Origin of the sequence: Bradyrhizobium sp. JR4.1 (assembly GCF_040548605.1) — a bacterium.
Classification (GTDB): Bacteria; Pseudomonadota; Alphaproteobacteria; order Rhizobiales; family Xanthobacteraceae; genus Bradyrhizobium; species Bradyrhizobium canariense.
This window is the reverse complement of the sequence record NZ_JBEPRY010000020.1, coordinates 1-56,671: the sequence shown is the minus strand read 5'-3', so window position 1 is coordinate 56,671 and position 56,671 is coordinate 1. Positions and strand designations below refer to the sequence as shown.

General features: G+C 64.5%; 51 protein-coding genes (1 of these 51 cut by a window edge). 29 read left to right on the top strand and 22 right to left on the bottom strand.

Features of this window, described 5'->3' with window-relative positions:
• The 5 genes from ABIB90_RS30360 to ABIB90_RS30340 form a co-directional block, all read right to left on the bottom strand.
• Positions 1-1,021, bottom strand: the 5' portion of a protein-coding gene (locus ABIB90_RS30360) for a tyrosine-type recombinase/integrase (RefSeq protein WP_354201919.1). Its footprint begins 311 nt before the window's first position; 1,021 of the gene's 1,332 nt are visible here — the first part of the coding sequence; the start codon lies at positions 1,019-1,021; its stop codon lies off the left edge, out of view.
• A 699-nt stretch (positions 1,022-1,720) separates the two neighbouring features.
• Entirely contained in the window at positions 1,721-2,398 is a 678-nt protein-coding gene (locus ABIB90_RS30355) for an SNARE-associated domain-containing protein (protein WP_007596452.1), read from the bottom strand.
• Positions 2,399-2,452: 54 nt separating this feature from the next.
• Positions 2,453-2,935, bottom strand: coding sequence for a transcription elongation factor GreA (gene greA, locus ABIB90_RS30350; RefSeq protein WP_354167897.1), 483 nt, complete (start codon positions 2,933-2,935; stop codon positions 2,453-2,455).
• A 40-nt stretch (positions 2,936-2,975) separates the two neighbouring features.
• A complete protein-coding gene (locus tag ABIB90_RS30345; protein ID WP_007596461.1) occupies positions 2,976-3,491 on the bottom strand; it encodes a hypothetical protein in 516 nt (171 codons plus the stop codon).
• 150 nt (positions 3,492-3,641) lie between these two features.
• On the bottom strand, positions 3,642-3,980 hold the full coding sequence (locus tag ABIB90_RS30340) for a hypothetical protein (RefSeq protein WP_007596462.1): 339 nt from the start codon (positions 3,978-3,980) through the stop codon (positions 3,642-3,644).
• Positions 3,981-4,234: 254 nt separating this feature from the next.
• Between ABIB90_RS30340 and ABIB90_RS30335 the strand changes: the two genes are divergently transcribed.
• From ABIB90_RS30335 to ABIB90_RS30320, 4 genes are all read left to right on the top strand, one after another.
• On the top strand, positions 4,235-4,468 hold the full coding sequence (locus ABIB90_RS30335; protein WP_007596464.1) for a DUF3551 domain-containing protein: 234 nt from the start codon (positions 4,235-4,237) through the stop codon (positions 4,466-4,468).
• A gap of 324 nt (positions 4,469-4,792) precedes the next feature.
• The gene (locus ABIB90_RS30330) at positions 4,793-6,328 is read left to right on the top strand and encodes a peroxidase family protein (RefSeq protein WP_354201918.1); all 1,536 of its coding nucleotides are present in this window, start codon (positions 4,793-4,795) and stop codon (positions 6,326-6,328) included.
• Between the two features lie 261 nt (positions 6,329-6,589).
• Complete coding sequence (locus ABIB90_RS30325; protein ID WP_354201917.1) at positions 6,590-8,191, top strand: tetratricopeptide repeat protein; 1,602 nt, start codon at positions 6,590-6,592, stop codon at positions 8,189-8,191.
• 22 nt (positions 8,192-8,213) lie between these two features.
• Positions 8,214-8,780 (top strand): hypothetical protein, encoded by a 567-nt coding sequence (locus ABIB90_RS30320; RefSeq protein ID WP_007596470.1) that lies wholly within the window; start codon positions 8,214-8,216, stop codon positions 8,778-8,780.
• Positions 8,781-8,825: 45 nt separating this feature from the next.
• Here the strand turns inward: ABIB90_RS30320 and ABIB90_RS30315 are convergent, their stop codons facing one another.
• Together ABIB90_RS30315 and ABIB90_RS30310 are read right to left on the bottom strand one after the other, a co-directional pair.
• Positions 8,826-9,344, bottom strand: a complete 519-nt coding sequence (locus ABIB90_RS30315; protein WP_354201969.1) for a hypothetical protein — start codon at positions 9,342-9,344, stop codon at positions 8,826-8,828.
• A 181-nt stretch (positions 9,345-9,525) separates the two neighbouring features.
• Positions 9,526-11,073 (bottom strand): acetolactate synthase large subunit, encoded by a 1,548-nt coding sequence (locus tag ABIB90_RS30310; protein ID WP_007596473.1) that lies wholly within the window; start codon positions 11,071-11,073, stop codon positions 9,526-9,528.
• 264 nt (positions 11,074-11,337) lie between these two features.
• On the opposite strand from ABIB90_RS30310, the gene ABIB90_RS30305 reads away from it, so the two are divergent.
• Both ABIB90_RS30305 and ABIB90_RS30300 read left to right on the top strand, forming a co-directional pair.
• The gene (locus tag ABIB90_RS30305; protein WP_219683059.1) at positions 11,338-11,916 is read left to right on the top strand and encodes a L,D-transpeptidase; all 579 of its coding nucleotides are present in this window, start codon (positions 11,338-11,340) and stop codon (positions 11,914-11,916) included.
• A 69-nt stretch (positions 11,917-11,985) separates the two neighbouring features.
• Entirely contained in the window at positions 11,986-12,801 is an 816-nt protein-coding gene (locus tag ABIB90_RS30300) for a DUF2927 domain-containing protein (protein WP_007596475.1), read from the top strand.
• Between the two features lie 112 nt (positions 12,802-12,913).
• Here the strand turns inward: ABIB90_RS30300 and ABIB90_RS30295 are convergent, their stop codons facing one another.
• Positions 12,914-14,041: a threonine synthase gene (locus ABIB90_RS30295; RefSeq protein WP_354201916.1), complete on the bottom strand. Its 1,128-nt coding sequence runs from the start codon at positions 14,039-14,041 to the stop codon at positions 12,914-12,916.
• A gap of 378 nt (positions 14,042-14,419) precedes the next feature.
• On the opposite strand from ABIB90_RS30295, the gene ABIB90_RS30290 reads away from it, so the two are divergent.
• The 4 genes from ABIB90_RS30290 to ABIB90_RS30275 all read left to right on the top strand — a co-directional run bounded on the left by ABIB90_RS30290 (position 14,420) and on the right by ABIB90_RS30275 (position 18,006).
• The gene (locus tag ABIB90_RS30290; protein WP_007596478.1) at positions 14,420-15,676 is read left to right on the top strand and encodes a GTP cyclohydrolase II; all 1,257 of its coding nucleotides are present in this window, start codon (positions 14,420-14,422) and stop codon (positions 15,674-15,676) included.
• Between the two features lie 7 nt (positions 15,677-15,683).
• The gene (locus tag ABIB90_RS30285) at positions 15,684-16,922 is read left to right on the top strand and encodes a URC4/urg3 family protein (protein WP_354201915.1); all 1,239 of its coding nucleotides are present in this window, start codon (positions 15,684-15,686) and stop codon (positions 16,920-16,922) included.
• 162 nt (positions 16,923-17,084) lie between these two features.
• Positions 17,085-17,714: a uracil phosphoribosyltransferase gene (gene upp / locus ABIB90_RS30280; protein WP_219683054.1), complete on the top strand. Its 630-nt coding sequence runs from the start codon at positions 17,085-17,087 to the stop codon at positions 17,712-17,714.
• A gap of 79 nt (positions 17,715-17,793) precedes the next feature.
• Positions 17,794-18,006, top strand: a complete 213-nt coding sequence (locus ABIB90_RS30275; RefSeq protein WP_007596483.1) for a hypothetical protein — start codon at positions 17,794-17,796, stop codon at positions 18,004-18,006.
• A gap of 16 nt (positions 18,007-18,022) precedes the next feature.
• Here the strand turns inward: ABIB90_RS30275 and ABIB90_RS30270 are convergent, their stop codons facing one another.
• The 3 genes from ABIB90_RS30270 to ABIB90_RS30260 all read right to left on the bottom strand — a co-directional run bounded on the left by ABIB90_RS30270 (position 18,023) and on the right by ABIB90_RS30260 (position 20,876).
• Complete coding sequence (locus tag ABIB90_RS30270; protein WP_007596484.1) at positions 18,023-18,514, bottom strand: DUF305 domain-containing protein; 492 nt, start codon at positions 18,512-18,514, stop codon at positions 18,023-18,025.
• 103 nt (positions 18,515-18,617) lie between these two features.
• Positions 18,618-19,727 carry a M48 family metallopeptidase gene (locus ABIB90_RS30265; RefSeq protein ID WP_354201914.1) on the bottom strand — a complete coding sequence of 370 codons (1,110 nt, stop codon included), beginning with the start codon at positions 19,725-19,727 and terminating at the stop codon, positions 18,618-18,620.
• Between the two features lie 3 nt (positions 19,728-19,730).
• A complete protein-coding gene (locus tag ABIB90_RS30260; RefSeq protein ID WP_502918245.1) occupies positions 19,731-20,876 on the bottom strand; it encodes a YjgN family protein in 1,146 nt (381 codons plus the stop codon).
• Positions 20,877-21,248: 372 nt separating this feature from the next.
• Between ABIB90_RS30260 and ABIB90_RS30255 the strand changes: the two genes are divergently transcribed.
• Positions 21,249-22,514 (top strand): cytochrome P450, encoded by a 1,266-nt coding sequence (locus ABIB90_RS30255; protein ID WP_007596487.1) that lies wholly within the window; start codon positions 21,249-21,251, stop codon positions 22,512-22,514.
• 179 nt (positions 22,515-22,693) lie between these two features.
• The gene (locus tag ABIB90_RS30250) at positions 22,694-23,968 is read left to right on the top strand and encodes a cytochrome P450 (RefSeq protein ID WP_354201911.1); all 1,275 of its coding nucleotides are present in this window, start codon (positions 22,694-22,696) and stop codon (positions 23,966-23,968) included.
• Between the two features lie 239 nt (positions 23,969-24,207).
• Here the strand turns inward: ABIB90_RS30250 and ABIB90_RS30245 are convergent, their stop codons facing one another.
• Positions 24,208-25,128, bottom strand: coding sequence for a LysR substrate-binding domain-containing protein (locus ABIB90_RS30245; RefSeq protein ID WP_007596491.1), 921 nt, complete (start codon positions 25,126-25,128; stop codon positions 24,208-24,210).
• A gap of 125 nt (positions 25,129-25,253) precedes the next feature.
• Between ABIB90_RS30245 and ABIB90_RS30240 the strand changes: the two genes are divergently transcribed.
• The 4 genes from ABIB90_RS30240 (at position 25,254) to mdlC (ending at position 30,169) form a co-directional block, all read left to right on the top strand.
• A complete protein-coding gene (locus tag ABIB90_RS30240) occupies positions 25,254-26,423 on the top strand; it encodes an acyl-CoA dehydrogenase family protein (RefSeq protein WP_354201910.1) in 1,170 nt (389 codons plus the stop codon).
• A 10-nt stretch (positions 26,424-26,433) separates the two neighbouring features.
• Positions 26,434-27,537, top strand: a complete 1,104-nt coding sequence (locus tag ABIB90_RS30235; protein ID WP_354201909.1) for a CaiB/BaiF CoA transferase family protein — start codon at positions 26,434-26,436, stop codon at positions 27,535-27,537.
• 15 nt (positions 27,538-27,552) lie between these two features.
• Positions 27,553-28,401: an HTD2 family dehydratase gene (locus tag ABIB90_RS30230; protein ID WP_354201908.1), complete on the top strand. Its 849-nt coding sequence runs from the start codon at positions 27,553-27,555 to the stop codon at positions 28,399-28,401.
• Between the two features lie 145 nt (positions 28,402-28,546).
• Positions 28,547-30,169 carry a benzoylformate decarboxylase gene (gene mdlC / locus ABIB90_RS30225; protein ID WP_354201907.1) on the top strand — a complete coding sequence of 541 codons (1,623 nt, stop codon included), beginning with the start codon at positions 28,547-28,549 and terminating at the stop codon, positions 30,167-30,169.
• A 173-nt stretch (positions 30,170-30,342) separates the two neighbouring features.
• Here the strand turns inward: mdlC and ABIB90_RS30220 are convergent, their stop codons facing one another.
• Together ABIB90_RS30220 and trhA are read right to left on the bottom strand one after the other, a co-directional pair.
• Positions 30,343-31,137 (bottom strand): SDR family oxidoreductase, encoded by a 795-nt coding sequence (locus tag ABIB90_RS30220; RefSeq protein ID WP_354167842.1) that lies wholly within the window; start codon positions 31,135-31,137, stop codon positions 30,343-30,345.
• A gap of 54 nt (positions 31,138-31,191) precedes the next feature.
• Positions 31,192-31,887 carry a PAQR family membrane homeostasis protein TrhA gene (gene trhA, locus ABIB90_RS30215; protein ID WP_354201906.1) on the bottom strand — a complete coding sequence of 232 codons (696 nt, stop codon included), beginning with the start codon at positions 31,885-31,887 and terminating at the stop codon, positions 31,192-31,194.
• Positions 31,888-32,071: 184 nt separating this feature from the next.
• On the opposite strand from trhA, the gene ABIB90_RS30210 reads away from it, so the two are divergent.
• Positions 32,072-33,541 carry a YcjX family GTP-binding protein gene (locus ABIB90_RS30210; protein ID WP_354201905.1) on the top strand — a complete coding sequence of 490 codons (1,470 nt, stop codon included), beginning with the start codon at positions 32,072-32,074 and terminating at the stop codon, positions 33,539-33,541.
• Positions 33,538-34,566, top strand: a complete 1,029-nt coding sequence (locus ABIB90_RS30205) for a YcjF family protein (protein WP_354201904.1) — start codon at positions 33,538-33,540, stop codon at positions 34,564-34,566. The genes ABIB90_RS30210 and ABIB90_RS30205 overlap by 4 nt, the downstream gene beginning before the upstream one ends.
• Before the next feature lie 194 nt (positions 34,567-34,760).
• On the opposite strand, the gene ABIB90_RS30200 is transcribed toward ABIB90_RS30205, so the two are convergent.
• The gene (locus ABIB90_RS30200) at positions 34,761-36,290 is read right to left on the bottom strand and encodes a glycosyltransferase family 39 protein (protein WP_354201968.1); all 1,530 of its coding nucleotides are present in this window, start codon (positions 36,288-36,290) and stop codon (positions 34,761-34,763) included.
• A gap of 334 nt (positions 36,291-36,624) precedes the next feature.
• Between ABIB90_RS30200 and ABIB90_RS30195 the strand changes: the two genes are divergently transcribed.
• The 4 genes from ABIB90_RS30195 to ABIB90_RS30180 all read left to right on the top strand — a co-directional run bounded on the left by ABIB90_RS30195 (position 36,625) and on the right by ABIB90_RS30180 (position 40,615).
• The gene (locus tag ABIB90_RS30195) at positions 36,625-38,358 is read left to right on the top strand and encodes an adenylate/guanylate cyclase domain-containing protein (RefSeq protein WP_354201903.1); all 1,734 of its coding nucleotides are present in this window, start codon (positions 36,625-36,627) and stop codon (positions 38,356-38,358) included.
• 328 nt (positions 38,359-38,686) lie between these two features.
• Positions 38,687-39,886, top strand: a complete 1,200-nt coding sequence (gene sorA, locus ABIB90_RS30190; protein WP_007596517.1) for a SorA family sulfite dehydrogenase catalytic subunit — start codon at positions 38,687-38,689, stop codon at positions 39,884-39,886.
• An 11-nt stretch (positions 39,887-39,897) separates the two neighbouring features.
• Positions 39,898-40,206, top strand: a complete 309-nt coding sequence (sorB, locus tag ABIB90_RS30185) for a SorB family sulfite dehydrogenase c-type cytochrome subunit (protein ID WP_354201901.1) — start codon at positions 39,898-39,900, stop codon at positions 40,204-40,206.
• Between the two features lie 208 nt (positions 40,207-40,414).
• On the top strand, positions 40,415-40,615 hold the full coding sequence (locus ABIB90_RS30180; RefSeq protein ID WP_007596519.1) for a cold-shock protein: 201 nt from the start codon (positions 40,415-40,417) through the stop codon (positions 40,613-40,615).
• A gap of 170 nt (positions 40,616-40,785) precedes the next feature.
• Here the strand turns inward: ABIB90_RS30180 and ABIB90_RS30175 are convergent, their stop codons facing one another.
• Positions 40,786-41,247 (bottom strand): Lrp/AsnC ligand binding domain-containing protein, encoded by a 462-nt coding sequence (locus tag ABIB90_RS30175; RefSeq protein WP_007596520.1) that lies wholly within the window; start codon positions 41,245-41,247, stop codon positions 40,786-40,788.
• A 114-nt stretch (positions 41,248-41,361) separates the two neighbouring features.
• Here ABIB90_RS30175 and putA point away from each other — a divergent pair, with 114 nt between their 5' ends.
• From putA to ABIB90_RS30160, 3 genes are all read left to right on the top strand, one after another.
• Positions 41,362-44,361 carry a bifunctional proline dehydrogenase/L-glutamate gamma-semialdehyde dehydrogenase PutA gene (gene putA, locus ABIB90_RS30170; protein ID WP_354201900.1) on the top strand — a complete coding sequence of 1,000 codons (3,000 nt, stop codon included), beginning with the start codon at positions 41,362-41,364 and terminating at the stop codon, positions 44,359-44,361.
• A 114-nt stretch (positions 44,362-44,475) separates the two neighbouring features.
• On the top strand, positions 44,476-45,681 hold the full coding sequence (locus tag ABIB90_RS30165) for a CaiB/BaiF CoA transferase family protein (RefSeq protein ID WP_354201899.1): 1,206 nt from the start codon (positions 44,476-44,478) through the stop codon (positions 45,679-45,681).
• A gap of 151 nt (positions 45,682-45,832) precedes the next feature.
• Positions 45,833-46,480 carry a glutathione S-transferase family protein gene (locus ABIB90_RS30160; RefSeq protein ID WP_354167817.1) on the top strand — a complete coding sequence of 216 codons (648 nt, stop codon included), beginning with the start codon at positions 45,833-45,835 and terminating at the stop codon, positions 46,478-46,480.
• Positions 46,481-46,489: 9 nt separating this feature from the next.
• Here ABIB90_RS30160 and ABIB90_RS30155 read toward each other — a convergent pair whose 3' ends face one another.
• From ABIB90_RS30155 to ABIB90_RS30145, 3 genes are all read right to left on the bottom strand, one after another.
• Positions 46,490-46,654 carry a hypothetical protein gene (locus tag ABIB90_RS30155; protein ID WP_219683035.1) on the bottom strand — a complete coding sequence of 55 codons (165 nt, stop codon included), beginning with the start codon at positions 46,652-46,654 and terminating at the stop codon, positions 46,490-46,492.
• 25 nt (positions 46,655-46,679) lie between these two features.
• The gene (locus ABIB90_RS30150; protein ID WP_354201898.1) at positions 46,680-48,227 is read right to left on the bottom strand and encodes a hypothetical protein; all 1,548 of its coding nucleotides are present in this window, start codon (positions 48,225-48,227) and stop codon (positions 46,680-46,682) included.
• Positions 48,228-48,321: 94 nt separating this feature from the next.
• Positions 48,322-49,302, bottom strand: a complete 981-nt coding sequence (locus ABIB90_RS30145; RefSeq protein ID WP_007596530.1) for a hypothetical protein — start codon at positions 49,300-49,302, stop codon at positions 48,322-48,324.
• 287 nt (positions 49,303-49,589) lie between these two features.
• Between ABIB90_RS30145 and ABIB90_RS30140 the strand changes: the two genes are divergently transcribed.
• Complete coding sequence (locus ABIB90_RS30140) at positions 49,590-50,768, top strand: MBL fold metallo-hydrolase (RefSeq protein ID WP_354201897.1); 1,179 nt, start codon at positions 49,590-49,592, stop codon at positions 50,766-50,768.
• Positions 50,769-50,980: 212 nt separating this feature from the next.
• Here the strand turns inward: ABIB90_RS30140 and ABIB90_RS30135 are convergent, their stop codons facing one another.
• The 3 genes from ABIB90_RS30135 to ABIB90_RS30125 all read right to left on the bottom strand — a co-directional run bounded on the left by ABIB90_RS30135 (position 50,981) and on the right by ABIB90_RS30125 (position 53,116).
• The gene (locus tag ABIB90_RS30135) at positions 50,981-51,478 is read right to left on the bottom strand and encodes a TPM domain-containing protein (protein ID WP_219683032.1); all 498 of its coding nucleotides are present in this window, start codon (positions 51,476-51,478) and stop codon (positions 50,981-50,983) included.
• A 3-nt stretch (positions 51,479-51,481) separates the two neighbouring features.
• Positions 51,482-52,375: a TPM domain-containing protein gene (locus ABIB90_RS30130; protein ID WP_354201896.1), complete on the bottom strand. Its 894-nt coding sequence runs from the start codon at positions 52,373-52,375 to the stop codon at positions 51,482-51,484.
• 132 nt (positions 52,376-52,507) lie between these two features.
• Positions 52,508-53,116, bottom strand: a complete 609-nt coding sequence (locus ABIB90_RS30125; RefSeq protein ID WP_007596535.1) for a LemA family protein — start codon at positions 53,114-53,116, stop codon at positions 52,508-52,510.
• A gap of 183 nt (positions 53,117-53,299) precedes the next feature.
• On the opposite strand from ABIB90_RS30125, the gene ABIB90_RS30120 reads away from it, so the two are divergent.
• From ABIB90_RS30120 to ABIB90_RS30110, 3 genes are read left to right on the top strand one after another with little or no spacing between them, the layout of a single operon-like run.
• Positions 53,300-54,154 carry an enoyl-CoA hydratase gene (locus ABIB90_RS30120; protein WP_007596537.1) on the top strand — a complete coding sequence of 285 codons (855 nt, stop codon included), beginning with the start codon at positions 53,300-53,302 and terminating at the stop codon, positions 54,152-54,154.
• Positions 54,155-54,159: 5 nt separating this feature from the next.
• Entirely contained in the window at positions 54,160-55,308 is a 1,149-nt protein-coding gene (locus ABIB90_RS30115) for an acyl-CoA dehydrogenase family protein (protein ID WP_354201895.1), read from the top strand.
• Positions 55,309-55,323: 15 nt separating this feature from the next.
• Positions 55,324-56,520 (top strand): acyl-CoA dehydrogenase family protein, encoded by a 1,197-nt coding sequence (locus tag ABIB90_RS30110; RefSeq protein WP_354201894.1) that lies wholly within the window; start codon positions 55,324-55,326, stop codon positions 56,518-56,520.
• Positions 56,521-56,671 lie beyond the last annotated feature (151 nt).

Genomic DNA, 56,671 nt, shown 5'->3' with positions numbered 1-56,671 from the left:
CGCTCGCTTCCTTGACCAGGCGGTTGACCATCTTGGTGAAGCCGGACATCTGGCCGCCGGTCTTCGGTGACGGGAAGACATAGTCGGAGGTTGCCCGCTGGAAATGTTTCGCGGCCGCGAGCACCTCGTCAACTAGGTGAGTGCGCGGTACATCGTGGTGCAACCCCATCTTGGTCCACGCCGCATCGAAGGTGATACGGTCGTCCATGATGTGCTTCGACCACTCGATCATGGTTGGCTCGCTGCGGCGCGGGCCGCCCAGTAGGCACATCCGTACCAGAAGCCCGAAAGTCCCGAGCTTGCCGGATGCCTGCCAGACCTTGACGATCTCGTCATCGCTCAGCGCGCGTCCCTTGGTGCGGCGCAAGATCCGCTGCGCCCGGGTTTCCTTCGGCTCGCGATAACCAGCGAGCACATTGTGGTCGACATAACCCTCGCCGACGCACCATTCGAGGTAGGTGTGGATGTGCTTGCGCAGGTCCTTGGCCGCCCCACGCTTGCCGGTCTTGGCAATCTTGTCGACGGCCGCCATGATCTGTCGCCGCGTCAGGTCTCCGACGGCGCTCTCGGCGTGTTCCTTGAGCCCGCGCCGCAGCGCCGACATTGCTGGCTTCCAGTTGACGACCTGGCGTCCGGTCAAGGACGCCTGGTAGGGACCATCTTCAACAATGAGGGTGGTTAGCGTGGTGCGCTGCTTCTCGGCTGCCTGTTGCCGCCTCGCCTCGCGCTTCGCGTCGTTCGGGTCCAAGCCCTTGACCACCTCGCCTGCGGCGATGGTGGCGGCCTTGCGCGCGGCCTTCTCATTATATTTGGGCCACGCGCCGAGGGTCTTGCGCTGGGTACCCCTCACCCCCGGCTTGGTGAAGAGGTAGACCCAGGTCCGGCCGCCGGTGGCGCGCATGCGCAAGGCAAGGCCGGGCAGCTTGTCGTCGTGGAGATAATGCTGCGCCTTACCCGGCGGCAGCGTTGCGTTGCGAATCACCGCATCGGTGAGTGTCAGCTGGTTTGCCGGCTCCGTCATGATCCCTTCCCTCTCTCTGTGCCCGGGTGTGCCCCGCAAGGAGCGGTCAGCCCTCGAACAGAACTGGGTCTCAGACCTCCCCCGTTTTTGTGCCCCAAGGGAAAATCCATGACGGGCACAACGGGGGCATACAAAATGTAGCAAGGTCACCTATGGGCTCTTATGGCCGACAGGGCCATAACCCTCATCAACTAAAGGATTTTTTATATCTCAACTATGGCCGGATTTGGTTAGCTAAGGCCTACCGATTGTGGTTCACACGGGAGAGGTCCAAGGTTCGATCCCTTGTGCGCCCACCATCCACCTTCCTGAACCCTGCTGATTGTGGACCTATCGTCGACACACAGTGGCGTGTCGGGACCGTCTCAATCACAAAATGTCGAAAACAACCCCATGCACAGTAGCCGGCATCAGTCGGATCAATGGGTTACAACCATGCTATTTTTCCGAAATCGGATTTGACTCGTCGGCCAAAACACCGGCATGATGGCATCGTCGCGGTGGCCTGAGCGGGAGTATTGGGCCATCGCCCTTGGGGCACTAGCTCTTTGTTTTGCGCATGATCTCCCCTCGTCATTGCGAGCGTAGCGAAGCAATCCAGAGTCTTTCCGCGGAGACAGACTGGATTGCTTCGCTGCGCTCGCAATGACGGAGCAAGGGGTGAGACCGCGCCGGCTGACGCGCACGCCTCCTCGAGCTTCAAGCCGCCCGCGCCGGCCGCCAAGCCGCGTAAAGACCGACCAGGGTTCCGATGGCAACCAGTGCTGCGGCCAGCAGCAGCTGCAATTCCCCGTCGTCGGTGGTGCCTACGGACGACACAAGTCTGCTCACGACGACGAACAGAACGCCCACGGAGGCTGCTGCCCCCACGCCGAGATAAGCGAGTTCGCGCGTCAGGTTGCGGCCGAGGAGTCCGAGCGCCGTGAAATACATCGCGCAGGCGTTGGGATGAACGAACAGGGCAATGCGCGCGTAAGGGCCGTAGGCGTCGAGGAGGGACTCACAGCGGTTCAGTGCCGCCTTTGAGGCAACCCGCTGCAACAGCGGTCTGAAAAAGCGAGCCTGTCCGTAACTCAGGACGGCGCCCGCGATGATGGCCAACCACGCCACGATGAAGACGGGGACGTCCGCGGGCTTCGGATTGAGCGCTACGGACATCAGGATAAGAGCGGTTCCGGGAAAATAGCCAAAATACGGGAAGACCGACTCGAGTAGCACGCAGACGAATATGAAGACCGGAAACCACGACGAACCGGTTGCATCCTGGACGACGGCGTTCAAGTCGAACAGATCAGTCTTGTACAGGACGAGGTACATGCACATGGCCAATCCGGCCAGCGCGTAAAACGGCAACGCCCCCGACAGAAACCGCCTCATCCAGCTATCGCGCTTGGTTGCGCGGACACAGCGGAAACCATCGATAAACGCCCCCTACCCAATCGACAAAATCTCGATCTCCTGCGCACCCGATCCCACGACATCTCCGACCGCCTTCCCCATCAACGACTTTGCCACCGGCGCCACGAACGAGATCGTGCCGGCCTTGGGATCGGCTTCGTCCTCGCCGACGATGCGATAGGTTTGCACGCGGCCATCGGCGCGGCTGAAGGTCACCGTGCTGCCGAAGGCGACGACCTCGGTCGAGGCCGGGGCGGGAACGACCTGCGCCGTGCGCAGCCGTTCGGTGAGATAGCGGGCGTCACGCAAGGGCACTGCCGATTGCCGGCGCTTTTCGTTGACGTCTTCGATGGCTTGCGCAGCTTCATAGGCTTCGCGCGCGTCCTGAAGCTGCCTTTGCAACGCCTGCAGGCCTGCTTCCGTCACGAGGTTTGGATGCGGCGAGATCGGCCGATCCGGCAACAGCGTCTCGGCGGCGGTTTCCGCGCTCTCTTCTTTGGTAAAGGCAACGCTCAAGTCGAAATTCCTGTCGAACTGTTCGGGCTCATGGCCAGGATCATATCTCAAGTTCGACGAAACGGCGCAGCTTGAAGACGATGTCCGGCATGGCCTGGCGGAACCGCGTGGCATCCCGGAATGTGGTCGAGAACGGCGCGAAGGTGATCATCGCATTCCAGTGCCTGTAACCGTAGACCGTGACGGAGGCACCGGTCGCCGGAAAATTCTCCAGCTTGCGCAGCTCGCCCAGGACGAGATCGGCGATCGCTTCAGCAGGCAGCAACTGCTTGCCATCAGGCGTCGTCGCGATCTTCGCGGGCGGCTCGACCGGCTTCGCGGCAGCCGCCGCCGCACCGGGCGCGTTCTCGGAATTGTTCTCTGGGTTGTTCTCGGCCTTGGCCGGCGGCGTATCGGCGGCGGGCGGCTCGGCCAGCTCAAATCCGTTCGTCGGCGCTGTCGGCGGCGGAACCTCGATGAGCGGCGGCGGCACAATACTGTCTGCGGCGCGCCTGTTGCCTCCCAGGATGCTGCTGATCATGGCCACGAGGCCAGCATCCTTCACGTCGTCACTCATTACTCCCCCTAGGCTTCGGCCTACTCTAGCACCGCTCGCGCGGACCGCCACTGGGGATGTATGGCCGGATTCCGCCCGGCCAAGGTCCTATTTTGACGCGATGGCACCGGCGGTGCGATGCCCGATCACGCCGCGCCGCCGTGCGATCCGTCACTGCTTATCGAACGGAATGTATTGCTGGTACTGCTTGGGCACCGAGCTGCGGTAGCGCGCGGGCACCGTGCCGCTGTCGACCGAGTGATCGATCTCCTGCTGCCGCGTCATCTTCTTCTTCGCCGGCTTTTTCGACGCACTCTTTTTGGAGTCGGTCGGCTGGCTGGAAGCGTCATTGGTTGCGCCCGGCGCGGTCGTCGTCGCTGCCGGCGCGGCGGTTGTCGTCGCAGGCGCCGCGGTTCCGGCGGCGGCTGGTGCGCCCTGCGCCAACGCGAGCGGTGTCTGCATGAGAAGCGCCAGCGCTGCTGTCGCAGCCAGCAAGTATGATTTCTGCATTAGAACCTCCAAAATACCTGATCCGAATAAGGCAAGCGTAGTTCTCCGGGATCGACGCGTGCAAGTCCGTTCACGATAGGCTCGAACCCCACCGTGAACTGTGGCCGAGATCACATTGCCGGCGGCAGGCTGCGTCATGATGTGCCTTGTCGCGAACGCAAGGCATTCTGGCGACACCAACACAGGCATGACTGCGCAACAGACGAGCCAGGCTCGCTGACATTCCCACCCACTCGCTCTCGAAGGAGACTGACATGCGTCGCACCATCCTCACTCTCGCATCGCTCGCGGCCCTGCTCGCCGTAGCATCCCCGGCCGCCCAGGCACATCCTGCGAACGATCGATATTGCATCCAGGGCCGCTCGTGGGGTTACCCCGGCAATTGCCAGTTCGCCAGCTATCAGCAGTGCCTCGCCACCGCCTCCGGCACATCGTCTTATTGCGGCATCAACCCGCGCTACGCGTTCTCGCAGCAGCGCGACTACTGACGAATTGGCGGCGTGCGCGCATGACGCGCGCGCCGCCACAATTTCTACGTGAAGCCGATCCGCTTCGCCGACGCCCCGGCGAATTGAAACTGTGCGAAGCCGCCTGCGTCCGTCGATGACGAGAATGTTATCCGTCATCGCCACGGAGAAATTCACGATGCGCAGCCGCGGCTTGCGGGCAAGGCGCACCTTCCGAAAATTTCGATGCCGGGCAATTGTGATCCATCTCGCTCGTGGCAGGCGTGATCGCGCCTAGGCTGCAAACCCCAGCGCGAGAAACTTTAGCCCGATCTGTTTCATTCGACTTTTCAGGAAGGTGTTTCAATGAGCAGCCGCCACGCAATTGTTCCGCGCGGTCTGAACGCAACGCGTTCGCCGCTTTCGCAAGGCCGCTTCGGCCGCATGTTCCGCAAGCTCGCACCGGCCAACTTCGGCCCGAACGATTCCGGCACGATCGCAAACCTGTCGGCGCTCGCCGACAAGATGATCGCCGGCTTCGACGGGCCGAAGGACGGGCCGGACGCGGAAGAGAGCGGCATTCCTTCGCTCTACACTTATTTCGGCCAGTTCGTCGATCACGACATCACCTTCGATCCGGTCAGCTCTCTGACCAAGCAGCAGGATCCCGACGGGCTCGTCGATTTCCGCACGCCGTCGCTCGACATGGACAATGTCTACGGCCGCGGTCCGAACGACCAGCCCTACATGTATGACGGCATCAAATTCCGGCTCGGCGAGAAGGTCACCGGCGCCGGCGTGCCCGATGCCGTCGACCTGCCGCGCTTCAAGGGCCGCGCGCTGATCGGCGATCCCCGCAACGACGAGAACAGCATCGTCTCGCAATTCCAGGCCTTGATGCTGCGCTTTCACAACCGCATGGTCGACGACAATGACAGCCTGTCGTTCGAAGACGTGCAGCAGCGCGTTCGATTCCACTATCAGTATGTCGTGCTGAACGACTTCCTGCCGCGCATCGTCCACGCCAGCGTGCTGGACGAGCTGAAGACCGCGGGTCACTACGACCGCAGCAAGCTCGCTTACTACCATTGGAAGACCTATCCGTTCATGCCGGTCGAGTTCTCGGTCGCGGCCTACCGGCTCGGGCACTCCATGATCCGCCCCGGCTACCGGCTGAACGACGCGGCCAACATGCTGCTGCAGATCTTCCCCGATCCCAACAATCCCGACCAAAACGCACTGACCGGCTTCCGTGCGATGGGACCGGGACGCGCCATGGATTGGGGCCGCTTCATCGATCTCGACACGCGCCCCTACGGCGTCGAGGACGACGACACCAATCCCGACAACAAGAGGCGGCTGCAGTTCGCCTATCGCATCGATGCCTCGCTGGTGGACCCGCTGCGCAAGCTGCCCCCGGAAGTCGCCTCCAATCCGGCGTCGCTGGCGCTACGCAATCTCGAGCGCAGCTGGCGGCTCGGACTGCCGTCGGGCCAGGCCGTCGCCAGGGCGATGAACCTGACGCCGCTGAGCGACGACGAGATCATCATCGGCAAGGCCGTCGACGAGCCCGGCGCGGGCGATCCGCAAGTCAAGATCGCGAGCATCGCGAACGGCGTGTTCGCCGGCAACTGCCCGCTGTGGGCTTACATCCTGGCCGAGGCGCGGCAAAACGCGACGGACATGGCGATCCCCGCTACCGGCGGGCCCGCCACGGTCAGGACACCGCAGCTCGGACCGGTCGGCGGTCGCATCGTCGCCGAGGTCTTCCTCGGCATGATGTTCGGAGACAATTCCTCCGTGCTGTCGCTCGACCCGCAATGGACGCCGGTGACCGGCTCCGGCTTCGCGTTGAAGGACCTCGTCGCCTACGCGCTCGGCCAGGGCGATCCGCTGCATTGAGCGGGTGACGGACGATGATGCAAGGCCGCTCGTCGTGCGAGCGGCCTTGTGGCCCACTCGCCTCGACGGGCGGGCGGATGGATCCTGGCAGGCGTGCTTCCCTAACGCAAATCTGTCCGCTTCCTGTTGACTCGCATCTCGAATGGAGAAATCCTTTAGCAACAATTGCCATTGCCAATCTCAGCAATACGAACTTCGGCGCCCTCGGTTTTATCGGCGCCATCTGACCAGATTTATTCTGAACAGAAAACGGAGGGGCCGATGCGCGCGCTCGCCTTGAGAACCGTCTCACTTCTCGCCCTCGCTGCCCTAGGCTCGATTTCCGGCACGCCTGCCGCACGCGCGGAGGACGGGACCGATGAGCAATTTGGCAAGGTGCACTTCCAGACCTCCTGCAACGAGGTGGCGCAGCGCCGCTTCGATCGCGGGATGCGTTATCAGCACTCGTTCTGGTACCGGCCCGCAAAGGAAATTTTCGAGGAGACGCTGCAGGCCGATCCGGAATGCGCGATCGCCTATTGGGGCATTGCCCTGAGCCTGCTGTACAATCCGCATTTTGCCGCGCCGAAGGAAAACCTCACCGCAGGTCTCGCCGCGCTGCAGAAGGCCAAGGCACTCGGCGTTAAGAGCGAACGCGAACGTGACTATATCGACGCGCTGCTGGCCTTCTATTCGGGCGACGAAAAGACGACGTTTGGCCAGCGCGCGCAGTCCTATCTCAAGGCAACCGAAGCCGTCGCCGCGCGCTATCCCGATGATGACGAGGCGCAGATCGCCTACGCCATCACGCTGAATGTCACGGCGTCACCAAACGACAAGACCTATGCCAACCAGCTCAAGGGCGCTGCTATCCTGGAGCCGATCTTCAAGCGCCAGCCGCGGCATCCCGGCGTCGCGCATTACCTGATCCACCTCTACGACTATCCGGCGATTGCAGAACGAGGTCTCGACGCTGCCAAGCGCTATTCCGAGATCGCGCCGGCGGCACCGCACGCCTTGCATATGCCGTCGCACATTTTCACGCGCGTCGGCTACTGGAACGAATCCATCGACGCCAATAGCCGCTCCGCCAAGGCTGCCAAGGAGGGCAAGGACCCCAGCGAGCAGCTGCATGCCGACGACTATATGGTCTACGCCCTGCTCCAGCTTGCGCAGGACAGCCGAGCCCGCGACGTCATCGCGGACATGGTTGCGACGACGGGGTATGCGCCGGCCGTCCGCGCCGGTCCCTACGCGATAGCGGCCAGCCAGGCGCGCTATATGGTCGAGCGCGGCGATTGGCAGGGCGCTGCCGCGCTTAAGGTCGAGCCGAGCCGGTTCGCCTATGTCGATGCGATCACCTATTTTGCCCGTGCCCTTGGCGCTGCGCGCTCCGACAATGCAGACGCAGCAACGGCGGACATCGCCAAGCTGGCGGAGTTGCGGGACAAGCTGCAGCAAGACAAGGACGCCTATTGGGCCGAGATCGTCGACATTCAGCGGCAGGTCGCCACAGCCTGGCAGCTCAATGCCCAGGGAAAACAGGAGGACGCGTTGGAAGCGATGCGCCTTGCCGCCGATGCCGAAGACAAGACCGAAAAATCCATCGTGACGCCGGGTCCGCTTGCTCCCGCACGCGAGCTTTACGGGACCATGCTGCTCGAACGCGGCATGGCGACGGAGGCATTGGTCGCGTTCGAAAGCACCATGCGCAAGGAGCCGAACCGATTTGGCGCGACGATCGGCGCCGCTCACGCGGCCGAGAAAGCGGGGGATGCTGTGAAGGCCCGCCAGTACTACGCGAAGATCGTCGAAACGGCGAGAAATGGCGACTCGTCGCGAGAAGACCTCGCGGCCGCTCGAAAGTTGATGGCTCAGAATTAGCAAAGGTGCCGCGTCAGCTTCCATGCGCCTGACAAGCAAATTCGTTGCAATCAGCGCAGCCACTGCGCTGCTCTGCGCAGCCGCAGCGCTCTGGATATCGCGATCCGGCGAACCGGCACGCGCAACAGCGGCCTCCGGCGAGGTCCGCCCGGTGTGGACGGAAATCGACTGGCCTTTCGGCGCGGATCCCTGGGGGAAAGGAAAGGCGTTTCGCTGCAAGGCCGAAGATTGCGGCGGCGAGGTCCTGCTCTACGTTCGCCCCAAGCTCGGCTTTTGCAATTGCGCCACCGGCGTTGCCGACGACGGCGACCTCGAACAGATGGGCGACCTGGCGCTGATTGGGAAGGCAACGCCGACGGCTGCCGGCCGAGAGATCGTCGTCGGTCCAATGCGCGGCCGCAGCCGGGCCTATCGCGTCGAGGGGACCCCCAAGGCAGCCCTCTCACTCGCCTTCAATCAACGCTGCGACATGGTCGCCGCGACGGCTTTGCTCGCACCGGGCGCGACCGCGTCACTGGAGCCGGCGGTGCTGTCATTCCTCAATAGCGACCGCATGCTGAAATGGGCCGAGATCGCGCTTGGGTTATGACCCGACCCAATAGCCGAATTGAAGGCGACAATCTCGGCACGCGCCTTACCGCGCCGTCCCGAGGCCAACCTCCTCCAGCCGCGTCGCGAACCAGCGCGACAGTGGCTGATCGAGGACACCGCTGACATAGACTTCCGAGATCGTCACATTGTCCTTGTCCAGCACCAGCAGCACGCCGATCCAAAAGGCGAACCAGACATGCGCATCGGTCAGCGCCATCAGCTTGTGCTGGTCGTGGTCGAGCGCGGTGTGATTGCTCGCCTTGCGGATCTCCACCGTGAGCAAATTGTTCGGGATCTCGCGCTGATGCACGACGACGTCAGGATAGATCGACTTGCCCAGGTGATCATCGGTCGAGATGATGGTGCCGTGCGGCAGATGCAGCGTGCGTTCGCCGAGCCGGTCGTAGTTGCAATCGACCGACCAGCCGGAGAATTGCTTCTCCAGATACACGGCGAAGCGGTGCGTGATGGCACGCTCGCCGATGTCCTTCGCGAACAGGAAGGCTTCGTGGGCGTAGAAATCCCGGAGCGCCGCGATCACCTTGTTCAGCTCGGTCTGCATCTTGCCCCCCGGCTCATCACGCGCATTCCGATGCGCCGTCACCGGACCCTCATGGTGAGGAGCGCGGAACGCGCGTCTCGAACCATGAAGGCCCGTATCCCGCCTGTCACCATCCTTCGAGACGCCCGCGCACGCGGGCTCCTCAGGATGAGGCCGGAATTCGCGGCGCGATCGACCAGACCTACATCTGGACTTCGATCAGCCGCGGTCCGGGCTCGGCGACGGCTTCGGCCAGCGCCTTGTTGAATTCGTCCGCGTTGGTGACGGCGCGGCCGGGGACGCCCATGCCCTTGGCCAGCGCCACGAAATCCAGCGTCGGCCGGTCGAGCCGCAGCATGTCGTTGGCGCGCTGGCCGGGCTCGCCGGCGCCGACATTGTCGAACTCGCCGCGCAGGATCTGGTAGATGCGATTGGCGAACACGATGGTGACGATGTTGAGATTTTCGCGCGCCTGCGTCCACAGCGACTGGATCGTGTACATCGCGCTGCCGTCGCCGACCATGCAGATCACCTTGCGGTCCGGGCAGGCGATCGCGGCACCGATCGAGAGCGGCGTCGAGAAGCCGATCGAGCCGCCCATGTTCTGGAGCCAGTCGTGCGGAGCAGCCGCCGCCGTCGGCGGGAAGAAGGCGCGGCCGGTGGTGAGGGATTCGTCGACCAGGATTGCGTTCTCGGGAATCGCATAGGCGATCGACTGGGCGATCGAGGCGTGGGTCAGTGCGCCGGTCGGCTTGAGCAGTTCGGCCGAAGCCTGCGGCTTGACGTCCTTCGCGCTGGCCTTCACCGCGCCGGCGAGCGCTTCCAGCGCTGCGACCGAATTCTCACCCCAGGAGGTCATGCGATGCACGTCGCAGCCCTCGGGCTTGAGGATGCTCGGCTTGTTCGGATAGGCGAAGAACGCCACGGGATCGTCGGACTCGACCAGCACGATGTGACGGAACCTCGCCAGCATCTGCAGCGCGTTGTCGATCACGTAGTGGATGCGATCGATCGAGAAGCGGCCGCGGCCGCGCGCCATTCTCGGACGGAAGGTCGGGCCCATCACGGTGCAGCCGGTCCTGGCGGCGATGCGCTCGGCCAGCGCCAGGCCCTGCTCGCTCAGCGCACTGCCGGTCATCAGCAGCAGCGTGCCCTCGCCGTCGCCGTGCAGGATTTTTGCGGCCTGCTCGACCGCCTGCGGCGAATAGCTCGCGCGCTGCTGCTCGGCCGGAACCTCGGCGATGCCGTCCGCTTCGTTCCAGGCGGTGTCGGCGGGCAAGATCAGGGTCGCGATCTGCGGCGGCGCGCTCTTGGCGGCGGCGATCGCCGCGGCGCCGTCGGCGGCGACCGATTTGGAGTCGGGCGAGGTGCGGACCCAGGACGACATCGGCCGGGCCAGGCCCTCGATGTCGGAGGTCAGCGGCGCGTTGTAGCCGATGTGGTAGACGGCATGCTGGCCGACGATGTTGACGATGCCGGAATTCGCCTTCTTGGCGTTGTGCAGATTGGCAAGGCCGTTGGCGAGGCCGGGACCGAGATGCAGCAGCGTCGAGGCCGGCGTGCCCTTCATGCGGAAATAGCCGTCGGCGGCGCCGGTCACCACGCCTTCGAACAGGCCGAGCACGCAACGCATGCCGGGCACGCGGTCGAGCGCTGCGACAAAATGCATCTCGGAGGTGCCGGGGTTGGAGAAGCAGACGTCGACCCCGCCCTTGACCATCGTCCGCACCAGACTTTCCGCACCGTTCATCCGTCAGCTCCCGCAACCGGCAATGTTCCAACAATCCGTCCGATCAATCATTGTTCGCTCGTCTCGTCAAAGCAATAGCCGGCATCGCCGCCCTGCCCCGCGCAGCGATGCGCCGGTTTGACTAACGTTTTCTTCCAACTGGCGCGGTTGCCGATTTGGTAACTTCCTTCATTAAGGATGCCTCCCTCACGGGGCCGTGGCTTGCGGAAAGCCCGCAAATATGGCCTGTAACTTCAGTTGAATCGATTTTTTGCTGGGGGAACAATGATCCGGTATTTTGCCGCGCCGATTGCCGCCATCGCACTGCTGACGGCTACCGCCGGCGGCGCCTTCGCCGAGGAGTTCGACTCGCGCGACATCATGGGCGGCGGCCCGAATTTCTTCCGCGGCGGCTCGAGCCCGGTCCCCCGCACCACCGTCATGTACAACGGCAATTACGCCCCCGGCACGATCGTGGTGAACACCTCGGAGCGCCGGCTCTATCTGGTGCTCCAGAACGGCCAGGCCCTGCGCTACGGCATCGGTGTCGGCCGCGACGGCTTCCGCTGGGGCGGCGTGCACAGGATCACCGCCAAGAAGGAATGGCCGGACTGGACGCCGCCGTCGCAGATGCTGGCCCGCCGGCCGGACCTGCCGCGTCACATGAAGGGCGGCGTCGAGAATCCGCTCGGTGCGCGCGCGATGTATCTGGGCTCGACGCTCTACCGCATCCACGGCTCCAACGAGCCGGAGACGATCGGCCAGGCGGTGTCCTCGGGCTGCTTCCGCATGACCAACGACGACGTCACCGACCTCTACGGCCGCGTCGGAGTCGGCACCACCGTGGTCGTGCTGAACAACTAGCAGGAACCGACGGGCGCGTGGATATGCGGTCTTGTGCGCGCGACGCGAATACGGCAGCGTCGCTTGGCAATGAGCGCATTAGCCCCGCCTTCGTCCGGCTTTCGCATCGCCCTGCTGGCGCTCGCCACCGTCGCGTTTGCCCCTGACACCGCTACCATCGCCGTCGCGGGGGAATTGCCCGCGATCGTCTCGCGTCAGCGCGCCGAGAAGAAGAGCTTTACCGACGGCGAGATCGTCGATGGCTTTCTGAAGACGGCGTTCGGCGCCGAATATCACCTTGCCGGCCGTGTCGACCGCATCCGCAAGTTTGACGGGCCGGTGCGCGTGTTCGCCGAGAGCGACCGCGCCGACCGCAAGGCGCAGCTCGCAAAAGTCGTGGCCGACATCGGCAAGCACGTGCAGCATCTCGACATCGCCATGATCGACAGCAGCGAGGCGGCGAATGTGCGGGTGAAGCTCGTGCGCGACCGCGATCTGTTCCGCACCATCTCGAGCTTCTACGGTGCGGAGAAGGCCCGCGAGATCCGCACCTCGCTCGATCCGCAATGCCTGTCAGGCTTCCGCAAGAACGACAATTTCGAGATCGAGCATTCCGACGTCATCCTCACCGTGGACAACGGCGATTTCACCTTCCTCGACTGCGCCTATGAGGAGCTGCTGCAATCGCTCGGCCCGATCAACGACACCGCGAGCGTGCCCTGGACCATGTTCAACGACAACGTCTCGATGGGCTATTTCGACGTCTACGACCAGTACATCCTGAACCTGCTCTACGATCCCCGCATCAAGGCCGGCATGACCGTACAGGAGGTCAAGGCGGCGCTGCCCGACGTGCTCGCCGATGTGCGCGTGTGGGTGAGGCGTGTCAACGATCTGAAGGAGTAATCAGTCTCATCTCTACCCGTCATTGCGAGCGCAGCGAAGCAATCCAGACTGTCCGCGGAAAGATTCTGGATTGCTTCGCTGCGCTCGCAATGACGGATGAAGCGTATCGTCCCTACTGCACAAGATCGGCAACGATGGTCGCGGCCTTGAGGCCGGTGCCGGTGAGGACCGCGACCGTGGTCTCGTTCGCCTTGATGGCACCGGCGACGGATAGTTTGTCCAGCGCGGCGGCGGCACTTGCGCTGGTCGGCTCGGCGAACAGGCCCTGCCGCGCAAGACGCCGCAGCGCGGCGACGATCTCGTCCTCGGTGAGCGCTACGGTGCCGCCGCCGCTCTCGCGCAACGCGGCGATGATCTCGCGCAGGCGCAGGGGATGCTTGATCGCGGTACCTTCGGCGATGGTCTTGCTGACCTCACGCGCGACAGGGGTGTCGACGCCGGCCTTGAAGCTTGCATCGATCGGCGAGCAATTGAGCGGCTGCGCCGCAAACAGGCGCGGCAGCCTGGTGATCTGACCGGCTTTCAAAAGCTCGCGGAAACCAAAGGCGCAACCCAAAAGGCTGCTGCCGGCGCCGACGGGAACGATGACGTTGTCGGGGGCGCGAAAGCCGAGATCTTCCCAGATCTCGTAGGCGAGCGACTTGGTGCCTTCGAGAAAGAACGGCTGCCAATTGTGGCTGGCATAGAAGGTTTGGCTCGACTGCTGGATGGCCTCGGCCTCCGATTCCTCGCGCGGGCCCTCGACGAGCTGCACCGCCGCGCCATAGGCGCGGACCTGCGCGATCTTGGCCGGTGACGTCGATGCAGGCGCGAGAATCTTCACGCGCATGCCGCCGGCGGCACCTAACCCCGCCATCGACGAGCCGCCATTGCCGGACGAGTCCTCCAGAATGGCGTCGACGCCAATCTGCCGAAGAAAGGACAGCATCACGGCGGAGCCGCGGTCCTTGAAGCTGCCGGTCGGGTTGAACCATTCGAGCTTGAAGAACGGGCGCAGTTCGCCCCAGGCCTGCTGCACCAGTGGTGTGCAGCCTTCGCCGAGCGTGATCGGAGTTTTGATCTCGACCGGGAGCGCCGCCCGGTAGCGCCAGAGTGAGCGCGCCCGGCTGTCAATGTCCTCGCGCGAGATCCCCGTCCCCGGCGTCACCAGCAGCGGCGTGCGCTCGTCCGAACACCAGCGCGGCCGGTCCAGCGGATAGAGCTTTCCGTTGCGAGGGTCGATGTAGGCGGCGGCGGGCATGGCGGTCTCCAAGGAAGGCGATACGGCAAAGGCGATCTGTACGTTTGGTTTGATGACACGTTTTGTCCGGAAACTCGACGCCCGCCGTACCATCCGTGCACGCCCCCTTGAAAGCACGAAAAATATAATTACTTCATAGACTTACAGCGATCTCACCGGGGTCGGCCCGTGCGGTAGCGTGGCTCTCACGCAGCCCCTGCTGGCTCGGTGATGATGGGGATTTGGCCGCAAGCCGCCTGCCCTGCGCAGCACGATTAACTTGTCTGTCGTGGCTGGCCGCTACAATATGTTGGATTGCGTCGCCGGTGACCGCATCGGCAACGCCGCAGAGCCAGGCCCGTCCGAGCGGCGGGCCGTTGGCTTTTTGGGAGTTTGGTCATGAGCCGCGCGAACCGTACCGACCACATCCGCCTCACCTCCCATCCGGAGCCGGGCAGGACAGCCGCCTTCCCGATCCACTGGGGCGCAGCCGACGCGCGTATCCGCGGGCCGATCATCGGCACGGTATCGCGCGCCGCCGATCGCAACGTGATCGGCAGCCATGGCGGCTCCTATGCGATGTACCGCGCGCTCGCGGTGTCCGCCGGCGCGCTCGATCCGATTCGCAGGCCCGATCTCACCAACACCTTTCCGGCCGCGACCATCGGGCCGTTCGAGCAATGGCGCGATCCCGCAAAAATCGTCGCGCTCGATCCCTGGGGGCATCTCGTCGCCGAGAATTTCGGCAAGGACATTGCTGAGGGCATCGACATCAGGCCGAGCATCGCGGTAACGCGCGCGCGGCTCGACCTGCCGGAGATCCGCGAGGCGCTCGCCGCCAAGCGCCTGCGCGCCGACGGCGACGTCGTGCATGCCAATGGCAGTGTGTCGGTGGTGAAGATCGCGATCGATCCGGTCTGGTATCTGCCGGGCCTTGCGGAACGCTTTGCGACCAACGAGACCGAGCTGCGGCGCACGCTGTTCGAGCAGACCGCCGGCATGTTCCCCGAGCTGGTGACCCGGCCGGACATGAAGGTGTTCTTGCCGCCGATCGGGGGCACCACAGTGTACATGTTCGGCGATGTGACAAAGCTGCCGGACCATCGCACCAAGATCACCTGCCGGGTGCATGACGAGTGCAACGGCTCCGACGTGTTCGGCTCCGACATCTGCACCTGCCGTCCCTACCTCATCCACGGCATCGAGGAATCCGCCCGCGGCGCGCAGGAGGGCGGGCTCGGGCTCGTGATCTACAACCGCAAGGAAGGCCGCGCGCTCGGCGAGGTCACGAAATTCCTGGTCTACAATGCGCGCAAGCGCCAGGAGGACGGCGATGCGGCCGCCGCCTATTTCGAGCGCACCGAATGCGTCGCCGGCGTCCAGGATGCCCGCTTTCAGCAATTGATGCCCGATACCATCCACTGGCTGGGCCTGAAGCGCATCGACCGCTTCCTCTCGATGAGCGACATGAAGCACGACGCGCTGACATCGCAGGGCATCGACATCGTCGAGCGCGTGCCGATCCCGCCCGAGCTCATTCCCGCCGACGCCTATGTCGAGATCGCCGCGAAGAAGGCCGCCGGCTATTACTCCACCGACATCGCGCCGGAGAAGGACGTCGACGGCGTTGTCGGGCGTTCGCTGGAAAAATACTGATCGATTGATGGCAGACGCTTTGGAATTGCAGGCCCGTTCGCTGCTCAGCGCAGCAGCGGTTCGCACGCGTGCCGGGGAGATACTTGACATCGGCCTTGCCGGCGGACTCACCCATTTCACTGTTGATCTCGATCGCATGGACGGCGTTGCTGATGCCGTGCTCGCGGTGACGCGAAAGGCCTATCCGACGCTGGAGATTCCGTTCCATGCGCGGTGGCGCCATTTTGTGCTTGGCGGCGTCGACCGTTGGGCGCGGCTTGCAGACGCGGCGTCGTGGCCCGATCGCGCGGCGCGGGCGCACGCGGAGTTCGACCTTGCCATCGTCAGCGTGCTGCTCGATGCCGGCGCGGGTGCGGCGTGGCGATACCGCGACGCTGTGACGCGACAAGAGATCGGCCGGTCGGAGGGACTTGCGATTGCAAGTCTCGACATGTTCGCGAGCGGCCTTTTTTCCCGCGATGCCCGCGCACCGTTCAGGACCGATGCCGACGTGCTCGCGCAACTGCCGCTTGCCGCGCTTACATTAGCCTTTCAGGTGAGCGATGCCAATCCGCTGCTCGGGCTCGAGGGGCGGACCGACCTGCTGCGGCGTCTGGGCAAGCTGGTGGCGGAGCGCGCGGAGGTATTCGGCTCGCACGACACGCCGCGGCCGGGCGGGCTGTTCGATCACATCGCGGCACAGGCGAAGGGCGGCGCGGTTCCCGCACCCGCGATTCTCTCGGCGGTGCTGAACCAGCTCGGACCGATCTGGCCGTCGCGGCTGGAGCTTGCCGGAATTCCGCTCGGCGATTGTTGGCGCCATCCGGCGATCAAGGCCAGCGATGCCACCTCGGGTCTCGTGCCCTTGCACAAGCTGTCGCAATGGCTGAGCTATTCGCTGATCGAGCCGCTCCAGCGCGCCGGAATTGACGTCACCGACATCGACGGCCTGACCGGGCTTGCCGAGTATCGCAATGGCGGGCTGTTCGTCGATCACGAGGTGCTGCGCCTGCGCGACGCCGCCGATGCCGAACATGCGCATGCGGTGGATTCGCTGCTCGTCGTCGAGTGGCGCGCGCTGACCGTGGCGCTGCTCGACCGGCTTGCCGATCTGGTCCGCGCAAAACTCGGCCGCACCCCTGAGACATTGCCGCTCGCCAGCATTCTGGAAGGCGGCACCTGGGCCGCGGGCCGCGCCATCGCCTTCGCGCGCCGCCCCGATGGTTCGCCGCCGCTCAAGGTGATCAGCGACGGCACGGTTTTCTAAACCCTCTCCCCTTGTGGGAGAAGGTGGCTTCGCGAAAGCGAAGCCGGGTGAGGGGTTGTCTCCGCGGGCATATCTCTCACAGGAGTTCGCGGAAAGTACCCCTCATCCGGCGCTTCGCGCCACCTTCTCCCACAAGGGGAGAAGGAAGAAAGGCATCCCGTCATGCAAGGCGTCACGATCGTCGATCATCCGTTGGTGCAGCACAAGCTGACCCTGGTGCGGGACAAATCGATCTCGACCAAATCGTTTCGGGAGCTGATCAAGGAGATCGGCATGCTCCTGTGCTACGAGGTGACGCGTGACCTGCCGCTCGCCGATACCGTTATCGACACGCCGCTGGCGACGATGCATTCGGCCAAGATTGCCGGCAAGAAGCTGGTCTTCGTGCCGATGCTGCGGGCCGGCACGACCTTCGTCGACGGCATGATGGATTTGGTGCCGACCGCGCGCGTCGCGCATATCGGCCTCTACCGCGAGCCGCACAGCTTTGCCGCGGTCGAGTATTTCTTCAAATCGCCGTCCGATCTCGGCGAACGCCTGGCGATCGTGGTAACGCCGGTGGTTGCGACCGCCAATACGGCTGTGGCCGCAATCGACCGGCTGAAGGAGCGCGGCGCCAAGGACATTCGCCTCGCCTGCCTGATCGCCGCCCCCGAAGGGCTCGAACGGCTGCGCGGACTGCATCCGGACGTCCCGATCTGGACGGCTGCGGTCGACGAAGGTCTCGACGAGAACGGCTTTATCCTGCCGGGCCTCGGCGACGCCGGCGACCGCGCCTACGGGACGAGATAGGCGCCGGCCTGCAAACCGCGTCACGGTAGGAACAGCTTCGCCCGCGCAAGGTTTTTCCTGCTCTAGGATGGAGAGCACGATGACCTATCAGGATGACGACCGCAGAGTAGACAGAGCACGCCTCAACAGCCCGGTGGGCTGGGCGATCGGCGCGATCTTCGTGATCGCCGTCGTCGCGGCCGTCTTCTTCTACAATGGACGCGATGTCGGTCCCCAGACCACGACCACCAGCCCGAACAACGCGCCGAGCGTCACCACGGGCTCAACCAATCCGGCCGCCCCGGCAAAGTGATACGAGGGCCGCTCCGTCAGGTCGGCGGCCGCGGCGGCAGATCCTTCGCATCCGCGGGCGCGGGCTTCTCCTTGAGGTCGGCGATCAACCGTTCCATCTCGCCGATCTCCCGCACTTGGGCTTCGATGATGTCGTCGGCCAGCTTGCGGACGCGGGGATCCCTGATGTGCGCGCGCTCGCTGGTGAGAACCGCGATGGAATGATGCGGGATCATCGCCTCCATATAGGCGACGTCGGTCACGGTCTGCTGGCTTCGAACGAGCCAGAGCGAAACCGCAAACACGACGGCGCTGGCGGCCAGAATGGCGACGTTCGCCGTGCGGTTCCTGTACATGCCCCACATGAAAGCGAGCATCACGGCGGCCATGACGGCGCCCATCAGCAACGCCATCCACGTCCGGGTCTGGCTGTACCAGACGTGATCCAGAGCGAAGGTGTTGAGATACATCAGACCGAACATGATCACGGTGGAAGCCGCGATCATCGTGACGAAACGACCGTAAGCCATGAGGAACATTCCCGCTGTCTATCGGGGGATAACCACTCCCCGAGGGATCGTTCCTCGCCGATTCATGATTTGGCGCGGGGCCGACGCGTCGGCGGCAAGAGATTCAGATCTTGCCGCTGCCGCAGATCCCCTTCAGTGACCGCCACTCTGCATCCGTCAGCAGCGGCGGGCCGCTGGCGGGGCGATCCTCCTTCGTCATGCGCGCGAGCCGGTCCTCGGTCAGCGGATGGCTCGCCAGGATCGACGTGAGGCCGCCGCCTTCCTTGCCGGTGATGCGGAACATCAATTCGGCTGCGGGTTTCGGCGAACGGCCGAGCTTGTGCATGATCTCGATGGCAAACGTATCCGCAGCGGTCTCGGCTTCGCGTGAATAGGAAGCCTCGACCACGCTGCGCGAGGCGAAGATCACGGCGCTCGAGCCGGTGACGTCGCCGAACAACAGGCCGATCAGGAACGAGGTGCCGCCGTTGTAGATCAGGCCGCGCATGTTGTCGTAATGCTTGAGATGACCGAACTCGTGGGCGAGGATGCCGGCGAGTTCGTCCGGGCTTTCAGCCTTGTCGAGCAGGCCCTTCAGCACGAACACCTTGCCGCCCGGCAGCGCGAACGCGTTCGGCACCGGGGTCGGTAGCACGCCCGCGGTCATGGAATCGTCGTCGAGGCCGGCGGCATCGCGCAGCCGATTGACGAGTTTGACGAAGGCCGCCTTCCCCGCCGCATCCTCGCACGCATTGCGGCCGAAGATGGTCTTCACCTGAACCTCCGACGCATCGCCAATGCGCCGCTCGATCGGTTTCGGCACCAGCGGCGCGAGGCGGTCGGCAGCGAGCGGCACGCCGAACAGCACGACGCAGACGATGGAGACGGCGGCAGCCATCGACCAGCCGACGATTTTTGCGACGCCGCGGCGCGAAGTCTGGTGGTCGTCGAGCCGCATGCAGCGCGCGGTCACGTCTGAGGCGAGCAGAGCGTCGCGGATTTCCAGCCGCGCCAGCGGCGGCGCGGAAGCGCAGGCGAGCCGCAAAATGCCGGGCGGACTGTCGGCGCGACGGATGTCGGCATAGCCCCAGCGAACGGGCGTCGCACCCTCTTCGAGGATCTCGAGCGCGTCACTGAGCGTCAGCGCCACCTGCCGCCTGCGGCTCGACACGCCGTCGAAGAAGATCGTCGGCTTTGCGGACTGCGCCGGGGCTTCGGCGAATACGTCACTCACAGCTCAGAATCCCGCGACATCGAGTCCATCGGCAAAGCCTTCGCCGAGCGCGCTGGCAAGCTCGGCGCTGCCGCGCACATCCGCGGCTGCGGCGATGTTGTGCACATCGACCGTTTCCAGCACCTTGGCCCAGAGATCGCGCTGGAGATAGACCCGCATGACGATGTTGAGGGCCAGGGCGAGAGCGAGATAGCCGACGACCATCATCACCAGTGTCGGGATGCTCTTGGCGGCATTGCCGGGGCCCAACGCCTGCTCGACCGAAAGACCGCTCAGCTTGACGACGAGCATGGTGGCTCCGCCGATATAGGTGGCGAAGATGACCGAGAGCAGCATCCACCAGCCGATCACCTTCCAGTACAGGCCGTAAAATGCGTTGTGCGGAAGTTGCGAGGACACGCTGACATCGCCGATGCGGATACCGTCGAGCCACCAGCGCCACTCGCGCGCCTTGAACTCGGCATAGACGAACGGCGCGAGCGGAAAGATCACCATCGCGATCGGGCTCAGCAGCCACAGCCACCAGCCGCGCTTGAAGAACGTCCAGCCGTCAGCCGCGAAATCGCCGCGCAAATCGCCGTAATGGGTGTGCCGCATCTTGTAGCGTTCGAGCGACGCCTCGCGCCATGGCAATGCGAGCCCAAGCGTCAGAAACACCAGCAAGCCCCACAGCATGGCGCGGAACGAATAGGCCCAGCCCGATCCATCCATCCAGAATCGCACGCCGCGCCAGACCGTCCGCGTCAGGCGATAGCGCCGCGCGCGAAAGATCGCGAACTGGCCGAAAGCGTAGAAGCTGATGAACAGCGGCGTCGAGGCAAAGCCCTGCCAGCGCTCGAACTCGATGCCGACAAGGAAGTAAGCGAGGTAGATCGGCACCAGGATCGCGAGCGCGAACAGGAAGCCGACCAAGAGCTCCTTGGCCCGCCCGGTATATTCGGCGGCGTCGCCGTCGACCGCAGTGTTCGCCCACAGATGACGGCGGATGTCGGTGACGAGCCAGAACCGGTAGAAGCCAAAGGTGACGAGCTCGAGCAGGGCACCCTTGGTAACCAATTTGCGAAACTCGGTGCGGTTGCCGGTGAAATCGACCCCCGTGGGCGGCAGCGGCGGGGGTAAGGGTTCGGAGCCGATGGGCGTCCATTGCATATCGTTCACGGTGGCAACCTCGGGGTGCGGACCTGGTTCGATCAAACTATAGATCAGAGATTAGTCGATCCCCAAGATGGGCGGGTTCGATTTGGCTCGATTCCGGTCGATTTTTGGCGCGTTTCCGCAGCCGAGGGCGTGCGCGAGATCACGTTCGCGAATGTCCGGTAGCCCGGATGGAGCGAAGCGCAATCCGGGACGGTGGCAGTAGGGGCCCGAATCCCGGATTTCGCTTCGCTCCATCCGGGCTACTTCACACCCATGTGGCAAAACTCGCCCTTGCTCCGGCGCAGACAACCGGCTGTAATTGCAAATCAAATACCGCAGCGCAGAATTCAACGAGAACGCGCGGTTATGTCAGGGAGAGCGGTCATGCATGGGACCATCGAAAGCGCGGCGAAGCTCGACGCGTTGCGCGCACGCGCAACGTCACTGCCGCTGGAGCAGTTCGATCCGGGCGACCCCGAGCTGTTCAGGACCGATACGTTCTGGCCCTATTTCGATCGCCTGCGCCGCGAAGATCCCGTGCACTATTGCAAGGACTCGATGTTCGGGCCGTATTGGTCGGTGACGCGCTACAACGACATCATGGAGATCGAGACCAATCATTCGGTATTCTCCTCGGCCTCCTCGCTCGGCGGCATCACCATCCGCGACATCGATCCGGAACTGCGTCGCGAGAGCTTCATCTCGATGGACCCGCCGCGCCACGCGGCGCAGCGCAAGACCGTGGCGCCGATGTTCACGCCGACGCATCTGGACAATCTCGCGCTGAGCATCCGCAAGCGCTCGGCCGAGTGCCTGGACAATCTGCCGCGCGGCGAGGTGTTCGACTGGGTCGACCGCGTCTCGATCGAGCTCACCACGCAGATGCTCGCGGTGCTGTTCGACTTCCCCTGGGAGGACCGCCGCAAGCTGACGCGCTGGTCGGACATCGCGACCACCATTCCCGGACCCGACGGCCTCGTCGCCACCGAAGACGAGCGTCAGGCCGAGCTCACCGAATGCGCCGGCTATTTCGCGCGGCTGTGGAAGGAGCGCATCGAGCAGCCGCCGAAGAGCGACCTGTTGTCGATGATGGCGCATGGCGCCGCGACGCGCGACATGGACGCGAAAAACTTCCTCGGCAATCTCATCCTTCTGATCGTCGGCGGCAACGACACCACCCGCAACACCATGTCCGGCTCGCTTGACGCGCTGAGCCAGCATCCGGAGCAATATCGCAAGCTGCGCGAAAACCCCGTGCTGCTCGACAGCTTCGTGCCGGAAGTGATCCGCTGGCAGACGCCGCTGGCCCATATGCGGCGCACCGCGCTTGCGGACTTCGAGTTCCGCGGCAAGCAGATCAAGAAAGGTGACAAGGTCGTGATGTGGTACGTCTCGGGCAACCGCGACGCCGACGCGATCGAAAAGCCCTACGAATTCATCATTGACCGCGCGCGGCCGCGCACGCATCTCTCGTTCGGCTTCGGCATCCACCGCTGCGTCGGCTTGCGGCTTGCCGAACTCCAGCTCAAGATTATCTGGGAAGAGATCCTCAAGCGATTCGACCATATCGAGGTGGTCGGCGAACCCAAGCGGGTCTATTCGAGTTTCGTGAAGGGTCTCGAAACCTTGCCGGTGAAGATCGCGGCGTGAGATTACTCCCTCTCCCCGTTCTACGGGGAGAGGGTCGGGGTGAGGGGCTCTATCCGCGAGAAAAGTAGCCGCCAACTCGCGGAGAGTCCCCCTCACCCGGAATCCGCGCGGTGCGCGAATTCCGGCCTCTCCCCGCAAGCGGGGAGAGGCGAAGAAAGAGAAACACTGGAGCTACGACCATGAACATCCAAGCGCCGGTTCAAGTGGACAAGGCCGAACGCATGCGCAGGGCCCGCGAGGAGGCCTATGCGACGCCGCTGACGCAGTTCCACCCGGGCGCGCCCAGGCTGTTCCAGGATGACACCCTGTGGCCGTGGTTCGAGCGGCTGCGCAAGGAAGAGCCGGTGCATTACTGCACCAACGCGCCGATCGAGCCGTATTGGTCGGTGGTGAAGTACGACGACATCATGCATGTCGACACCAACCACGGCCTGTTCTCCTCTGACTCGACGCTCGGCGGCATCGGCATCCGCGACGTGCCGGAAGGTTATGACTGGCCGAGCTTCATCGCCATGGACCAGCCGCGTCATTCGTCGCAGCGCAAGACGGTGTCGCCGATGTTCACGCCGACTCATCTGGACGAACTGGCGAAACTGATCCGCCAGCGCTCGCAAACCGTGCTCGACAATCTGCCGCGCAACGAGACCTTCAATTTCGTCGAGCGCGTCTCGATCGAGCTGACGACGCAGATGCTGGCCACCCTGTTCGACTTCCCCTGGGAAGAACGGCGCAAGCTGACGCGCTGGTCAGATGTCGCGACCGCGCTACCCAAGAGCGGCATTGTTGCCTCGGCCGAAGAGCGACGCCGCGAGATGGACGAATGCTACGCCTACATGTCCAAGCTCTGGAACGAGCGCGTCAACTCCGCGCCGCGCAACGATTTGCTGTCGCTGATGGCGCACAACGACGCCACGCGGTTCATGGATCCCGACAATCTCATGGGCAACATCATCCTGCTCATCGTCGGCGGCAACGACACCACGCGCAACACCATGACCGGCTCGGTGCTGGCATTGAACGAGAACCCGGAGCAGTACGACAGGCTGCGCGCCAACCCGGAACTGATCGATTCCATGGTGCCCGAAGTGATCCGCTGGCAGACCCCGCTCGCGCATATGCGGCGCACCGCACTGCAGGACACTGAAGTTGGCGGCAGACACATCAAGAAGGGCGACCGCGTCGTGATGTGGTACGTCTCCGGCAACCGCGACGAGGAGATGTTCGAGAGGCCGAACGAATTCATCATCGACCGCCCGCGGCCGCGCACCCACCTCTCCTTCGGCTTCGGCATCCACCGCTGCGTCGGCATGCGCCTCGCCGAGCTCCAGCTCAAGATCGTCTGGGAAGAGATGCTGAAGCGTTTCGACCGCATCGAGGTGGTCGGCGAGCCCAAGCGGATCTATTCGAGCTTCATCAAGGGATACGAGTCGCTGCCGGTGAGGATTCCGGGGTAGGCTTCACTGTCCGTCATTGCGGCGCCTTCAACTCTATCCCCTCACCCTGAGGAGCCTGCAAAGCAGGCGTCTCGAAGGGCGAGGCCGAGAGCAGGGCCTGCATCCTTCGAGACGCGCGAAGACGCGCTCCTCAGGATGAGGATAAGCGCCTTCGCGCGGATATAAAATTCCGGCATGACAGCTCGCACAACATGCGATGGGTCGCATACGGCCTTCTGTCCTAAACCGCACCGGCACATCTAACTCAATTTGATGTCCCACACGCCGTCCTTGCGGCAGGCGGCGACCTCCTCGCGCAGGAGGGCGGTGACGGCAACCGAGGCCGTCGAGACCGGACGATCGATCGGAGAGGCGAATATGAGCTCGCGCGTCATCGGCTTCGAGACGACGGCCGTTTCCAGCCGCCCGTCCGCGACCTCGGCGTGGACCGACGAGGGCGGCAGCAGCGCGAAGCCGAGGCCTTCCTCGACGAGGCTCGTGAGCACGCGGAATGAATCCGCCTCGAGCTGGACGTTGAGCTTGATCTTGCGTTGCGCCGCCGCGTGCTCGATCAGCGCACGGAGACCGTGGGAATGACTGGGCAGCACCAGCCGTTGCCGCAGCAGCCAGCCGATATCGACGCTCTTCTTGCGCGCGAGGCCACAACCGCGCGGACCCACCGCGACGATGTTGTCGCGCCCCAAGCTCTCGACGTTGAGATGCAGATCGGCGGAGCGGCCGTAGAGGATGGCGAGATCCATCTCGCCGCGATGCAGCCATTCGACCAGATGGCCGCTGTAGCTCTCGACGATGCGCAGCGAAATGCCCGGGAATTTTTCGACGCAGCGCCGCGCGAAGCGCGCCGACAGCACGCAGCTCACGGTCGGGACCAGGCCGAGCACGACCTGGCCGGACGGCGGCCCCTTGGACGACTGGATATCGTCGCGGATCTGGTCGATCTGCCGCACGATGCCCGAGGTGCGCGCCAGCAACAGGCGGCCGGCATCCGTGAGCACCATGCCGCGGCCGTTGCGGGTGAACAATTCGGTGCGCAGCTCGTGTTCCAGGAGCTTGATCTGCCTGGAGAGCGCCGGCTGCGCCACACGCAACGTGTCGGACGCCTTGGAGAGGCTGCCGAGCTCCGCCACGCAACTGAAGGTCCTGAGCTGACGGAAATCCATGCTTGCCAATCCTGGAAGGCTACTCCATACGCTATAGCAAATGAGCATAGGGGGCTGGCATTGTTTTCACAACGCCAGAGGATCGGCCGGCGTTATCCTAACTGCCGCACATACGGGAAAACCCCATGAGTGAAGAACACCACACCGAAGATCACGCCGACATCCGCGAAGCCGTCGCAAAGCTCTGCGCGCAGTTTCCCGGCGAATACTGGCGCAAGCTCGACCGCGAGATGGCCTACCCCAAGGCCTTCGTCGACGCGCTGACCGAGGCCGGTTATCTCTCGGTGCTGATCCCCGAGGAATATGGCGGCGCGGGCTTGAAGCTTTCAGCGGCCGCCGCGATCCTCGAAGAGATCCAGCGCGCGGGCTGCAACGGCGGCGGCTGCCACGCCCAGATGTACACGATGGGCACCGTGCTGCGGCACGGCAATGACGAGCAGAAGGCAAAATATCTGCCGAAGGTCGCGAGCGGTGAATTGCGCCTGCAGGCCTTCGGCGTCACCGAGCCGACCAGCGGCACCGACACTACCTCGCTGAAGACTTTTGCGCGCAAGGACGGCAATGCCGGCTACATCGTCAACGGCCAGAAAATCTGGACCAGCCGCGCCGAACATTCGGACCTGATGCTCCTGCTGGCGCGGACCACGCCGAAGGACCAGGTCAAGAAGCGCACCGATGGCCTTTCGGTGTTCATCGTCGACATGCGCGAGGCCAAGAACAAGGGCCTCGAGATCCGCCCGATCCGCACCATGATGAACCACGCCACCACCGAAGTGTTCTTCACCGACATGAAGGTGCCGGCGGAGAATCTGATCGGCGAGGAGGGCAAGGGCTTTCGCTACATCCTCTCCGGCATGAATGCCGAGCGCATTTTGATCGCGGCCGAATGCGTCGGCGATGCCAAATGGTTCATCGTCAAGGCCACCAACTACGCCAAGGAGCGCAGCGTTTTCGGCCGGCCGATTGGCCAGAACCAAGGCATCCAGTTTCCGATCGCCAAGGCCTACGCCGCGATGCGCGCGGCCGAACTGATGGTGAAGGAAGCGACGCGCAAATACGAAGCCGGGCTCGACTGCGGCGCGGAGGCCAACATGGCAAAAATGCTCGCGGCCGATGCGTCCTGGGAAGCGGCCAACGCCTGCGTCCAGACCCATGGCGGCTTCGGATTTGCCGAGGAGTACGACGTCGAGCGCAAATTCCGCGAGACGCGGCTCTATCAGGTGGCGCCGATCTCGACCAACCTCGTGCTGTCCTTCATCGCCGAGCACGTCCTCGGCATGCCCCGCTCGTACTGAGGCAGCCATCATGGGAGCACTTGACGGGATCAGGGTGATTGCGGTCGAGCAGGCGGTGGCGGCGCCGTTCTGCTCGTCGCGGCTGGCGGATGCCGGCGCGGAAGTCATCAAGATCGAGCGGCCGGAAGGCGATTTCGCCCGCGGCTATGACGCGGCGGCCAAGGGGCAGAGCAGCTACTTTGTGTGGCTCAACCGCGGCAAGCAATCGGCCGTGGTCGATCTCGCCACCAAGGAAGGCTGCGCCGAACTGGAAAGACTGATCGCCAGCGCCGACGTGCTGATCCAGAACCTCAAGCCCGGCTCGATGGACAAGCTCGGCTTTTCGCGCGAGCGGCTGCTGAAGGATTATCCCAAACTGATCTCGTGCACGATCACCGGCTACGGCGACGACGGTCCCTACGCGCACCGCAAGGCCTATGATCTGCTGATCCAGGCCGAGAGCGGCCTTGCCTCGATCACAGGCAATCCCGACGGTGCCTCACGGGTCGGCATGTCGATCGTCGACGTCGCGACCGGCGCCACTGCGCATGCGGCAATCCTGGAGGCGCTGATCGGGCGCGGACGCACCGGCAAGGGCGCCGACATCCGCATCTCCATGTTCGACGTGATGGCGGACTGGTGCACCGTGCCGCTGCTCAACTCCGAAGCCGGCAATCCGCCCAAGCGCATGGGGCTCCGCCATCCCTCGATCGCGCCCTATGGCGTGTTCACGTCCAGTGACGGCAAGGACATTCTGATCTCGATCCAGAGCGAGCGCGAGTGGAAGACGCTTTGCGCGAAAGTGCTGGACCAGCCGGATCTGCCCGCCGATCCGCGCGTGGCCAACATGGTCGAGCGCGTGCGCAACCGCGACTTCACCGACAAGACGGTCGCGGATGCCTTCGGCAAGATGACACGCGACGAGCTGCTGAGGCGGCTCTCCGATGCCGATATCGCCTTTGCCGAGGTCAACACCATGGCCGACCTCACCAAGCATCCGCATCTGCGCCGCATCGAGGTCGACACGCCGCGGGGGCCTGTCAGCTATCCCGCGCCGGCGCCGATCATTGTCGGCGAGACGCGCAGCTATGGTGCGGTGCCGGGGATCGGCGAAAATCCCCAATCCAGGAAATAACAAGAGCGAGGCGTCATGACCGAGAAGCTCGACATCGATCATTTGCGGCAGTGGATCGGCCGCAGCGAAGAGGCCACCGACACCGTCACCGCGCAGCTCGTCAAGGGTCTGCGCGCGACGCTGTTCCAGGAGGTCGGCGCGCCCAAGCCGGGCGACGCGGCGCCGTTCACGGTGCATTGGTGCCTGGCGCAGCCGGTGTTTCCGATGTCGATGCTCGGGCCCGACGGCCACCCCACCCGCGGCGGCTTCCTGCCGCCGGTGCCGCTGCCGCGCCGGATGTGGGCCGGCGGCGAGATCGAATTTTTGCAGCCGCTGCGCGTCGGCGACGAATCGACGCGGACATCGCGCATTGCGGACGTGCAGGTGAAATCAGGCTCGACCGGCACGTTGTGCTTCGTCTCGGTCGAGCACAGCATCTCCTCGCCGCGCGGCATCGCCATCCGCGAGCGGCAGGACATCGTTTATCGCGAGATGACGACGACGTACGCGACGGCAAAGGCCCCGCCTCCGCCGCCCAAGGCGCAGCATCGCGAGACGCATGTGTCGGATCCCGTGCTGCTGTTTCGGTATTCCGCGCTGACCTTCAACGGCCACCGCATCCATTACGACCGCGACTACGTGACCAAGGTCGAGGGCTATCCGGGCCTGATCTTCCATGGGCCGTTGCAGGCCACGTTCATCATCGAGATGGCCGCGAAGCTGCGCGGCGGCAAGCCGCCGAAGAAGTTTATCTATCGCGGGGTGCAGCCGCTGTTCGAGGGCAGCGAGTTCTCCATCAACGCCAATGAGACCGAGGCGGGCATGGAGCTGTGGACGGCAAACGCGGAGGGGCAGCCGACGATGAAGGGGACCGCGGTGTGGTGATACACTGCTGCTTCCTCCTCGTCATTGCGAGCGTAGCGAAGCAATCCAGAGTCCCTCGGCGGTAACAGTCTGGATTGCTTCGTCGCAAGGGCTCCTCGCAATGACGGTGGGGCTGATAGCCGATAAACATCAGGGAACGGAAACCATGTCCAAAAACGGCAAGAGCGGCAGCAAATCCGTCACCGTCAAGCAGGCGACACTCGACCTGCTGCGCTCCTTCGGCATCAGACGCGTCTTCGGCAACCCCGGCTCGACCGAGCTGCCGTTCCTGAGCGACTGGCCCGACGACATCGACTATGTGCTGGCGCTTCAGGAGGCCTCCGCGGTCGGCATGGCCGATGGTTACGCGCAGGCCACACGCAATGCCGGCTTCGTCAATCTGCATTCGGCCGCCGGCGTCGGCAACGCACTCGGCAACATCTATACCGCGCATCGCAACCAGACCCCGCTGGTGATCACCGCGGGCCAGCAGGCGCGCTCGATCCTCCCGTTGCAGGCGTTCCTCTATGCGGAGCGTGCGTCCGAATTCCCGCGGCCTTATGTCAAGTACAGCGTGGAGCCGGCGCGGCCCGAGGACGTGCCGGCCGCGATCGCGCGCGCCTATTACACCGCGATGCAGCCGCCATGCGGGCCGACCTTCGTATCGATCCCGGTCGACGACTGGGCGCATGCCGCAGCTCCCATCGAAGCCCGCAAGGTCAGCCGCGAGATAGCGCCCGAGGCTGACGCGATGAAGGCGCTGGTCACCGCGCTCGGTTCGGCCAAGCACCCTGCCCTCGTCGTCGGCCCCGGCGTCGATCGCGCGGGCGCGGTCGATTTGATGGTGCGCGTCGCCGAGAAGGCCAGGGCCAGCGTCTGGGTCAGCCCGTTTTCGGCGCGCTGCTCGTTCCCGGAACGCCATCCCCAGTTCGCGGGCTTCCTGCATGCCTCGCCGGCGCAATTGTCGGACGCCCTGCGCGAGCACGATCTCGTCGTCGTGATCGGCGCGCCGGTGTTCACCTTCCATGTCGAAGGCCACGCCGCGATCTTCGACGGCGGCGCGACGATCTTCCAGATCACGGACGACCCGGATGCCGCAGCGGTGACGCCGGTCGGAACCAGCATCATCGCGACGATGAAGCCGGCGCTCACAATGCTGCTCGACCTCCTGCCGGAGAGCCAGCGAGCCGCACCGAAGGGGCGAACGCTGCCACCGGCCCCGCAGGCCGCCGATCCGCTGCCGGTCGAATTCCTGCTGCATTCCCTGTCGCAGGCGATGCCGGAGGGCGCGTCGCTGGTCGAGGAAATCCCCTCGCACCGGCCGGCGATGCAAAAGTTCATGCCGATGCGCGGCCAGGACAGTTTTTACACCATGGCCAGCGGCGGCCTCGGCTACTCGCTGCCGGCCGCGGTTGGCATGGCGCTCGGTAAACCAAAGAGCCGCACGGTGTGCCTGATCGGCGACGGCTCGGCGATGTATTCGATCCAGGCGCTGTGGACCGCCGCGCAGCGCAAGCTGCCGCTCACCATCGTCGTCATCAACAATTCCGGCTACGGCGCGATGCGCTCGTTCAGCCAGGTGATGCAGGTGAGGAACGTGCCGGGACTCGAACTGCCGGGGATCGATTTCGTCCGGCTCGCCGAGGGCCTGGGTTGCCATGCGGTGCGGGTGAGCAAGGCAGCCGAACTGGGCGAGGCGCTCAAGCGCGGAATGGCATTCGAAGGGACCAGCCTGGTGGAGGTCATCGTGGATTCGGCGGTGCCGGTGCTGTACGGGCAGAAGCATTAGCGGCGCACTACATTTCATGTGGTCGTCCTGGCGAAAGCCAGGACCCATTACCCCAGGGAGTAGTTTGGCCAAGACTTGTCGTTCGGTACTGCTACTACGGCAAGATCGGTAGACCTCGCGGTATGGGTCCTGGCTTTCGCCAGGACGACTCCGAAATTGTGGACCCGCCTTCCCTACGTCCCGAACTCGTCGCGCATCCTGGCCTGGATCTTGGCCATGCCGCCGATCCAGCGGTCGTAGTTCTCGGTCTTCTTGCGCATGTAGCCGAGCACCTGCGGGTGCGGCAGGATCAAGAACGTCTCCTGCTCGAGGCCGGCGAGCACGTCCTTGGCGACCTGCTCGGGCGAGAGGTCGCCGTCGCCGGATTGCGGGCCCTTGGGAATCGAACGCAGCATGTTGGTGTCGACGCCCTGCGGGCAGAGGATCGAGACGCGGATGTTGTGCGCCTTGTGCGAGATTGCGAGATTTTCGGCAAAGCCGACCGCGGCATGCTTGGTGGTGGAGTAAGCCGGACTGCCGACCTGCGACAGCAGTCCCGCGGCCGAGATCGTGTTGAGGAAATAGCCGCCGCCGCGCGCCTTCATGCGCGGGATCAGATGCCGCGCCGCATAGACATGCGCCATGACGTGGATCGCCCAGCTGCGCTGCCACGGCTCATCCGAGGCACCGCCGGCATTGACCGACATCGGGTCGAAACCGCCGCCGATGCCGGCATTGGAGCAGAATAATTCGATCGGGCCGAACTGCCGCTCGGTCTCCTCGATGACGTGGGAAATATCCTTTTCCTGCGCGACGTCGCATTTGAAGGCCGCGCCATCCACCATGGCGGCGACCGCCCGCGCGTTGTCCGCGTCCATGTCGGCGACGACGACCTTGGCCGCACCAGCCTTGTGAAACGCCTCGCACAGCGCCTTGCCGATGCCGTTGGCGCCGCCCGTGACGACCACGACCTTGCCGGTCACCTGCATGCGACGTCTCCTCTTGTCTTATACCGCTTCGCTATTCCGTTTCGCGGAGCTTGCTCAGCTCAACACGAGGTCGAGCACCGCGGTATAATGGCACGCCGCACCGGCCAAGACAAAGCCATGCCAGATCGCATTCTGGAAGCGCAGCCGCCGCCATGCATGGAAGACCACGCCAAAGCTGTAGAGCAATCCGCCCGCAACGATGAAGCCCAGCACAAGCGCAGGCAGCGCCTTGACCACGGAATCGTAGAGCATCACGCCGCTCCAGCCCATCGCGAGGTAGATGCCGACCGCGACGCGGTCGAACCGGCCGGGGTAGAGAAGTTTCAGCACGATGCCGAGGAGCGCCACGCACCAAACGCCGGCGAGCAGCACCAGCGCGAAGCCGCTGTCCTTCACCTCCAGGATGAACGGCGTGTAGGTCGCCGCGATCAGGAGGTAGATCGCCGAATGGTCGAATCGCCGCAACAGCCATTTGGCCGGCGAGATCGGCCACAGATTATAGGTCGCCGACAACACCAGCATCGAGAGCAGGCCGGCGACGTAGATCGAGACCCCGACGACGTCGGTTGCGTCGGCATAGAGCACCGTCAGTACCACCAGCACGGTCGCGGCGACGATGCCGCAGAGCACGCCGATCGCGTGGATCACGCCGTCGGCGATCAGCTCGGCGCGGTCGTAATGCCAGCCGATCGCGTCGGCGGCTGCGTGGACGGAGGAGGATGCGAGCTGTTTCAGTTGGAAGACGGTCATGGCAATCCGCAAAGTGAGACAATACCCTCTTGTATGGGTGTTTCGGGATCGGCGCGTCGTTCAAACGGCTGATTTGCCGACAAAGACGGTGGAAGTATGAAGCTTGATTTTCCTCAGGCAGTTGCCACTTTTGTGACTAGTCCTTTTTGCGTATCCGCCCCCGCCCGGGATTCCCAACGTTCATATGGCATTTAGTTTCCAGGATATGCTCGAGGAGGCGCGCCTGTCGGCTCGGGCGCTGATGGACTACGGCGAGCATTTCTTCAATCCGACGGTACGATTGGGGGTTACCGGCCTGTCGCGGGCCGGCAAGACCGTGTTCATCACCGCGCTGATCCACGGCCTCACCCGTGGCGGGCGGTTTCCGGTGTTCGAGGCCTATTCATCCGGGCGGATCGCGCGGGCGCATCTGGCGCCGCAGCCGGACGACGCGGTGCCGCGCTTTGCCTATGAGAGCCATCTGCGCGCGCTGATCGAGGAGCGGCGCTGGCCGAGCTCGACTGTCGACATCAGCGAACTCAGGCTCGTCATCGACTACCAGCGCCCGAACGGCGCCGACCGCACGCTGACGCTCGACATCGTCGACTATCCCGGCGAGTGGCTGCTCGATCTGCCGCTGCTTCAGAAGAGCTTTGAGCAATGGTCGGCCGAAAGCCTGGCGTTGTCGCGCGAGGCGCCGCGCGTCCATCTTGCCGCGGATTGGCACGCGCATCTCGCAACGCTCAAGCCCGAAGCGCGCGAGGATGAACAGGCGACGCTGACGGCCGCGAAGCTCTTCAGGGGCTATTTGCAAGGCTGCCGCGACGAGCGGTTTGCGATGAGCCTGCTGCCGCCCGGCCGCTTCCTGATGCCGGGCAATCTCGCCGACACACCGGCGCTGACCTTTGCGCCGCTCGACGTACCCGCGGGCGGCCAGGCGCCGGAGGGATCGCTGTGGGCCATGATGGTGCGGCGGTATGAGGCCTACAAGGACGTCGTGGTGCGGCCATTCTTCCGGGATCATTTTGCCCGGCTCGATCGCCAGATCGTGCTGGCCGATGCGCTCGCCGCGTTCAATGCCGGCCCCGAAGCGCTGCACGATCTCGAAGCCGCACTCGCGGGCATTCTCGACTGCTTCAACATCGGCCGCAGCACGTTCCTCAGCGGCCTGTTTCGGCCGCGGATCGACCGCGTGCTGTTCGCGGCGACCAAGGCGGATCACCTGCATCATTCCAGCCATGACCGGCTCGAGGCCGTGTTGCGCCGCGCCGTCACCCGCGCGGTTGCGCGCGCGGAAACTACCGGCGCGGAGATCGACGTCGTCGCGCTCGCCGCCGTCCGCGCCACGCGCGAGGCGCAGGTCGCGCATGGCCGTGACAAATTGCCGTCGATCCTGGGAACGCCGGCCGCGGGCGAAAGCGCCGGCGGCGAGTTCTTCGACGGCAACACCGAGGTCGCGGCTTTTCCGGGCGATCTGCCGCTGGATCCCGAACCCCTGTTCAACGGCACCGACGCATTCCGCGGGCTCTCGACCGAGGCCGCCGGCAAGAGCGATTTTCGCTTTCTGCGTTTCCGTCCGCCAAAGCTCGAACGCGAGGGGGCCGACCAGCCGGCGCTGCCTCACATCCGCCTCGACCGTGCCTTGCAGTTCCTGATCGGAGACAAATTGTCATGAACGACCGATCAAAGCCACGGCGGCCGGCGACGTTCCGGCTCGACGACCCCGGCGTCGTCGTCACCGAGGCCGACGAGGCGACCCGGCTCGGCCGCACCACCATCCAGATCACGCCGGAGCCCGATCCGGCGAATTTGCCGGTGCCGATCGCAGCGACGCTTCCGGCGCGGCGCGGCTTTCCCTGGGGCGCGCTGTTCTGGTCCGGCGTCGCCGGGCTGACCCTGCTCGGCGTCGGGCTCGGCGTCGTCCGTCTGATCGAGGATCTGTTTGCGCGCAGCGACAGCCTCGGCTTTGTCGGACTGGCGCTTGCCTTCGTCACTGCGCTTGCGCTCGCGGTGGTGACCGGACGCGAGGCGTTCGGGCTGGCGCGGTTGGCAACGATCGAAAAGCTGCATCAGCGTGCAGCCGCTGTTCTTGCCAGCGACGACCGCAAGGAGAGCCGTATCATCGTGCAGGATCTGCTCAAGATCGCGCACCAGAACCCGCAGCTCGCGCGCGCCCGCGCCGCGCTGGAAAGCCATGCCGGCGAGATCATCGACGGCGCCGACATGATCCGGCTCGCCGAGCGCGAATTGATGTCGCCGCTGGACATTGAGGCGCGGCGGCTGGTGTCGTCAGCCGCGCAAAAGGTCTCGATCGTGACAGCGGTTTCGCCCCGCGCGCTGATCGACGTGTTGTTCGTGTTCGTGGCCTCGCTGAGATTGATCCGCCAGCTCGCTTTTCTCTACGGCGGCCGTCCCGGCGCACTCGGCATGATCCGCCTGCTCCGCCACGTCGTCGCCCATCTCGCCATCACCGGCGGCATGGCGGCGAGCGACAGCCTGGTGCAGCAGATGCTCGGCCACGGCATTGCGGCGAAGCTGTCGCAGCGGCTGGGCGAAGGCATGCTGAATGGATTGCTGACGGCGCGGCTGGGCCTCGCCGCGATCGACGTCACACGGCCGCTGCCGTTCGCGGCACTGCCGCCGCCGAAGCTGTCGGATCTCGCGACGGATCTGCTGCGGAAGAAGGATGAGGAGGAGTAGCGCCTCTGTTAGTGCGAGGCGACTGCTGTTCCCTTTCCCCCTGCGGGAGAGGGTGGCTCGCCGCAGAGCGGCGAGACGGGTGAGGGGTTTTCTCCGCACGCGACCCACTTGCATTTCGACTCGTTGACGCAACCCCTCATCCGGCGCTTCGCGCCACCTTCTCCCGCAAGGGGAGAAGGAAGAAGGCCGCCTCGCTAGGCGAGCGTACGCCGCTCGAACTCTCCCGCCAGCACGCGCCATTGGAACAGCGGCGAGTCCTTCGGTGGCGACAGCTCCGGGGTCCAGCCTGACAGCTTCTCCACCACGTAATTGTCCATCACAAGACCGCGCCAGCGGCGTTCGACTTGACCGAGCGGCTCGCGCTTGGCGGGGATGTTCTCCCACAGCGACGAGCGGTTGTCTGGCTCGCGCCCGACATAGATGCCGGCGTGGCCTCTGATCCGATCCATGCCGGGATCGCGAAAATCCTGGAAGCGGCCGCGCTCGTTGATTTCGATCACGGGCACACGGCCCCTGAACAGCCAGCGCATCATGGCATAGGTGCGGTAGTCCGTGGTGGCGATCCAAGTCGCGCCGGTCTCGTCCAATGCAGCCTGTGCGCGCGCGGCAACCTGCTCGTAGCCGGACTCGGCACCGATCGGATCGATCTTGCCGAGCAAATTCCAGGGCGCGGCGATGTAATAGAGGAACACGATCACGACGAAAGCGATGCCCGAGACCACGGCTGTGCTGGCCCAGAACTGCGCCGATCTGATCATCCGCGCCGATCTTCCTTCACGCGACAGCATGGTAAGATTGACAGCCGCGGCGGCAAACCCGACCGGCCACATAAACATCGGCCAGGTGTCGCCGACGCGGAGGGTCAGGGATTTCGTCAGAAAATAAAGAAACGGCACCAGGACCGCGGTCGACAGCAGAATCGCGACCGGCTCGCGCGTGCGATAGCCGCGCCACGCCGTCAGCACCACTCCTGTCAGCACCACCGGCAGCATGACGAAGCCGACCAGTCCGAATTGCAGGCCGATGTAATCGCCGAGGGTGCGGAGCGAGATGCCATAGCTGGTGGTGGCGCGCACGCCCTGGAAGCGGATCGCGGCCCAGTCGTGCTGCACGTTCCAGATCAGGACGGGCGAGAACACTGCGATTGCGATCAGGACCGCGAGATACGGATAGGGGCTGCGCAACCAGCGCCAGCGCCAATCCGGCACCAGCAGAAAGGCGGCAACCGCCGGCGCGAACATGATCACGGTGAATTTCGACAGCATCGCCAGCCCGGCGAACAGGCCGGCCGCAAGCCACCAGCGGCCGTCGCCGCCCTGCGCAAGCCGCACCAGGGACCACATCATCGCCACCGCAAACGGGATCATGGCGACATCGGGCGCGACCTTGGCCATCAGCAGGCCGTAATAGAGCGCGGCCTCCGGCATCAGCACCGCGAGCAGGACGGCACGCATGTCGTGGGTGAGGCGGCGGACGATATCGGCGAGCAGGAGCTGCGTCACCAGCATGGCGACAATACCGCCGAAGCGCACACCGAGCGTGGTGTCGCCCAAGATCGCGGTGCCGAACCGGATCAGCCAGGCGATGCCGGGGGGATGATCCAGGAAGCTGAGCGCCGTCTCGTGCGACCAGGTCCAGTAATAGGCCTCGTCCGTGCGCAGCTCGATGGCCGAGGCGTAGACGATGCGCAGCAGCGTCATCGCCGCGAAGATCGCCGCGGCCATGACGAGCGGCCGGCGCGCCGCGCCGGCGGGGGGCTTCGTGATGTCAGGAGCTGTCGTCACGGCGGCGCTTTTCGCCAACCTGGGAGGGGGAGTCAATGTTGGGGGTGGATCGGCCTGTTGCGCTGTCGCGATCCCAGCCCCGACGAGGAGACTGTAGGGTGGGCAAAGCGAAGCGTGCCCACCATAAGTGCCGATTGGTGGGCACGGCGCCAAGGCGCCTTTGCCCACCCTACGATTTCGTCACCCTACCGCGGATGTGATCCCGCAAGCTGTCCACCCCCGGAATTAAACGCGGCGCTGGCTGTTCTCCTTCATGAACTGATACAACAGAATCATGGCCGCAACCGCATCCTCACGATTTTCCGAGCTTTCCCGCGCCGTCAGCTTGCGCCAGGTGCGGCTGGTTTGCGGCGTGATCCTGTTCGCCTATGTCATCAGCCATTTCCTCAACCATGCGCTCGGCAACATCTCGGTCGATGCCATGGAGATCGGGGTCTACTACCACACGCTGTTCTGGCAGTTCCTGCCGGTTGCGATCACGTTCTACACGGCGGCGCTCACGCATATGGGGCTCGGCATCTACGCGTTGTATCAGCGCCGGCAGTTCCGCTGGCGGACGGTCGAGCCGCTGCAGCTCGCGCTGGGCTTGAGCATCCCCGCGCTGGTCATGGCGCATGTGATCGGGGTGCGGCTCGGCCAGACGCTTTACGGACACCAAAAACTCTATCCGCAGGAACTCTATCTGTTCTTCGTCGCGTCGAACCGTATCTGGACCATGACGGTCCTGCTTCTCATCGCCTGGGTGCACGGCTGCATCGGCATCTATTTCTGGCTTCGCCTCAAACCGTTCTTCACGCGCGCGGCCCCCTATCTGCTCGCGGCTGCTGTGCTGATCCCGACGCTGTCGCTGCTGGGTGTCTACCAAGGTGGCCGCAGCGTCGAGGTCGAGGCCGACGACGGGGAATGGCGGACGCACAATCTCACGCGCAGCCAGGTCGGCACGACGGCCGAGGCAGCGACGCTCGACCGCATCACCGGTGGCCTCACCGCCGGTTATCTCGGACTGCTCGCTTTGGCGCTGCTGGCGCGCGGCGTGCGCGCCCTGCGCGAACGGCGCGGCGGCATGATCGCGCTGTCCTACGGCAACGGCAAGACAGTGCGGGTGCCAAAAGGCCTCTCCGTGCTGGAAGCGAGCCTGCGCCACAATGTGCCGCATGCCAGCGTCTGCGGCGGCCGCGCCCGCTGCTCGACCTGCCGCATCCGCATCATCGGCGATCATGGCGCCCTGCCCGAGCCGTCGCAGCGCGAGGCGTTCGTGCTCACCCGTGTCGGCACCAGTGACCCCTCGATCAGACTCGCCTGCCAGCTGCGGCCGACGTCGGATCTCTCCTTCTTCCAGCTCTTCACCGCGCATACCCTGTCGGCGAACACACAGGCCTCGACGCCCGCCAGAATCGGCCAGGAGCGCTATCTCGTCAGTCTGTTCGTGGACATGCGCGGCTCGACGCAGCTGGCCGAGAAGCGGCTGCCGTTCGACACCGTGTTCATCGTCAACCGCTTTCTCGGCGCCGTCTCGCAGGCCGTGATCGAGAATGGCGGCCAGCCGAACCAATTCGTGGGCGACGGCATGCTGGCACTGTTCGGACTGAGCGCCGATCCGCAAGAGGCTTGCCGGCAGGCGCTGAAGGCCGCCGCCGGCATCGCCAGGCAAATCGACGAGCTCAACGAGCTCCTGAGCCATGATCTGCGCCAGCCGATCCGCTTCGGCATCGGCATCCACGGCGGCGAAGTCATCATCGGCGACATCGGCTATCGCGATCACATCGTCTTCACAGCGCTGGGCGATGCCGTCAACGTCGCAGCCCGCCTCCAGGACATGACCAAGACGCTGGCCTGCGAAGCGATCGTCTCAGAGGAAGTCCGCCGCACCGCCGGCCTTGCCGACGATGCGCTGCCGCAGCAGGAGGTCGCGATCCGCGGCCGCGACGAACCCATGGCCGTGCGCGTCGTCGCGGACGCCAGGGAGCTGTCGGCGCTCGTTGACCACGGCGAACGCGTCGCGGCGTGAGGCAGCCACGAAGGCGGTGCTCTCCCTCTCCCGCTTGCGGGAGAGGGTTGGGGAGAGGGTGTCTCCGCAATCGAGAATCCCCCAGAGGAGAGAACCCTCACCCGCGCCTTCGGCGCGACCTCTCCCGCAAGCGGGCGAGGTGCACCGAGCCTGCGTCGAGATCGAGTTATCCAACGAAAAACATCGCGGCGTAACACCGGCTTGCTGCAACGCAACGGCATGGGCCTGCTGCGAAAGCACGAATTGACTTCAACTGAGTCGTTGCGACACATGAGTGCGAGATTGCGGTGATGACCGCCATCAACGAAAAGCTCCGGGAGGAGACCACATGTTCGATCGACGCGACCTGCTCAAAGGAGCGGGCCTTGCCGCTGCTGTGACTGCACTGAACCCGACCAAGGCGCTGGCACTCGACACCGTCACCCTGCCCTTCGCCAATGGCGAACGTCCCTTGGTAAAATATCCGCAGAAGCGGCCGATGATCGGCCTGACCAGCCGCCCGCCGCAGCTCGAGACGCCGTTCGCGGTCTTCAACGACGGCCCGATCACCCCGAATAACGCGTTCTTCGTGCGCTATCACCTTTCCGACCTGCCCTACAGTCTCGACCCCGACAAGTTCACGCTCGAGGTCAAGGGCAAGGTCGACAAGGCGCTCAAGCTGTCGCTGAAGGACATAAGGAAGATGAAGGCGACCGAGATCGTCGCCGTCAACCAGTGCTCCGGCAACAGCCGCGGCTTCCTGGATCCGCGCGTGGCCGGCGGCCAGCTCGCCAACGGCGCGATGGGCAATGCGCGATGGCGCGGCGTGCCGCTGAAGGCCGTGCTGGCGATGGCGGGCGTGCAGAGCGGCGCCAAGCAGGTCACCTTCAACGGCATGGACGGTCCGGTCAGCGACAAGACGCCCGATTTCGTCAAGGCGCTCGATATCGATCACGCCAGCGACGGCGAGGTGATGCTGGCCTATGGCATGAACGGCGAGGACCTGCCGTTCCTCAACGGCTTTCCGCTGCGTCTGATCGTGCCCGGCTATTTCGGCACCTATTGGGTCAAGCACCTCAACGAGATCACCGTCGTCGACAATGTCTATGACGGCTTCTGGATGAAGTCGGCCTATCGCATTCCGGACACCCCGAACAATGCGGTCGAGCCGGGCACCGCGCCGAAGGCGACGATCCCGATCAACCGCTTCACGATCCGTTCCTTCATCACCAGCGTCCCCGACGGCGCCAAGCTGAAAGCAGGCGGCACGACGCTGCGCGGCATCGCCTTCGACGGCGGCAAGGGTATCAAGGAGGTCGCGGTCTCCACCGACGGTGGCAAGACCTGGACCAACGCCAAGCTCGGCAAGGACCTTGGCAAATACTCGTTCCGTGAATGGACGCTGCCGGTGAAGCTCGCGGCGGGCTCTCACGAGCTCAAGGTGCGCGCCACCGGCAATGGCGGCGAAACCCAGCCGGATACGCCGCGCTGGAATCCGGCGGGTTACTTGCGCAACGTCGTCGAAACCGTCCGCGTCACCGTGGCTTGAGGGGAATGATCATGCAGCGCACCGTTTTCCTCACCATCACGCTCGCCCTCGCCGCCGTGGTGGGTTCGGCACTTGCGGCACCGGTCAATTACAAGACCCCCGATGAGGTCGCGGCGTTCAAGCCCGGCCCCAATCTCGAAGTCGTGCAGGGCAATTGCAGCGCCTGCCACTCCGCCGACTACATCAACACGCAGCCGCTGATGAAGGACAAGAAAGCTTTCTGGCAGGCCGAGGTGACCAAGATGATCAAGGTCTATGGCGCCCCGATCGACGATGCCGATGTCGGCAAGATCGTCGATTATCTGGCCGCGACTTATTGACGGATGGCGCGCGGCGCGCGGACCAAGTGACCGCGAAACGGGCAAATCCGGCAAAAACGCTGCGAAGTTGAGCGGAATTCGGCGAAATGCCGATGTGGTTTGAGCTACCAAGCCAGCCACATTCCGCGTATCGTATTAGGACCGAACCGGCCGGTTGGCGGGGACTGGCGGTTCGAGATCTCGGAGGAAGACCCGCGGAGAAGTCGTGATGGCTAAAGGTACGGTCAAGTGGTTCAACCCGACGAAGGGTTATGGATTTATCCAGCCTGCGTCGGGCGGCAAGGATGTGTTCGTGCATATCTCGGCAGTGCAGAAAGCCGGTCTGTCGTCCCTGAACGAAGGACAGACGGTGGAATATGAAGAGATCGCAAACCGAGGCAAAAGCTCCGCAGAGAACCTCAAAGTATAAGCCCGCCGGCCTTTGCTAACTCCCGGATCGATCCGGGAGCCGGGCCAAGAAATTTCAGAAGACGGTCAGTGCATTCGACGACAGGCGTTGCGATTGCACACGGAGAACTATTTGTCCCGCGAAGACCGCCCGTTCGACGCCACAGCAATGACAATCGCGACGGCACTTCGTTAGTCCACCGGCAACGGTGCGTCGCGCTTGATCTCTTCCATCACCGCATAGGTTCGCGTTTCGCGCACGCCGGGCATCGACAGCAAGGTCTCGCCGAGGAAGCGCCGATACGCGGTCATGTCTGCCAGCCGCGCCTTCACAAGATAGTCGAAGCCGCCGGCAACCATGTGACACTCCAGCACTTCGGGCGCGAGCTTCACCGCGCGGGCAAAACGCTCGAAATTGTCGGGCGTGGTCTTGTCGAGCAGCACTTCGACGAACACCAGGAGCCCGAGGCCGAGCCGGTGCGGGTTGAGCCGCGCGCCATAGCCCTCGATAAAGCCCTCTCGCTGCAAACGCTTCAGCCGTTCGCCGATCGAGGTGGGCGATAGCCCGATGCGTTCCGCGAGCTCGACATTGGCGATTCGCCCGTCCTGCTGCAAAATCGAGAGGATTTTCCGGTCGGTTCGATCTAATTCCATACTTTATGAGGCCAAATGGCTATGAGGCTTCATTTCCTAAGCCAAATCAGCTAAATTGTCTATCGAGCTAAGGTATTGCGGGCATTATCCTGGATTGAAGCCACAGGACACGCCATGCCGAACATTCCGCCTCTCTTCTCCGCCGCCTACGCGCCCGATGATGCCGATATCGCCGCGCGCCTTTTGCCGTCTGCGCATCTCGGCCCGCCGCAGGAGGCGAGGATCGATCGCACCGCGACACGGCTGATCGAAGCCATCCGCAAGCGCGACGACCGGCTCGGTGGAGTCGAGGACATGCTGCGGGAGTTCGCGCTCTCGACCAAGGAGGGGCTTGCTTTGATGGTGCTGGCCGAGGCGCTGCTGCGCGTGCCGGACGCGCGCACTGCCGACCAGTTCATCGAGGACAAGCTCGGCGAGGGCGACTTCATCCACCACGAGACCAAGTCCACCGCCTTCCTGGTCAACGCCTCGGCCTGGGCGTTGGGCCTCTCGGCGCGGGTGATCCAGCCCGGCGAGACGCCCGACGGCACCATCGGCCGGCTGGTGAAGCGGCTGGGCGCACCGGCCGTGCGCACCGCCACGCGGCAGGCAATGCGGCTGATGGGCAATCATTTCGTGCTGGGGGAGACCATCGCGCAGGCCCTGGAGCGGGCCCGGCCGCGCTCCGGCGAGAGGGCGCGCTATTCCTTCGACATGCTCGGCGAAGGCGCCCGCACGGCCACTGATGCCAGGCGCTATTTCGACGCCTATGCCAGCGCGATTCTGACCATCGGCAAGGCGGCCGGCAACCATCCCCTGCCCGACCGGCCCGGTATCTCCGTCAAGCTCTCGGCGCTGCATCCGCGCTTCGAAGCGATCAGCCGCGACCGCGTGATGGCCGAGCTGGTGCCGCAACTGCTGGACCTGGCGCAGCGCGCCAAGGCCCATGACCTCAATTTCACCGTCGATGCCGAGGAAGCCGACCGGCTGGAATTGTCGCTCGACGTGATCGCGGCAACGCTCGCCGATCCCTCGCTTGCGGGTTGGGACGGATTTGGCCTTGCGATCCAGGCCTATCAGAAGCGCGCCGGCGACGTGATCGACTATGTCGACGCGCTCGCCCGCGCGCATGACCGCAAGCTGATGGTGCGGCTGGTCAAGGGCGCCTATTGGGACACCGAGATCAAGCGCGCGCAGGAGCGCGGGCTCGCCGGCTATCCCGTGTTCACGCGCAAGGCGATGACGGATCTGAACTACGTCGCCTGTTCTCAAAAGCTCTTGAGCCTGCGGCCGCGCATCTTCCCGCAATTCGCCACCCACAACGCGCTGAGCGTCGCGACGGTGCTGGAGCTTGCCGGCGCCAACGGCGGCTTCGAATTCCAACGCCTGCATGGCATGGGCGAGGCACTCTACGAGCAGCTCGCCAAGGACCGCCCCGAGATCGCCTACCGCACCTACGCCCCGGTCGGCAGCCATCGCGACCTGCTCGCTTATCTGGTGCGGCGACTGTTGGAGAACGGTGCCAACTCCTCCTTCGTGGCGCAGGCGGCTGACTACCGCGTGCCTGTTACGGCGCTGTTGCAACGTCCGGCGGATGCCATCGTCCGGCCGCAGCAGGCGGCCCATCCGAAAATTCCGCTGCCACGCGATCTGTTCGCGCCGGAGCGGCGGAATTCGCGCGGCGTCGAATTCGGCGCGCGCGCCGCGCTCGACCGGTTGCTGACGGATGTCAAAGCCGAGACGATCGACCTCAAGCCGATCGCGAACGCAACCCCGGATCAGGCCAATGCGGCAGTGGCTGCAGCGCGCGCCGGCTTTGCCGCCTGGAGCCGGACACCCGCAGCCACGCGCGCGGCGGCGCTGGAGCAGGCCGCGCATCTTCTGGAGAACCGCGCGCCCCATTTCATCGCGCTGCTGCAACGCGAGGGCGGCAAGACGCTCGACGATGCGCTGTCGGAGCTGCGCGAGGCCGCCGATTTCTGCCGCTATTACGCCGCGCAGGGCCGCAAGCTGTTCGGCAACGATGTGGCGATGCCGGGGCCGACCGGCGAGAGCAACGCGCTGGCCATGCGCGGCCGTGGCGTCTTCGTGGCGATCTCGCCATGGAATTTTCCCTTGGCGATCTTCCTCGGCCAGGTCACGGCGGCGCTGATGGCCGGCAACAGCGTGGTGGCCAAGCCCGCAGAGCAGACCCCGCGCATTGCGGTCGAGGCGGTGCGGCTGCTGCACGAGGCCGGCATCCCCGCAAGCGCGCTGCATCTCGTCGCCGGCGACGGCCGCGTCGGCGCCGCGCTGACGGCGCACCCCGGTATCGCCGGAATCGTCTTCACCGGCTCGACCGAGGTCGCGCGCAGCATCAATCGGGCGCTGGCGGCCAAGGACGGGCCGATCGTGCCGCTGATCGCGGAGACCGGCGGCATCAACACCATGATCGCGGATGCGACTGCGTTGCCCGAGCAGGTCGCAGACGATGTCGTCACCTCGGCGTTTCGTTCCGCCGGCCAGCGCTGCTCGGCGCTGCGGCTGCTGTTCGTGCAGGAGGACGTCGCCGACCGCATGATCGAGATGATCGCGGGCGCGGCGCGCGAGTTGAAGATCGGTGACGCGAGCGACGTCGCGACCCACATCGGTCCGGTGATCGATAGCGAGGCCAAGCAGCGCCTCGATGCACATATCGCACGGATGAAGAGAGAGGCACGGCTGCACTTTGCCGGCACCGCGCCGGAGGGCTGCTTCGTGGCGCCGCATATTTTCGAGCTTGGCGATGCCGGCCAGCTGACCTCGGAGGTGTTCGGCCCGATCCTCCACGTTGCGCGCTATCGTGCGGAACATCTCGAACGCGTCCTGCAAGCCATCGAGCGCACCGGCTACGGTCTGACGCTCGGCATCCATTCCCGCATCGACGACACCATCGAGGCGATCGTCGACCGCGTCCAGATCGGCAACATCTACGTCAATCGCAACATGATCGGCGCTGTCGTCGGCGTGCAGCCGTTCGGCGGCAACGGCCTGTCCGGAACCGGCCCGAAAGCCGGCGGCCCGCACTACCTCGCGCGCTTTGCGACCGAGCAGACCGTGACGATCAACACCGCAGCAGCCGGCGGCAACGCTGCCCTGCTCGCAGGGGATGAGTGAGCCGCGGCGAGGAGCGTTGCATCCCGCCGAAACATCGGTCTAATGCTGCCCCTGACGTGGCCCTCGCCAATTCCAGCGCGCGGGAAACAACACGAGCGAGGGAGCAACGCGGCGATGGAAAATGGCATTTTTGCAGGGCTCAAGGTGCTGGATTGCGCGAGTTTCATCGCAGCACCAGCCGCCGCGACCGTGCTGTCGGATTTCGGCGCCGATGTGGTCAAGATCGAACCGCCCGGCGCAGGCGATCCCTACCGCAACCTGCCCAACATTCCGGGCTATCCGACCAGCGAGCACAATTTCGCCTGGCTGCTGGAGGCCCGCAACAAGAAGAGCATCGCGCTCGACCTCGCAAAGCCGGAAGCGCAGGCCGTGCTCTACAAGCTCGTCGAAGAGGCCGACGTCTTCATCACCAACATGCCGCCGCCGGTGCGCACCAAGCTCGGCATCACCTACGACCACCTCGCCCATCTCAATGATCGCCTGATCTATGCCTCCTTCACCGGCTATGGCGAGAAAGGCGAAGAGGCCAACAAGCCCGGCTTCGACAGCAACGCCTATTGGGCGCGCTCCGGCCTGATGGACCTCGTCCGCGCCGACACCGACACGACGCCGGCCCGCTCGGTCGCCGGCATGGGCGACCATCCCTGCGCCATGGCGTTCTACGGCGCCATCGTCACCGCGCTCTATCAGCGCGAGAAGACCGGCAAGGGCTCGCATGTCGCCTCCAATCTGATGGCAAACGGCGTGTGGGCTGCGAGCGTGCTGGCGCAGGCAAAGCTCTGCGGCGCCAAGTTTGCCGAGCGGCGGCCGCGCGAACGCGCGTTGAACGCGGTCGCCAACCACTACCAGTGCAAGGACGGCCGCTGGCTAATCCTGTCGCTGCTGAGCGAGGAGAAGCAGTTTCCGACGCTGGCCAGGTGTCTTGGCCGCGAAGACCTCATCACCGATCCGCGTTTCGCTACCAAACCCGACCGCCACGCCCGCTCCGTCGAGCTGATCAAGATCTTCGACGAGACCTTTGCAACCAGGGATCTCGCCGAATGGCGCAAGATCCTCGACGGCAACGGACTGGTGTTCGGCATCGTCGGCATTTTGGACGACATCCCGAACGACAAGCAGATGCTCGACAACGAGGTGCTGGTGCCGTTCGAGAACGACACCATGCTCACCATTTCCAGCCCGATCTGGATCGACGGCGCCAAGAAAGTGCAGCCGCGCAAGCCGCCCGGCGTCGGCGAGCACAGTGACGAGATTTTGCGTGGCGCGGGATACGACGAGGCCGCGATCAAGCAGCTGCGGTCGCAGGGGGCGGTGGGGTAAGGCGATACGCTGCCATAATCCCGTCATTGCGAGCGCAGCAAAGCAATCCAGAATCCCGCCGCGGATGCATTGCTGGATTGCTTCGCTACGCTCGCAATGACGACGTCGGGAGATCGCGGTATAACAATTGGCAAAGCAATCGCGAGGTCCCATGCCCAGCTACCGCCTGCACTACTTCCCCGAATCCGGCAACAGCTACAAGCTGGCGCTGATGCTGACGCTTTGCGGCGAGGGGTTCGAGCCGGTCTGGACCGACTTTGGCGGCGGCGTCACGCGCACGCCGGAATGGCGCAAGAGCGTGAACGAGATGGGCGAAATTCCTGTGCTCGAGATCGACGGTGTGAAGATGACGCAGACCGCGCCTCTCCTGCTCAAGCTTGCCGAGCAGTACGGGCGTTTCGGTGCCGAGACCGAGGGGGAAAAGTTCGAGCTGCTGCGCTGGCTGTTCTGGGACAACCACAAGCTCACCGGCTACATGGCGACCTACCGCTTCATGCGCGCCTTCACGCAAAGCAACGATCCGCAAGTGCTGAAACATTTCCGCCGGCGGCTCGAGGATTTTCTCGGCATTCTCGACGGCCATCTGCAGCACAATCAATTTGCGATCGGCATCAGGCCGACCGTCGCCGATATCTCGATGATGGCCTATCTGCACTATCCGAGCGACGAGCACGGCTTCGATTTCGCGGAAAGCTATCCCGCCATCCAGGCCTGGCTTGGCCGCATGGCCGCACTGCCCGGGTGGAAGCCGGCCTACGAGCTGCTGCCCGGCAAGCGCATGACGAACTACGCGAAGTGAGGGCGCCGACTACTTCAGCGCGAGCCAGCCGAGCGTGAACAGGATTCCGCCGATGATGACGACGACCGCGACCGCCCAGGTGCTGACGCGGATGCTGCCGGTAACCTGCTTGGCCTCTTCATTCTGCGCGATCTCGCGATTGCGCTCCTTGTTGGCTTCGCTCGTATTCGTCATGGGTTCATCCAAATCGCTTGTGGGCTTAACGCGTCTTGATGAAGCACATGCCGATGCGGCGCGAGGCCGCGGCAGCCTGACAGGTCAGCCCTTTAGCACAGCTCCATGACGTAAAACTCTTGTCGGCCGATCCCGATCCTGCATTTTCCAGGGAACAATGCGCGCCCCAGCCGTCCTGATATTCGGTCCCCGCCAGCTCAGTGCTGCCGCGGGTCTGCGGCCGGCTGGCAAATCCGCGTGAGAAATCAGGACGTTTGCCCGCGGCCATCGCGGTCAGGATGTCGCGGCGGCGGATCTGGTCGCCAAGAAAATGCGGCGAGGCCGGCACGATGGTGGCATTGGAGGGCTTGTCCGCAAGCCAATCGACGCCCGGGAAGTGAAAGCCGCCGATGCCGCGGGTCTGGTGGCAGCCGGCACAGGTGACGTCGTTGAGGCGGCGCTGGAAGCCCGCGACCGAGCGGACGTTCTGCATGTCGCCGCGCGCGGCCGCTTGCTTCAACGCACCGACCACGTCGTTGTCGGAGAAGACCGGCTCGCCTTGCCCCTCTCCGTTGCCCTCCCCCTGCATCATCCCGAACTCCGGCTGCAAAGGAGAAGCATCGAGGCCGGCTGGCATCGGCACGATTGCAGCCTTGGCCAGGAATTTCTCCGGGATCAGCACCGTGCCGCGATCGAAATCGCGAAGATGATCGGGCGCGAGCAGCCAATCCCTGAAGTCGCGCCGGAGCGCGTCGTCCGTGAGGATGCGGTCACGGTCGATCTGGTTCTCCAGCGTCGATTCCTCGAACATCTTCGAGACGGCGTCGTACTTGAACACCTTGAGCAGATAGTCGGAGCGGAAATCGTGCAGCGCCGATTTCGCCGCAACCGAGATCTGAACATTGGTCTCGATGCGATCGAGCATCGCATCGTAAGGGAAGAAGTCGCTGCCGATCAGCCCCTGCCAGTCGCCATTGCCGAGCCAGCGTCGCGCGACCTCGGCGCAGGTGATCGGCTTGCCGTTCCCGTCCATCTGGCGCGCGTCGCGCGCCTTCATCACCAGATTGAGCGTCATCGGCAGCCGCGTGGCTGTCCTGCCGCCATCCGGTTTTGTCTCGAAACGCGCGAGACGATAGATCAGCCTGATCTCGCCGCAAGAGTCTTCCGAGACATAGGCCCGGTCCATGCGGTTGACGATGCCGGCCAGCACGAAACGGGTATCGCGGGATTTCAGATTGGCGCGATCGAACAATTGCACGTCGAAGCCCTCGCCGACGCCGATGGTCTCGGTCGGATATGCCGCCTTCTGCCGCGCGATGTAGCGGTCGATCTCCGTGTCGATTGCGGGGCGAATTTCCTTGAGCTGCGACAACCACGAAAACATCAGATCGGTCGTCAGCGGAAAGTTCGCGTTCCGCTCCGGCCACAACAGGCGCGAGATGGTGAGCGCATCGTGCTGGTCGAGCTCGCGCAGGAGATCGGGATCGGTGATCGCCGTGCCGCGCGCCAGTTGCGCGTTCTCCGCGGCCAACAACGACACGATGCCGCCGAAAAATACGGCGGCGGCAACGAGAATTCGCAAGGCGCGGCTCATGCCTCAGGTAACACCGCGCAGGGACGGCTATTCAAGCAAAAAGGCGCTTCACATCGTGGTGAAGCGCCTCTTCGAAAGTCGGATGATGAGCCGCTCAGCGCGCGACGATCAGCCCTTTGCTGGTGACGACCACCCAGCGGCCGTCCTGACGGCGGATCGCATCGACACGGCCAACGCCGGGGATGGGGTCGCCGGCATAGACCTCGTAGAGGCCATTGCGACCCTCGACCAGTGCGCCGCCGTTGGAGACGTCGCGCAGCACCCAGCCTTCGACCGTCGGCAGCCGGCCGATTTCGGTCTTGGGTGCGGCGGGAACTGGCGCAGCTGCCGCGGTCGCAACCTGCGCCGGTGCGATCGAGCCGGTGGTCTCACGGGCCGGCACGGCGGCTGCGGCTTGGGCGGGCGCCGCGGGCGGGGTGGCGCGGAGCTTGTCGACGGTCTCGGACAGCTTCGCGATTTTGGCCATCGGCTCGGCCTGCGCCTTCTCGAGCTTGTCGAGGCGGTCGTTGGTGCGGTTGAACTGGCCGAGGCCGGTCTTGGACGTGTGCTCGACGTTGGCCTTGAGCGCGACGACATCGGCATCGATCCGGGCGACCGAGGATTCCAGCGCGCTGGTGTCGGCAACCTGTGCCGGCGCGGGGCTTGCGAAGTGCATCATCCCTGCGGTCGCGAGCGCGCCGCTGATGGCGCCGACACTGGCCGCAATCGCCACCACCGCGGCCATCGCCGACAGGCGGCGCTTGCCGGCGGTCTCGCGCGGCTCGTCTGCTTTCACATGCGGCGCGAACTCCTCGCGGTCCCAGGACCGCTCCGCGGGTGCCATGACGATGAGCTTGCCGGGCTTTGGCTCGGACTTGGTTTCAGGCTTGGTCTCGGCTTTGGCTTCGAACTTCGGCGTCTCGATCCTCGATGCCTCGATTTTTGGGGGCTCGACCTTGGCCAGGTCGGGTTTGGGCGGCGTCTCGTGGTCGGGGGCAATCGAGGGGGCCTCGATGCCGGCAGCAGCCTCGATGGCCTGCGGCACGGTCGCTGCGGCTTCGACGACGCCAGTATCCTGGGCGGCCTGCTCGGGCATTGGTTCGCTCACGGCTCAAATACTCCAGTCTCGGTTGACCTTTTGGTAACTTTCATTGCTTGCGAATTCCTTACCTGCGGACCCGCTTGCCAAAATTTTAGGAATTCATCCGGGGCCGAATTGGGCCGGTAAAGTGGAACCGGTGTGGCGCTGTGCAACAAATCGTCAGCCGATGTTGCCCTGCGGCAGGCCACGCTCTCGCCGAACAGGCTGTTGCCCGCCCCTGTTACCCCGCTAACATGACTGCCCTGTCAGCCAGAACGGCTGCAGAGGCCCTTGGGGGTGTCATGACGATCGAGAAGTGCATCAACGAGTTTGGCGTCGATGACATCATCTTCGAGGAGGGCTCGACCGGCCGCGAGCTGTACGTTGTCCTCGACGGGGAGGTCGAGATCGCCAAATTCAGCGGCGCCAGCAAGACCAGCATCATCAAACTCGGCAAGGGCGAATTCTTCGGCGAGATGGCCGTGATCGACGGCTCCGCACGTTCGGCGACCGCGATCGCGGCGGCGCCGAACACCAAGGTGATGCGGGTCAACCACGCCCGCTTCGTCTATCTCGTCAGCCAGCAGCCGGCGTTTGCGTTGATGGTGATGGATGCGCTGTCGAAGCGCCCGCGCGGCCAATGCGGTCAGCTATCGGGCGGCCCAATCATGAGCGACGGCAAGCCGACAGCCTTTCCGGTCCTGATGAAGAACGACACCTGCTCGCTGATCCAGGCGGCGGACGACGTCTACCAGATCCGTTTCTCCAATCGCGCCGCCAACGTCTATCTCGTGCGCGGCTCGGCACGAACCATCCTGATCGATACCGGGCTGTCCTCGAACTATGCGGCGATGGTCGAATGCCTGAACTTCGTCGGCTGCCCGCCGGAGAAGATCGACATGGTGGTGCTCAGCCACGAGCATCTCGACCACATCGGCGCAGCCTGGCACTTCAACGAGCGCCGCACCTTCGTCGCCGCCCATCGCCTCGCCGCCAACAAGATCATGCTGCGCGACGACTTCTCGATGCTGCGAAAGATGTTCAACGAGCCGAACGTGCCTGTTAATATCGACATCTGGCTCGAGGAAGGCAATCTGATCGACCTCGGCAATTTCCGTCTCAACGTGATGCACACGCCGGGACACACCTCGGCCTGCATCACGCTGTTCGATCAGGACAAGGGGCTATTGTTCGCCGCCGATACGCTCATGCCCGGCGGCGTGATGGGCGGCGTGTTCGGCTCCGGCAGCATCGCCGACTACATCGAGTCGCTGGAGCGGCTGAAGGGATTGAACGCGAAGATCCTGCTTTCAGGCCACGGCCGGCTATCGGACGCGCCACAGGAAGACGTGCGTATCGCCATTGCGCGGTCGCACGGCTTGCTGGAGGACACCGCACAATTGTTCGAAGCGCTGGATGCGCGCTCGAACTTCGAGCCGATCATGCAGTCGGTGCGGGATCTGAACAAGCTGGACGATTAGGTGGGCGTGCGGCTGCGTGTGCCCGCGAGGCGAAGCACCGATGTCCCCACAACGTCGTCCTGGCGAAAGCCAGGACCCATACCGCGGGGTCCATCGGCCGTACGCAGCAGGCGTACCGAACGATGAATCTTCGCCAAACTTCTCCCTGGGGTAATGGGTCCTGGCTTTCGCCAGGACGACAGCGGGGCTCCATCACCGCCTGCTTGTAGCGACTACATCACCACCGGCGCATCCGGCAGCTCGTTCGCATGCGGGCCCTGCGGCGGGAAATGCCTTGCCAGCTCGCGGGACACCGCCTCGATGCCGTCGATCACGCCGCGTTCGAATTGCCCTAATCTGAACTCCGCCTCCATCGCGCGGCAGATGCTCTCCCAACGTTCGCGACCAACCTTCGCATCGATACCGCGGTCGGCGATGATCTCGACATCGCGGTCGGCGAGCAGGAGATAGATCAGGACGCCGTTGTTGTGCGCGGTGTCCCAGATGCGCAGTTGCGAGAACACGTCGAGCGCGCGCTCGCGCGCCGGCTGGTTGCGAAACAGCGGACCGCCGTCGAGCGCGCCTTCGACCACGAACCGGACCTGACCGGAATGGCTGGCTTCGCCGCGCTTGATCGCCTGCTCGATGCGGTCGAGCGCGCCCTTAGGAAACACCTGCTTGGCACGCCAATGATGCTGGAGCAGATGCCGGGTGATGCGCTTGATGCTCATGACCTACCAGCTCCCCGAGGCGCCGCCGCCGCCAAAACTGCCGCCACCGCTACTGAAGCCGCCACTCGACGACGACCCGCTGCTCCAGCCGCCGGATGACGGGCCGCTCGACCACGAGCCGCGACGCGACGACCCCGTGCCCGATCCCGCCCCAAACAGATCGGCGATAAACGTCAGGACAGCGCCGAGCACACCGACGCCCAGTCCAACGACCGCGGAGCCGATCACGAACCAGGCGAGGACACCAACGATCGCTCCCGTTATTCCCGAACCGAACAGCCGCCCGAATATGGAGCGCAGGATGCCGCCGATCACCAGCGGGCCGAACAGCAGGAAGTAAAAAAGCGGCTCGACGTCGTTCCAATCGCTGAAATTCACGCTGCGCGAGGGCGTCGGCAGCGGCTCGCCGTCGATGACGCGGATCATGCGATCGACGCCTGCCGTGATGCCGCCGGCGAAATCACCGCTCCTGAATTTCGGCGTGATGGCTTCATCGATGATGCGCCGCGACGTGACGTCGGTGAGCGCGCCCTCGAGGCCGTAACCGACCTCGATGCGCAAATGCCGGTCGTTCTTGGCCACGACGAGGATGGCGCCGTCATCGACCTTCTTGCGCCCGATCTTCCAGGCCTCCGCAACGCGGATCGCGAATTGCTCGATCGTCTCCGGATCCGTCGTCGGCACGATCAGGACGGCGACCTGGCTGCCCTTGCGCGTCTCGAAGTCCTGCAGCTTTTGCGACAACGCGGCGATGTCACCGCTGGAGAGCGTGCCGGTCTGATCGACCACGCGGCCGGTGAGTTGGGGTATGGCGACATCGGCCGAGGCGGGAAGCGCAAAGGTGAGGAAGAATGAGAATGCGACAGCGACTATCGCTCGCCACACATGGGCTGTCATCGCCCGGCTTGACCAGGCGATCCAGTATTCCAGAGACGCCAGCGGGATACGGTGAAGCCGCGGCGTACTGGATTCCCCGCCTTCGCGGGGAATGACAGTGGTGGGTGGGGTATGCATCGGAGTCGAAGGCACTTACTTCGACGGCGCGGGCGCCGGATTGAAATCGACCTTCGGTGCGGTCGAGATTTCCTTCTCGTTCCCGACCGTGAAGTTCGGCTTCTCCTTGTAGCCGAACATCATCGCGGTGACGTTGCTCGGGAACGACCGGATGGTGACGTTATAGTCCTGGACCGCCTTGATGTAGCGGTTGCGCGCCACGGTGATGCGGTTCTCGGTGCCTTCGAGCTGCGACATCAAATCCTTGAACAGCGCATCCGACTTGAGCTGCGGGTAGTTCTCGGTGACCACGAGCAGCCGCGACAGCGCGCCGGAGAGCTCGCCCTGGGCGGCCTGGAATTTCTGGAATGCGGCGGGATCGTTCAGCACCTCGGGCGTCGCCTGGATGCTGCCGACCTTGGCGCGGGCATTGGTGACGCCGAGCAGCACGTCCTTCTCCTGCTGCGCAAAGCCCTTCACCGAGTTGACGAGATTGGGCACGAGATCGGCGCGGCGCTGATACTGGTTCACGACCTCGGACCAGTTGGCCTTGATCTGCTCGTCCTCGCTCTGGATCGCGTTGTAGCCGCAATTGGTGAGGCTCAACGAGGCCAGCGCCGCCAGTACGGTCAGGATCTTGCGCATCAAATTTCTCCCGGTGGAATCGGGTGCAAGCTACCAGATTGCGCGCGCGAGATGCCAGACATCTTGCGTCCGGGCCGAGGCCGCGAAATGCAGCCGATGTACGCAAGCCTCTTGCTTAATCCCGGCTGTAATAGTCAACTTGAGGGAACAATAATACCGGGTCGGGAACGCCAGGGGAACGCGATGAGTTCGTTCGAGACCATCCTCGTGGAGAGGCCGGAGCCGGCGATTGCCCGGATCGTGATGAACCGGCCCGACGCGCGCAACGCGCAGAACCTGCAAATGACCTACGATCTCAACGCCGCTTTCGATGAGGCGGTGCAGGACGATTCGGTCAAGGTGATCATTCTCGCCGGCAACGGTCCGCACTTCTCCTCGGGCCATGATTTGCGGCCCGGCAGCAAGAATGAAGCCGGCGTGGATTTTCCGCCGATCGGGAATTGGGGCGGTTTCGCCGAAGCAAACGCTCATGGCCGCTTCGCGCGCGAGCAGGAAATCTATCTCCAGATCACGCGGCGCTGGCGCAACCTCGCCAAGCCGACCATTGCCGAGGTGCACGGCAAGTGCATCGCCGGCGGCCTGATGCTGGCCTGGGCCTGCGATCTGATCGTCGCCAGCGACGATGCGCAGTTCTGCGATCCCGTGGTCACCATGGGTGTCTGCGGCGTCGAATGGTTCGTGCACCCCTGGGAGCTCGGCCCGCGCAAGGCCAAGGAATTTCTATTCACGGCCGACGCGTGGAGCGCGCAGGAGGCGCACCAGCTCGGCATGGTCAACCGGGTCGTGCCGCGCGCAGAGCTTTCATCCGTCGTGCTGGAGCTGGCGCGCAAAATCGCGTCAAAACCGTCCTTTGCGCTGAAGCTGACCAAGGAAGCCGTGAACCGCTCGGTTGACGTGATGGGCCAGCCGGCCGCGATCGACCAGGCCTTTGCGCTGCATCAGCTCTGCCACGCGCATAATCTTCAGGAATTCGGCATGGTGGTCGATCCATCCGGCCTGCACCCCTCCGTGCGCAAGCCGCCGGCAGCCGCGGAGTAGACAGGATGGATCTCAATCTCACCGACGAGCAACGGCTGCTGCGCGAAAGCGCGGAGCGCTTCGTGGCCGAAAGCTACGATGCCGATCACCGCCGCAAGATGGCGAACGACCCGCTCGGCTTCAGCCCGGCGATGTGGACGCAATTCGCCGAACTCGGCTGGCTGGCATTACCGATCGCGGAGGAATTTGGCGGGCTCGGCGGCGGCGCGGTCGAGATCGGCATTTTGATGGACGCCTTCGGCCGCGGGCTGGTGTCGGAGCCGTATATCGCAACGGTCGTGCTTGGCGCTGCGTTGATCGAGCGGTGCGGCAGCACGGCGCAGAAGCAGGCCATCCTGCCGAAGATCGCGGATGGATCGTTGAAACTCGCGTTCGCGCATTCCGAGCGCGCGGCGCGGTTCGATCTTGCCAAGGTTGCAACCACCGCCCACAAGACGGCGCAAGGCTGGCGCCTTGCCGGCAGCAAGATTGCCGTGCTCGACGGTCATGCCGCCGACGAGATCATCGTCTCCGCGCATATCCATGATCATCAGGGACCGTCGGGCCGCATCGGCCTTTTCCTGGTGCCGGCGACGACGCCGAGCCTCGCCATCAGCGACTACGAGCGCCTCGGCGGCGGGCGGGCCTGCAACATCGAGCTGTCGGACGTGCAACTGCCGGAGGATGCCCTGCTCGGCAACGGGCATGACGCACTGGCGGCCATCGAATGGGCTGTTGACCGCGCCATGGCTGCGCTTGGCGCCGAGGCCGTCGGCATCATGCAGGTGCTGCTGGACACCACGCTGGAGTACACAAAAATCCGAAAGCAATTCGGCCGGCCGCTCTCGGCCAACCAGGTGATCCGCCACCGCCTCGCCGACATGGCGGTGCAGGTCGACGAAGCGCGTTCGATGGCGTTGCGCGCCGCGCTGAAGGTCGACTCCGATCCGGTCGAGCGCGCGCGGGCGGCGTCGGGCGCGAAGGCGAAGATCGGCAGATCCGCACGTTTCGTCGGCGAGCAGTCGATCCAGCTGCACGGCGGCATGGGCGTCACCGAAGAGCTCGAGGTCGGCGCTTATTTCAAGCGGCTGGTCGCCTTCGACACGCTGTTCGGCGGCAGCGCCCACCATTATGGCCGCCACGCCCGGCTTGGCCGCACCACCGTGCCAGCCTGACACAAGGAGCGCATCATGGACCTGTCGTTCAATGCCGAGGAGCGCGCCTTCCAGGGCGAGGTGCGCGGCTTCATTGCGAAAAATCTCACCGAGGAGATGAAGCGCGCGACCGCGCTGACGCCGTCGGTGTTCTCCGACCCCGATATCGGCATGGCTTGGCAGCGCACGCTGCACAAGCAAGGCTGGAGCGCGCCGGGCTGGCCGATCGAGCATGGCGGTCCGGATTGGACGCCGGCGCAGCGCTGGATTTTCGAGACCGAAAGTGCGCGGGCCGGGGTGCCCAATGTCAACGTGATGGGCGTGAAGATGGTCGGCCCCGTCATCATCGGTTTCGGCTCGGCGGAGCAGAAGAACTTCTACCTGCCGCGCATTCTCTCCGGCGAAGACTATTGGTGCCAGGGCTATTCCGAGCCGGGCTCCGGCTCCGATCTCTCTTCGCTGAAGACCCGCGCGGTGCGCGACGGCAACGACTACGTCATCAATGGCACCAAGATCTGGACCACGCATGCCCACCACGCCAACCGCATGTTCGCGCTGGTGCGCACCAGCGACGGCCCGCGGCAGCAGGACGGCATCAGCTTCATCCTGATCGACATGAAGACACCGGGCATCACAACGCGCCCGATCCTCACCATCGGCGGCGACCACGAGGTCAACCAGGTGTTCTTCGACGACGTGCGCGTTCCCGTGGCGAACCGCGTCGGCGAGGAAGGCAAGGGCTGGACCTACGGAAAATATCTGCTCGAGTTCGAGCGCGGCTCCGGCATCGCCTCGGCAAAATTGCGCGAGGGGCTGAAGGCGATCGCGGAGCTTGCCGAGTCCGACCTGACGGGGCGCGCCATCGACAGTCCCGACATCGCGACGCGCATCTCCGAGGTCGAGGTCGACATCGACGCGCTGGAGATGACCGAGCTGCGCGTGCTATCGGCGCTGCAGACCGGACAGAATCCCGGTGCGGTGTCGTCGATCCTGAAGCTGCGCAACAGCGAGATCCGGCAGGCCGTGACCCGGCTTGGCGCCGACGTGATCGGCCATGACGCCCTCGCGGTCGAGCCGATGCGCCCGCTCTACAGGCTCAACCATGAGCCGCCGATGCCGGAGGAGATGCTGACGGTGGTACCGGAATATCTCAACGGCCGCGCCTACACGATCTTCGGCGGCACCTCGGAGATCCAGCGCGATATTATTGCGAAGATGATGCTGGGGATTTAGCGCGAACTTTTTCCTCACCCTCGGTGTGGGGGGGGGGGGGGGGGGGGGCGCGGCGGGGGGGGGGGGGGGGGGGCCCGCCCCCCCCAAACCCCCCCCCCCCCCCCCCACCTGCAGCGTCGAACGGGGGGGGGCGCAGACAGCGCCCGCGCGA

Coding starts and splice junctions, on each gene's coding strand:
- ABIB90_RS30355 (WP_007596452.1), bottom strand. CDS start 2,398: ATGAGGCGGTTTCTGTCGGGGGCGTTGCCGTTTTACGCGCTGGCCGGA.
- ABIB90_RS30345 (WP_007596461.1), bottom strand. CDS start 3,491: ATGAGTGACGACGTGAAGGATGCTGGCCTCGTGGCCATGATCAGCAGC.
- ABIB90_RS30340 (WP_007596462.1), bottom strand. CDS start 3,980: ATGCAGAAATCATACTTGCTGGCTGCGACAGCAGCGCTGGCGCTTCTC.
- ABIB90_RS30335 (WP_007596464.1), top strand. CDS start 4,235: ATGCGTCGCACCATCCTCACTCTCGCATCGCTCGCGGCCCTGCTCGCC.
- ABIB90_RS30330 (WP_354201918.1), top strand. CDS start 4,793: ATGAGCAGCCGCCACGCAATTGTTCCGCGCGGTCTGAACGCAACGCGT.
- ABIB90_RS30325 (WP_354201917.1), top strand. CDS start 6,590: ATGCGCGCGCTCGCCTTGAGAACCGTCTCACTTCTCGCCCTCGCTGCC.
- ABIB90_RS30320 (WP_007596470.1), top strand. CDS start 8,214: ATGCGCCTGACAAGCAAATTCGTTGCAATCAGCGCAGCCACTGCGCTG.
- ABIB90_RS30315 (WP_354201969.1), bottom strand. CDS start 9,344: ATGCAGACCGAGCTGAACAAGGTGATCGCGGCGCTCCGGGATTTCTAC.
- ABIB90_RS30310 (WP_007596473.1), bottom strand. CDS start 11,073: ATGAACGGTGCGGAAAGTCTGGTGCGGACGATGGTCAAGGGCGGGGTC.
- ABIB90_RS30305 (WP_219683059.1), top strand. CDS start 11,338: ATGATCCGGTATTTTGCCGCGCCGATTGCCGCCATCGCACTGCTGACG.
- ABIB90_RS30300 (WP_007596475.1), top strand. CDS start 11,986: ATGAGCGCATTAGCCCCGCCTTCGTCCGGCTTTCGCATCGCCCTGCTG.
- ABIB90_RS30295 (WP_354201916.1), bottom strand. CDS start 14,041: ATGCCCGCCGCCGCCTACATCGACCCTCGCAACGGAAAGCTCTATCCG.
- ABIB90_RS30290 (WP_007596478.1), top strand. CDS start 14,420: ATGAGCCGCGCGAACCGTACCGACCACATCCGCCTCACCTCCCATCCG.
- ABIB90_RS30285 (WP_354201915.1), top strand. CDS start 15,684: ATGGCAGACGCTTTGGAATTGCAGGCCCGTTCGCTGCTCAGCGCAGCA.
- upp (WP_219683054.1), top strand. CDS start 17,085: ATGCAAGGCGTCACGATCGTCGATCATCCGTTGGTGCAGCACAAGCTG.
- ABIB90_RS30275 (WP_007596483.1), top strand. CDS start 17,794: ATGACCTATCAGGATGACGACCGCAGAGTAGACAGAGCACGCCTCAAC.
- ABIB90_RS30270 (WP_007596484.1), bottom strand. CDS start 18,514: ATGGCTTACGGTCGTTTCGTCACGATGATCGCGGCTTCCACCGTGATC.
- ABIB90_RS30260 (WP_502918245.1), bottom strand. CDS start 20,876: ATGCAATGGACGCCCATCGGCTCCGAACCCTTACCCCCGCCGCTGCCG.
- ABIB90_RS30255 (WP_007596487.1), top strand. CDS start 21,249: ATGCATGGGACCATCGAAAGCGCGGCGAAGCTCGACGCGTTGCGCGCA.
- ABIB90_RS30250 (WP_354201911.1), top strand. CDS start 22,694: ATGAACATCCAAGCGCCGGTTCAAGTGGACAAGGCCGAACGCATGCGC.
- ABIB90_RS30245 (WP_007596491.1), bottom strand. CDS start 25,128: ATGGATTTCCGTCAGCTCAGGACCTTCAGTTGCGTGGCGGAGCTCGGC.
- ABIB90_RS30240 (WP_354201910.1), top strand. CDS start 25,254: ATGAGTGAAGAACACCACACCGAAGATCACGCCGACATCCGCGAAGCC.
- ABIB90_RS30235 (WP_354201909.1), top strand. CDS start 26,434: ATGGGAGCACTTGACGGGATCAGGGTGATTGCGGTCGAGCAGGCGGTG.
- ABIB90_RS30230 (WP_354201908.1), top strand. CDS start 27,553: ATGACCGAGAAGCTCGACATCGATCATTTGCGGCAGTGGATCGGCCGC.
- mdlC (WP_354201907.1), top strand. CDS start 28,547: ATGTCCAAAAACGGCAAGAGCGGCAGCAAATCCGTCACCGTCAAGCAG.
- ABIB90_RS30220 (WP_354167842.1), bottom strand. CDS start 31,137: ATGCAGGTGACCGGCAAGGTCGTGGTCGTCACGGGCGGCGCCAACGGC.
- trhA (WP_354201906.1), bottom strand. CDS start 31,887: ATGACCGTCTTCCAACTGAAACAGCTCGCATCCTCCTCCGTCCACGCA.
- ABIB90_RS30210 (WP_354201905.1), top strand. CDS start 32,072: ATGGCATTTAGTTTCCAGGATATGCTCGAGGAGGCGCGCCTGTCGGCT.
- ABIB90_RS30205 (WP_354201904.1), top strand. CDS start 33,538: ATGAACGACCGATCAAAGCCACGGCGGCCGGCGACGTTCCGGCTCGAC.
- ABIB90_RS30200 (WP_354201968.1), bottom strand. CDS start 36,290: ATGGCCGCGGCGATCTTCGCGGCGATGACGCTGCTGCGCATCGTCTAC.
- ABIB90_RS30195 (WP_354201903.1), top strand. CDS start 36,625: ATGGCCGCAACCGCATCCTCACGATTTTCCGAGCTTTCCCGCGCCGTC.
- sorA (WP_007596517.1), top strand. CDS start 38,687: ATGTTCGATCGACGCGACCTGCTCAAAGGAGCGGGCCTTGCCGCTGCT.
- sorB (WP_354201901.1), top strand. CDS start 39,898: ATGCAGCGCACCGTTTTCCTCACCATCACGCTCGCCCTCGCCGCCGTG.
- ABIB90_RS30180 (WP_007596519.1), top strand. CDS start 40,415: ATGGCTAAAGGTACGGTCAAGTGGTTCAACCCGACGAAGGGTTATGGA.
- ABIB90_RS30175 (WP_007596520.1), bottom strand. CDS start 41,247: ATGGAATTAGATCGAACCGACCGGAAAATCCTCTCGATTTTGCAGCAG.
- putA (WP_354201900.1), top strand. CDS start 41,362: ATGCCGAACATTCCGCCTCTCTTCTCCGCCGCCTACGCGCCCGATGAT.
- ABIB90_RS30165 (WP_354201899.1), top strand. CDS start 44,476: ATGGAAAATGGCATTTTTGCAGGGCTCAAGGTGCTGGATTGCGCGAGT.
- ABIB90_RS30160 (WP_354167817.1), top strand. CDS start 45,833: ATGCCCAGCTACCGCCTGCACTACTTCCCCGAATCCGGCAACAGCTAC.
- ABIB90_RS30155 (WP_219683035.1), bottom strand. CDS start 46,654: ATGACGAATACGAGCGAAGCCAACAAGGAGCGCAATCGCGAGATCGCG.
- ABIB90_RS30150 (WP_354201898.1), bottom strand. CDS start 48,227: ATGAGCCGCGCCTTGCGAATTCTCGTTGCCGCCGCCGTATTTTTCGGC.
- ABIB90_RS30145 (WP_007596530.1), bottom strand. CDS start 49,302: ATGCCCGAGCAGGCCGCCCAGGATACTGGCGTCGTCGAAGCCGCAGCG.
- ABIB90_RS30140 (WP_354201897.1), top strand. CDS start 49,590: ATGACGATCGAGAAGTGCATCAACGAGTTTGGCGTCGATGACATCATC.
- ABIB90_RS30135 (WP_219683032.1), bottom strand. CDS start 51,478: ATGAGCATCAAGCGCATCACCCGGCATCTGCTCCAGCATCATTGGCGT.
- ABIB90_RS30130 (WP_354201896.1), bottom strand. CDS start 52,375: ATGACAGCCCATGTGTGGCGAGCGATAGTCGCTGTCGCATTCTCATTC.
- ABIB90_RS30125 (WP_007596535.1), bottom strand. CDS start 53,116: ATGCGCAAGATCCTGACCGTACTGGCGGCGCTGGCCTCGTTGAGCCTC.
- ABIB90_RS30120 (WP_007596537.1), top strand. CDS start 53,300: ATGAGTTCGTTCGAGACCATCCTCGTGGAGAGGCCGGAGCCGGCGATT.
- ABIB90_RS30115 (WP_354201895.1), top strand. CDS start 54,160: ATGGATCTCAATCTCACCGACGAGCAACGGCTGCTGCGCGAAAGCGCG.
- ABIB90_RS30110 (WP_354201894.1), top strand. CDS start 55,324: ATGGACCTGTCGTTCAATGCCGAGGAGCGCGCCTTCCAGGGCGAGGTG.